Source organism: Rugamonas sp., from assembly GCF_025354735.1.
In the GTDB taxonomy this organism is placed as follows: domain Bacteria; phylum Pseudomonadota; class Gammaproteobacteria; order Burkholderiales; family Burkholderiaceae_D; genus Rugamonas.
The window spans coordinates 57,088-112,107 of the sequence record NZ_JANXMI010000038.1; the positions used below are offsets into that span (position 1 = coordinate 57,088).

A 55,020-nucleotide genomic window follows, 5' to 3' on the forward strand; every position below is an offset into this window, starting at 1 on the left:
GGGACTGGCCGCGATGGCGCTGCTGCTGCTGACGGCCTGCGGCGTGATGCTGGGCCGCGCGCTGCGCGGCGAGCTGGCGCCGGCCGTGACGCTGGCGGCGCTGACGGGCGTGATGATGGTCGGCCTGTTCGACAGCCTGACCGACGTGCCGCGCCTGACCACGCTGATGCTGTTGCTGATCGCCTGCGGCACGCTGACGCCGCTGCGGGCCAGGCCGGCGCCGGCGCAGCGCGGCCGGCGGCGCCGTTCAGGCGGCGGACTTGATGCCGTGCCGCTCCATTAAATCGTAGAGCGTGGGCCGGCTGATGCCGAGCAGTTCGGCGGCGCGGGCGATATTGCCGCCGACCCGCGCCAGGCTGCCGACGATGGCCTGGCGCTCGGCCTGGTCGCGCACCTGGCGCAGATTGAGCGGTTCCTCGGCCAGCGAACCGCCGCGCAAGCCCAGGTCTTCGGCCTGGATCAGGTTGCCGTCCGCCATGATGATGGCGCGCTTGACGCAGTTTTCCAGTTCCCGCACATTGCCCGGCCACGCATACTGGCCGATCTGGGCCAGCGCGTCGGCGCGAAATTGCAGCGCGCCGCGTCCTTCCTGGGCGCAGAACAGGTTCTTGAAGTGTTGCGCCAGCAGCACGGCGTCGCCGTTGCGTTCGCGCAGCGGCGGGATCGTCAGCACGATTTCCGACAGCCGGTAATACAAGTCTTCGCGGAAACGGCCTTCCTTGGTCAGCGCGTGCAAGTCCTGGTGGGTGGCGCAGATGATGCGCACGTCGACGGCGATTTCCTCGTGGCCGCCGACGCGCTCGATGACGCGCTCCTGCAAAAAGCGCAGCAGCTTCGCTTGCAGCGGCAGCGGCAGGTCGCCCACCTCGTCGAGGAAGAAGCTGCCGCCGTGGGCCAGCTCGACCTTGCCCTTGGTCAGCTTGGCGGCGCCGGTGAAGGCGCCCTTTTCGTAGCCGAACAATTCGCTTTCGAGCAGCGTTTCGGGGATGGCCGCGCAGTTGATGGCCATGAAGCGCGCACGGCCACGGGCGCTCAGGCGGTGCAGCGCGCGTGCCATCACTTCCTTGCCGGTGCCGCTTTCGCCCAGCACCATCACCGAGGCCGAACTGGGCGCCACTTTTTCAACCATGCGGCACAGCTTCAGCATGCCGGGGTCGCGCGTGATGATGCCGTCCATGGGCGCGGTGGCCGGCGCCTCTTGCAGGCGGCGGTTGTCCTGCTGCAAGGCGTGCAGCACGTAGGCGCGCTCGATGACCAGGGCCAGCACTTCCGGCTCGGTGGTCTTCTGGTGGAAATCGTAGGCGCCCAGGGCGATGGCGCGCATGGCGTGGGCGCGGTCCTGGTTGCCGGTCAGGATGATGACCTTGGTATCCGGCGCCAGTTCCAAAATCTGTTGCAACGTGGCCAGGCCCTCGGTGGCGCCGTCCGGGTCGGGCGGCAGGCCCAGGTCCAGCGTCGCCACCGCCGGCTCGTGGCGGCGCAGCTGGGCCAGCGCCGACTCGCGGTCGCCGGCGACGATGACGTCGTAGGCGTCGAAATTCCAGCGCAGCTGGGTTTGCAGGCCCAGGTCGTCTTCGATGACCAACAGCTTAGGTTTGCTCATAATCTTCTTCTATCGTGGCGCGCGGCGCCGGTGGTTTGTTGATGTGCTCGGGGACCGTCAGGCCGCGCGTTCCAGCGCGTCCCGGCGGTACAGCGGCAAATGGACGGTGAAGGTGCTGCCCTGCTGCGGCCGGCTGCTCACTTCCAGCTGCCCGCCCAGCTCGTGGATGTATTCGCGGCTCTCGAACGCGCCTATGCCCATGCCGGCCGACTTGGTCGAGTCGAAGGGCTTGAACAAACGCTCGCGCACGAACTCCTCGCTCATGCCGCTGCCGGTGTCGCGGATTTCCAGCTTGACGCGCTCGCCGTCGCGGCTGAGCGTGACGCCGACCTCGCCGTCCTTGGGCGTCGCCTCGATGGCGTTCTGGATCAGGTGGCCCAGCACCCGTTCCAGCCGCTCGGCGTCGGCCAGCACCAGCACGTCGGCCCCGGCGGCGGCGATGGACAGGCGCGGCGTCGGCCGGAACACGGCTTTTTGCTCGACCGCCTGCAACAGCAAGCGCTCCAGCGCCAGCGGCGTGGCCGGCTGCGGCGAGGCGGTGCGGCTGAGTTTTTGCAACATGCCCTTCATCTTTTGCACCGAATACACCATGGTACGCCGCATGTCGGCCTGGAAGTCGAGATTGTCGTGGTGTTTTTCGGCGTTGGCCGCCAGCAGCGACAATTGCGCCACCAGGTTTTTCAGGTCGTGCACGACAAAGGTCGACAGGCGGTTGAAGGAATCGAACTGGCGCGCCAGCATCAGCGCGCTGTCGGCCTGCTGCTGGGCCAGATAACTGGCGGCCTGGCTGCCGGCGATCTTCAGCAAGTCGATCACTTCCCAGTTCAGCACCACCGGGCTGCGCGCGCGCAACAGCAGCACGAAGCCGGTCAGCTGGCCGTGCAACATCAGCGGCACCACCAGCCAGGCGCGCGGGATGGCGCGCAGCCAGTCGGGCGCCGGCTCGGCCCCGTCCGGCGGCACGCCGTGCAGGTCGACCAGCCACCGGCGCTGCTCGATGAAGCGGGCGAACGGCGCGCCGGGCGCCAGGCGGCAGTCGGCGTCGCGCTGGGGCGGCATCTGCCACTGCGCGGCCGGCGCGTAGCCGCCGCCGTCCTCGCGCAGCCACAGCGCGCCGCCCGGGCTTTCGACCAGCGCGGCCAAGGCCTGGATGCTGCGCTCGGCGAGCAGCGGCCCCGGCTGCGACAGCGTGCCCGTGAAGCGCAGCCATTCTTCGCGGTAATCGTAGTTGTAGCGGTAAAAATGCTTGCTGATGAAGACCCGCAACCAGGCCCGCATGGTGCCGGAAAACAGTATGCCGGCCAGCAGCATGGAGGCGCCGAACAGGAAGGCCAGCTGCATCAGCGAACCCCAGCTGCCGCCCACGTAGCGCAGATAATAGGCGGCCGAGCTCATCGTCAGCAGGTAGACGGCGGCGCCGACCAGCGCGGCCGAGTGGAACAGCATGCGGCGCGACACGGCCAGCTGCGGCACGGCCGCCGCCTGGCGCGCCACGGCCAGGGCCAGCAGCGGCGCCGTGAGCGCGTTGACGAGGCCGCGCGCCGCCCACAGCTCGCCGCTCAGTTCGCGGAACAGCAAGGCGTCGCTGTACATATAGAAATCGTAGACGAACAAGCCGCCCATGCCGAGGCAGGCGAACTTGACGGCCCAGCGCTTGTGGGCACTGGTGTTGCGGTACAGTTGTTCGACCAGCGCCAGGCCCAGCACGGCCAGGCCGATGCCGCCCAACACGGACAGGGTGAAATAGTCGGACTGCGCCAGCCACGGCCGCGACAGCGCCACGGCCAGCGCCAGCAGGTAGGCGCCGGCGGTCCAGCGCGACAGCGGCGTCGGCATCACGCCGCGCGGGCGGAACTGGCCCAGCATACCGAGCAGGACGGCGCTCCAGGCCGCGCTGCGCAGCCATTCGGCCAGCACGGTGGCCAGCGGCGGCAGGCTGGCCGGGCCGGGCTCGCCGCCGGTCCCGGCACCGAAGGCGCCGCCGGTCCAGCCATCGCTCCAGCCATCCATGGCGCAGGCCGCCGCCCACAGCACCGTCAGCGCGGCGGCGGCGGCCAGCCAGCGGCTGGGCGCGCGGTCGCGCCACTTGCTCAGCAGTAGCACACAAAGGAAGAGAAACGCCAGCGCGGCGCTGGCGTAACTGTAGCTGGCTGTACCATTCATCAACATCAAACGGGGTGCTCCGAGGCCGGCCCGCCGCGCCTCACCGTCCGGCGCCGAACACGACCACCTCGAAGGTGTCGATCAGCACCAGCAAGTCGAGCAGCAGGCTGTGATTCTTGACGTAATACATATCATATTGCAATTTTTGCAGCGCGTCCTCGACCGAATCGCCGTAGCCGTAGCGCACCTGGGCCCAGCCGGTGATGCCGGGCTTGATGCTGTGGCGCACATTGTAATAAGGCACGCACTGGTTCAGCTGGTCGACGAAGAAAGGCCGCTCGGGACGCGGGCCGACCAGGCTCATCTCGCCCTTGAGCACGTTGAGGATCTGCGGCAGCTCGTCGATGCGCAGCTTGCGGATGATGCCGCCGACGCGGGTGATGCGGCTGTCGTTGCGGCCCGCCCACTGCGGCAACATGCCTTTTTCGGCGTCGCGCCGCATGCTGCGGAATTTGTGCACCTTGAAGACGCGGCTGTCGCGGCCGACGCGCTCCTGCGAGTAAAAGATGGGCGCGCCGTCTTCCAGGAAAATCGCCAGCGCCGTCAGCAACATCAGCGGCAGCGTCAGGATCAGCAGCGCCAGGCTGACGGCGATGTCGAACACGCGCTTCATGAAGGTGCGGGCGAAGCTCTGGTCGAAGCCGCCGCCGAAGACCAGCCAGCTCGGCTGCATCGACTCGACCCGGATCTGGCAGGTTTCGCGCTCGAAAAAGGTGGAGGCGTCGGTCACGGCGATGCCGTTCAGCTTGCATTCGAGCAAGTCGCGGATGGGGATGGCGCCGCCGCGCCGGTTTTGCACCGACACCACGATTTCGCGCACGCGCAGCCGCAGCGCCAGCGCCAGCAGCGAGCCGTCCGGTTCCAGCGCCAGCAGCTGCGACGATGGCACGCAGGCCTCCTCCGACGCCATCGACACATAGCCGACCAGATTGTATTTGCGGAAGCCGCCGCTGCCGATCTGCTGGCCGCAGGTCTGGGCCAGCGCGCCGGTGCCGAGCACCATGATGCGCGATTCGAGCAGGTGGCTGCGCGAGGTGTGCATCAGCGCGGCGCGCGCGGCCAGGATGCCGCCGCCGGCGAACAGATAGTCGTAGACCAGGATGCCGCGGCCGAAATACAGCGAGGGCACGGCGTAGAACAGCAGGGTGAGCAGGCAGAAGCCCATGCCGAAGGATGGCAGCAGGTGGCGCAGCAGATGGCTGCGCAGGGTGCCGTCGATGTCGTGCTGGTACATGCCCATGGCGCCCATGCTGAACATCAGGATGGCGGCGAACAGCAGGGCCGACATGAAGGTGTGCTCGAGCTTGGGCAGGATGAATTCGGCGCCGTCGAACAGGCGCACGCCGGCGCCCGCGTAAAAGGAGCCGAGCAGGATGAAAAATTCCAGCAGCAACAGCCCGCAAACTATCTTGGAGACATAATGATTGGAAATCTTGAGCATGGCGATACCTGCATTTTTTGGTCTAATTTTGGCCGGCTGGGGCGAGCGCGAGGCGCCGCCGCTCCGGAGATGTTATTAAGGCGTCTCAAGTAAATGATGGACGTACCAATCCATCGCCTCATGTAATCCGTCCTTGATGCTGTGGGTGGGCGCGTAGCCGAGCCGCGCGCGTGCCTTGCCGATGTCGGCCTGCGAGTGGCGGATGTCGCCGGCCCGGAAGCCCTGGTATTGCGGGTGGTGCGCCAGCAGGTGCGGGAAACGGTCGCGCAGCAGCTCGTGCATCATCTGGTAGAGCCGGGTCAGCGTGGTGCGTTCGCCCAGCGCCACGTTGTAGACCTGGTCGGTGGCCTCGTCGCTCACGGCCGTGGCCGCCAGCAGATTGGCTTGCACCACATTGTCGATGAAGCAGAAATCGCGGCTGGTCTCGCCGTCGCCGTTGATGAACAGGGGCCGGTTGGCGATCAGCGCCGCCACCCATTGCGGGATCACGGCCGCGTAGGCGCCGTGCGGGTCCTGGCGCGGTCCGAACACATTGAAATAGCGCAGGCCGATGGTGCGCATGCCGTAGCAGCGCCCGAAGACGTTGGCGTACAGCTCGTTGGCGTATTTGGTGACGGCATAGGGCGACAGCGGATTGCCGATCTGGTCCTCGACCTTGGGCAGGCCGGCGTGGTCGCCATAAGTGGAGCTGGAGGCGGCGTAGACGAAGCGGCGCACGCCGGCGTCGCGCGCCGCCGTCAGCATGTTGAGGAAGCCGGTGATGTTGGTGTCGTGGGTCGTCAGCGGGTCTTCGACCGAGCGCAGCACGGAGCCGATGGCGGCCTCGTGCAGCACGTAATCGACGCCGGCGCAGGCCAGCACGCAGTCGGCCGGGCGGCGGATATCGCCCTCGATGAAGTTGAAATTGTCCCAGGCGGCGGCGCCGACCAGTTCGCGCACCTGGTCCAGATTGTGCTGGAAGCCGGTGGCGAAATTGTCCAGCCCGCGCACCCGCTGGCCCAGCTGCAACAGCGTTTGCACCAGGTTCGATCCGATGAAGCCGGCGGCGCCGGTCACCAGCCACAGCCGGGGCGTCGCCCGCAGCTGGTCTTTTACTTCGTCTATCTTGCTCACAGCGTCGACCCCGGTTGCTACAGCCGCCACACGCGGAAACCGGCTTCGCGCAGCGAAGCGGCATTGAATTGCGACTTGATGTCGATGAAACAGCCGCCCGGCTTGAGCTTGTGCATGACGTCGTCCAGTCCCAGGGCCAGCAGTTCGCGGTGCGAGACGGCCAGCACCAGGCCGTCGGCCTGCGGCAGCTGGTCCCAGCTTTCCAGCTTGACGCCGTATTCATGTTGCGCCTCGGCGGCGTCGGCCACCGGGTCGTGGACGTGGACGTCGACGCCATAGCTCTGCAGTTCGGCGATCAGGTCGGCCACCTTGGAGTTGCGCAGGTCGGGGCAGTTTTCCTTGAAGGTCAGGCCCAGCACGTTGACCTTGGCACCCTTGACATGGCAGTCGCGCGCGATCAATTCCTTGACGGTTTTCTCGGCGACGAATTTGGCCATGCTGTCGTTGATGCGGCGCCCGGCCAGGATCACCTGCGGGTGGTAACCGAGCATGTCGGCCTTGTGCGTCAGGTAGTAGGGATCGACGCCGATGCAGTGGCCGCCGACCAGGCCCGGACGGAAGGGCAGGAAATTCCACTTGGTGCCGGCCGCCTGCAACACTTCCAGCGTGTCGATGCCGATCTTGTCGAAGATGATGGCGAGCTCGTTCATCAGCGCGATGTTGAGGTCGCGCTGGGTGTTTTCGATGACCTTGGCCGCCTCGGCCACCTTGATGCTGGAGGCGCGCACCACGCCGGCCTTGACGATCGATTCATACAGGCCGGCGATGGCGTCCACGGTCGGGCCGTCGTCGCCGGACACCACCTTGACGATATTGGTCAGCGTGTGTTCCTTGTCGCCCGGGTTGATGCGCTCGGGCGAGAAGCCGACGTGGAAATCCTCTTTCCATTTCAGGCCGGAATGGCGTTCCAGCACGGGGATGCAGATTTCCTCGGTCGCGCCCGGATACACGGTCGATTCGTAGACCACGATGGCGCCGCGTTTCATATGCTTGCCGACGCTGGTGCTGGCGCCGATCAGCGCGCCGAAATCGGGATTGTGGGCCAGGTCGACCGGTGTCGGCACGGCCACCACGATGAAATCGGCCTCGGCCAGCACGGCCGGATCGGTGCTCACTTCCAGCATCGTCGCCGCTCGCAATTGCTCACTGGATAACTCGCCGGTGGGATCGACGCCGTTGCGATAGTGCGCGATCTTGCTTTCCGATAAATCGAACCCCAAGGTCTTGCCCACTTTGCCGAATTCGACCGCCAAAGGGAAGCCCACGTAGCCCAAGCCGACTACCGCAACGATGAAATCAGTGCTCATAAAACTTGTCCTTGATGTTGTTGCAATGCATTAATGATAACCATAACCCAACTTAACGAACTCTGCAATCCCCCCCTTCCGGCATTTACCCCCTCAAAAAAGCTCACTTTCATAGGAGAATGCGGTGTTTTCGATTAATGTAAAAAAATTACGTTTGTTGGCAAAATAATACATGGAAATTGAAATGCACTAGATAGTTGCCTAACATGTCAAACTACGCACCTCGAACCTGAACCTGAGTCGGACCACGCATGCCATTACCTATTTCCACGCCGCCATACCGCGTCTTGTGCGTCGTCGGCGCCCGCCCCAATTTCATGAAGATCGCGCCCATCCTGGCCGCGCTGGGGCGCCGCGCCGCGTTCACGCCGCAGCTGGTGCACACCGGCCAGCATTACGACGCGGCCATGAACGAACAATATTTCACGTCGCTGGGCTTGCCGCGGCCGGACTTGAACCTGGAAGTCGGTTCGGCCAGCCACGCGGCGCAGACGGCGCAGGTGATGCTGCGCTTCGAGGCGGCCATGGAACAACTCGACCCCCACGCCGTGCTGGTGGTCGGCGACGTCAATTCCACGCTGGCCTGCGCCCTGGTGGCGCGCAAGAAGCTGGTGCCGGTGATCCACGTCGAGGCCGGCCTGCGCAGCGGCGACCGCGACATGCCGGAAGAAATCAACCGGGTGCTGACCGACCAGCTGGCCGACCTGCTGTTCACCACCGAGCCGGACTGCGCGGCCAATCTGCTCAGGGAAGGCATAGACGGGCGCCGCATCGCCTTCGTCGGCAACGTCATGATCGACACGCTGCGCAGCAACCTGCCGCGCGCGGTGGCGGCGCGCCAGATCGCGCACGACGCCGGCCGCGCCGGCCTGGCCGACGGCGCCCACGGCTACGCGCTGCTGACGCTGCACCGGCCGTCGAACGTCGACCACGCCGACACGCTGGCGCCGCTGCTGCGCACGGTGGCCGCCATCAGCGCGCGCACGCCGGTGCTGTTCCCCATCCACCCGCGCACACTGGCCGCCATTGAACGGCTCGGCCTGCGCCACCTGATCGACCTGCCGTCCATCCTGGCGCTGCCGCCCATGGGTTACCTGGAGATGCTGGGCCTGATGCGCGACGCCCGCGTGGTGCTGACCGATTCCGGCGGCGTGCAGGAAGAAACGACGGCGCTGGGCGTGCCCTGCATCACACTGCGCGACAACACCGAGCGCCCCATCACCATCAGCGAAGGCACCAACGCGCTGGCCGGCACCGATCCGGCGCGCATCATGGCGCTGTACGAAGACTTGCTGCGCGACGGCGGCAAGGCCGGCCGCGTGCCCGTGTTCTGGGATGGGCTGGCTTCCGAGCGCATCGCCGACCACTTGCTGGAATGGCTGGGCAACGGTTGCCGGCTGCCGGCCAGCGCCGGCTGAGAGAGCGTCATGGCCTTCATCGAACGGCGTTCGCGCCCGCAACGCACCATGGCCATGATGGTCGAGATCGGCATTGAACTGGTCGCCTCGCAGGGCCGCTACACGGCGGCCCAGTTCCTGGAGGACGCCGGCGTGCCGCTGCCGGTGATCTGCCGCGTGATGGATGAACAGGGCCGGCGCCGCGTGCAAGCGGCGGCCCCGCCGGATGCGCGCCGCCAGGACCTGCAACCTTGAGGATGGCCAGCTTGTCGAATCCACTTTCCCGCGGCCGCATGGCGAGGTCGGCCCTGGCCGGCTACGCCATCGCCGTGCTGGCCGGCGTGCTGGCCCTGTGCCTGTTCCAGGCTTACCGCGCCGGCTTTTCCGGCGCCGACGAACCCGCCCACTTCCTGAACGGCTATTTCGTCAGCAACTACCTGCGACACCACCTGGGCAGCAACCCGATGGCCTTCGCCACCGAATATTATCTGCACTATCCGAAAATTTCGATCGGCCACTGGCCGCCCGCCTACTACGGCATATTGGGCGTGCTGTTCCTCGGCCTGCCGGCGACGCCGGAAATGGCCTTCGCCATCAACCTGCTGGTGGCCGCGCTGCCGGCCGCCGCCGTCGGCCTGACGCTGGCCTATTTGGCCGGCGTCCGCGCCGCCGTCGCCGGCTGCCTGATCTACGCCTTCACGCCGCTGGCGCTGGAAGGCCAGCTGTTCTTCATGCTGGACCAGGCGCTCAGCGCCTGCATCGTGGCCGCCGCCATGGTCTGGGTCGCCTATGCGCAGCGGCCGTCGTGGCCGCGCGCCTTCGGCTTCGCCGCGCTCAGCGCGCTGGCCGTGCTCATCAAGGGCAACGGCTGGCTGATCGTCTTCGTGCCGCCGCTGCACATGCTACTGACCCGCGACTGGCGCCCGCTGGCCTCGCCGCGCCTCTACGTCGCGGCGGCCGCGGCCGGCGCCGTCATCGTGCCGTGGTACTGGCTCACCTCCAAGATCGCCGCCGACGGCTTCAACTACACGGCCGGCTGGCACTACGCGACGCTGGCGCTGGGCGCCAACCTGCACACGCTGGTGCGCAACCTCGGCTATGCCAGCCTGCCGCTGGCGCTGCTGGCCGTGGCGCTGGAATACCGCGCGCGCGCCGCCACGCCGCTGCGCTGGTCGGTGGCCAGCGCCTGCCTCGGCCTGATCGTGGCGACGCTGGCGCTGCAATCGCTGGTGCCGGTCGACATCGACGACCGCTACCTGGCGCCGGCCCTGCCGGCCCTGGCCGTGCTGGCCGTGGCCGGCGCGCGCCGGGTCTACGAATGGCTCGGCGCCGGCGCCCGTCCGGCGCTGGCGCTGCCGGCCGCCGTCCTGCTGGCCGCCGCCATGCTGGCGCCGGGCATGGCCCACCTGGCTGGACGCGGCGCCAAGGTCGACATGCGCATGGCCGCCATTCCCTACAGCGCGCGCGGCGCGCAGGGGGCCGCGCCGCAGGTGTGGATCATCGACGGCAGCAGCGGCGCCGAGGGCGCCTTCATCGCGCAGATGGCGGTTCGCGATCCGGCCCTCAGCGACTACGCCGTGCGCGCCTCGAAGCTGCTGGCCGCCAGCAATTTCATGGGCACGCAGTACACGCTCAAATTCCCGGACCCGCGCGGCGTGCTGGCCGAAGTCGAGCGCGTCGGCGCCCAGTACGTGGTGCTGGTGCGGCTCAACAACGAGGCGCCCTACCCGCACAGCGGCCAGCTGCAAGCGGCCATGGCGTTGCCGGACTCGCCGTTCCGCCGCGTCGCCACGCTGGCCCACGGCAACCGCGCCGGCGTCACCGAGGTGTATGAATTCCACGGCGCGGCCCGCGCCAACGTCGACGCGGTGCGTCAGCTGGGCTTGCCGGCCAAGACCGCCCCCCTGCTTAACCTTCAGCCCAAGTGAGTCGCCATGCAATCGTCCTTCAACCTCGCCGACATGGCGCCCGCCACCACGCCGGCCCAGCCCACCATCGCCGTCATCCTGCCCTGCTATAACGAGGAGGCCGCGATCGCGCAGGTGGTGCGCGACTTCCGCAACACGCTGCCGAACGCCACCGTCTACGTCTACGACAACAATTCGCGCGACCAGACGCGCCGGGTCGCGGCCGAGGCCGGCGCCGTGGTGCGCAGCGAGCCGCTGCAGGGCAAGGGCAATGTGGTGCGCCGCATGTTCGCCGACATCGAGGCCGACGCCTACGTGCTGTGCGACGGCGACGTCACCTACGACGTCGCCAGCGCGCCGGCCATGATCGCGCGTCTGTTCAACGAGCGCCTCGACATGGTGGTCGGCTGCCGCATCGACACCCAGACGGCGGCCTACCGCGCCGGCCACCGCTTCGGCAACGCCCTGTTCACCGGCTTCGTGGCGCGCCTGTTCGGCGACCGCTTCAGCGACATCCTGTCCGGCTACCGGGTGTTTTCGCGGCGCTACGTCAAGTCCTTCCCGTCGCTGTCGCAGGGTTTTGAAATCGAAACCGAGCTGACCGTCCACGCGCTGGAACTGCGCATGCCGATCGCCGAGGTGGACACGCCCTACGGCGCGCGGCCGGAAGGCTCGCAGAGCAAGCTGTCGACCTTCCGCGACGGCTACAAGATCATGATGATGATACTCAAGCTGTTCAAGAACGAACGGCCGCTGCAGTTTTTCGCGCTGATCGGCGCGGCGCTGGCGCTGCTGTCGCTGCTGATCGCGCTGCCCGTCATCGAAACCTATCTGGCGACGGGCCTGGTGCCGCGCCTGCCGACGGCGGTGCTGGCATCCAGCGTGATGCTGCTGGCCTTCCTCAGCCTGACCTGCGGGCTGGTGCTCGACACCGTCACCCACGGCCGGCGCGAAATCAAGCGCCTGGCCTACCTGACCATACCGGCGCCGGGCGCCTGAGGCGCACTAGCCAACGTTCCAGATGCGGGAACGGATCGACGTCTACGCCATCCAGCATCAATCTTCTGGCTTCGCATTTCCACGTCGCGGCAGAATGACCAAGTCCGCCGCTTCCGCAGCGTCATTGAGGAGCGTTTTGCGCGGCGCGCCCATCTGCGCACGCATGGTCAGACCACGGGAAAGGTCGAGAACCTGGCTCGCGCGCGCGGCTACGGGAAAGTCAGGCGGGATTTCTCCTGTGCTAATCCCGTCGCAGAAACGGCGCTCCACGAGTGCCACGCCGGCGGCCACGGCATCGTGCAGGAACTGCCGGACCTCGGCATCGTCGACGAGCGGCGCAACGCACAACAGAAGACACCCGGGGGCTGATCCTTCCGGGGTCGCACTTTCTACGGCGTGCTTCAGAAAGCCGGCGAGCGAGTCGCGAAGACTCGGCGGCGAGAAAAGCGCCTGCGCAGCGCGAGCGCCCTTCGCTTCAGCATACGCCCTGAGGGCGCGCAGGAATATCGTCCGCTTATCCCCGAAGACGGAATACAGGGTTGGCCGTTTCACACCCATACCCGCGACGAGATCGTCGATCGTCACACCGTCGTAGCCCTTCGACCGGAACACCTGGGTTGCCTTTTCCAGCGCGTCCTTCTCGTCGAAGCTTCGCGGACGTCCCCGCGGCCTAGTGGTATTTTGAAACATTTTAGTTCTAAAATCCTTGACTCTACTTTTACGTCAATATAATATAACTGAACAGTTAAAAAATAACAAGGCCACCCTTACCTCGCAGGGACTCCTTCACCTTATTCTTCACTGCGGATCCGCCCATGAAACATTCGATCGCTCTCGTCACCGGCGCCACCTCCGGGCTCGGTTATGCGGCAGCCAGCATTCTCGCCGCAGAGGGCTGCCGCCAGGTAATCGTCACCGGCCGCAGCTTGGCTCGGGCCCAGGAAACGGCCGCTCAGCTCGCGACTGAAACCGAGACCCAGGTCTTCACGCCGCTGGAGCTGGAGCTGGAAACGCCGGCCAGCGTTCAGGCCGCCCTCGCCGAGCTCGTCAAGCAAGGCCGGCCGATCGACTTCCTACTCCTCAACGCCGGGATGGTCCCTGGCAAGGCGCGCGTGATCACTGCGGCGGGCGTCGAGGCTTCTCAGGCCCCGCTGATCGGCCATCATCAACTGACTGTCGGCTTACTTCGCGCCAACCTGCTGAGCCCCAACGCGCGGATTGTTATAGCCGGTGCGGAGCCAGCCCGAGGGGGCGTACCCATGTTCAGCTACACCGACATGCCAGCCTTCGCGGCCAAGTACCACGGTGGTGATCAAACCGCTGCTGTGGAAGCCCTGGTCCGCAACGGGCCGAACGTGAAGTACGTGCCCAACAATGCGTATGCCGACGCGAAGCTTAATGTCGCTTGGTGGGTCGCGGCGCTGGCCCGCCGGCTGCCCTCCGACATGGCCGTATACGCCGTGTCGCCCGGTGCCGCGACCGCTACCAAGGTTTCGCGACAAGCTGGCCTGGCCGTGAAGTATCTGTTTATCCCAATCGCGAACCTCATTCCCGGCATGAATCAGACGCCGGAGACTGCGGCCCGTCGCTACCTCCAAGCGTCGGAGTTCGGAACCGACGTATCAGGGCAATTCTTCGCCTCGGCTCAAGGGAAGTTCTCAGGCCCAATTGAGGCGCAGCGACACCCACACCTCCACGATCGCGCCAGCCAAGAAGCCGCGTGGCGGGCCGTCGTCAAGGTCTCCGGCGTCGACTTGTCCAAGCCGGCCTCCTTAAGCGCGGCGTCCTGAAGGAACGGCGGTCGCGGCGAAATGGTTGCGGTGACCAGAATCAGCAGCGATTGCGGAGTTACATGATAAGCCACGGGTCTTACGGTGTTTTGAAATAAATAGTTTTAAAAAAGATCCCTGATTGCGATCATCGCGTTTATTTTAGTATTAAACAGTTAAAAATAAACAAGGTAACCCTAACTTAGCGACCATCAATCGCCGTTGGTGTGAAATTAAATTATTGATTGAGTCAAGTAGTATTAATTACAACCTCAATTCCTGCTTCTTTCATTGCATATAGAAAATCTTCTATTTTGGTGTGCTAAAGCGCGCTAAGCCGGCTTGCGCGGCCGCTTGGCCGGCGCTGCCTTCGACGCGTTCAAGGCCACGGCGGCGCGGATCAGCGCCACCAGGGCCGGCTCGTCGATGGCCTCGTTTTCATGGATGTCGATGGCGCGCCGGGTGTTGCCTTCCAGGCTGGAGTTGAACAGGCCGGCCGGATCGGCCAGCGCCGCGCCCTTGGCGAACGTCAGCTTGACGACGCTTTTGTAGGTCTCGCCGGTGCACAGTATGCCGCCGTGCTCCCACACCGGCACGTCGCGCCATTTCCAGGTCTCGACGACATCGGGCTCGGCCTGGTGCACCAGCGCGCGAACCCTGGCCAGCGTCGCGCCGCGCCAGTCGGCCAGCGCCGCGATCTTGGCATCGATCAGGAGGGACGGCGTGTCCGCGCCCGCTTCCTGGGTGGACTCGCCGGTGCTCGCTTTTTGCATGATGGTGCTCGCTCGTCTGTCGTGTCGGAGAGTCGATTTTACATGCCGGCTGGCCGCGAAAACAATCTTTTCACAAACACATCACGGCCACCGCGAGCGGGCCGGCGGGGAGCGCGTCCAGTCCATCCGATCTATAATTGCGCCACCGTCGCAACGGCGGCTGTAGATAGGATGGTTGTTATGAAATGGAAATCGAACCCGGATGCCGGTAGATGGCTGGGCCAGCTGGCCTTCGCCGCCTTGACGATGACGACGACGCTGACGGCGTTGCCGGCGGCGGCACAGTTCGATCTCGCGGCACCGCCGCCGCGCGCATCGGCATCGGCCTGCGACGCGGCGCTGTGCGGCGCCAGCGGCTTGTCGACGCAGGCGCTGAGCGATGTGGCGCGCTCGGAATCGCCCAAGTCGCTGCCGGCCGCGTCCCGGCAAGCCGTCGTGCGCGACGAGCTGCGTCGCTCCGAACCGCCGCGCGACCCGTGGAACCGCCACATCCCCGTGCGGCCGGACGTGGAAAGCTACGATTGCATCCTGAGCCTTGGCGTGGGCGGTGAATTGTCCAAGGGCGGCTTCCTCGGCACGCGCGTGCTGGGCCAGACCCAGGTGTGGCGCCAGCCGGACGAGAACCTCAAACCCTGAAGCCGCCGCGCCCGAGCGCCCGGCCGCGCTGTGGAAACGCGGCGCGGACGCACCGTGCCGCGACTAGTAAGGTCCGCGTACCGCCGCGTGGATGTGCTCGCGATACAGCTTGGCCAGACCCTGATGCACTTCCGCCGGCAGCGGCGGCAACGCGGCGGCGGCGGCATTGGCGCTGACCTGCGCCGGCGAGCTGGCGCCGGGAATGACGACGGACACCGCGTCCTGGTCGAGCAGCCAGCGCAGCGCCATCTGCGCCATCGTCATCGACGGCGGCACGAAGCCGGCCACCTGTTCGGCCAGCGCCACGCCGGTCGCGAATTCGATGCCGGCGAAGGTTTCGCCGACGTTGAATTGCTGGCCGTCGCGGTTGAAGTTGCGGTGGTCGTCGGCGCCGAACACGGTGTCGCGCGTCATCTTGCCGCTCAACAGGCCGCTCGCCAGCGGCAGCCGCACGATGATGCCCACGCCCTGGGCCCGCGCGCGCGGCAGCAATTCTTCAAGCGGCTTCTGGCGGAAGATATTGAAGATCACTTGCAGCGAAGTGAGACCTTCTTGTTCCAGGCACAGCAAGCCCTCCTCCACCGTCTCGACGCTGGCGCCGAAGCGGGCGATCATGCCGTCGTCGCGCATTTCGCGCAGCCAGTCGAAGATCTTCCCTTCGCGCAGCACGGCCGGCGGCACGCAGTGCAGCTGGGTCAGGTCGAGCTGGCGCACGCCGAGCCGCTCCATCGAGCGTTCGGTGGCGGCGCGCACGCTCTCGCGCGTGTAGCCGTCGGGATAGATGGCGCCGCGACCCACTTTGGTGGCCACGGTCAGGTCGTCGTGGTTAGCGAGGAACTGGCCGATCGAGCGCTCACTGGCGCCGTCACCGTAGACGTCGGCCGTGTCGATGAAGCGCAGGCCGGATTGATAGGCTTGCTCGAGGATGGCCTGCGCCACGTCGTTGTTCCAGTCCTTGCCCCAACCGCCGCCCAGCTGCCAGCAGCCGAGGCCAATTTCCGGCACTGTCAAGCCATCGTGTCCTAGTGATCGAGCGTGCATAAATGTCTCCTTTTATTGTTTTCAGGGTCGTCGGGTGAGGACGGAATCGCAATCAGCCGACGATGCGCAGCGAATAATCGGTCGCCCGCACATCCTTGGTCAGGCTGCCGACCGAGATGCGGTCGACGCCCGTTTCGGCGATGGCGCGCACGGTGGCGAAGTTGATGCCGCCGGACGCTTCGAGTAGCGCGCGGCCGGCGTTCAGCGCGACGGCCGCGCGCAGCATGGCGAGATCGAAGTTATCGAGCAGCACCGACACCGCGCCCGCCGCCAGCGCCTCTTCCAGCTCGGCCAGGCTTTCGACTTCGACCTGGATCGACACGCCGGCGTCCAGTTTCGCCGCCGCGGCCAGGGCCGCCGTGATGCCGCCGGCCGCCGCGATATGGTTTTCCTTAATCAGGATACCGTCGTACAGCGCCAGGCGCTGGTTCTGGCCACCGCCGACGCGCACCGCATACTTCTGCGCCAGGCGCAAACCGGGCAGGGTCTTGCGCGTGTCGAGTATCGCGGCCGAAGTGCCGGCCACCAGGTCGACGTAGCGCCGCGTTGCGCTGGCCACGCCCGACAGCAGTTGCAGGAAGTTGAGCGCGCCGCGTTCGGCCGTCAGCAGCGCGCGCGCCGGGCCCTGTATGGTGCAGACGACGCTGTCGGCCGTCATCGCGTCGCCCTCGGCGTAATGCCAGTCGATGGCGATGCCGGCGTGGACGCACAGCATGACGCCCTCGAACCACGGCGCGCCGCACAGCACCGCGTCTTCGCGCACGATCACGCGGGCGATGGCGCGGCCTTCCGGCACCAGCTTGCCCGTGACGTCGCCGCTGCCCACGTCTTCCAGCAGCGCCACCAGCAGGTTGGCCTCGAAGGCGGCCTTCAAGGGCGCGTCGAACGGCGCGAAGGTATTGAGCAGAGTACTCATCATGCCGGACCGATACCGGTGAACAGTTTTGCTTCCTGCGCCAGGTCGGGACCCGGCTGCACATGGACTTTTTTCGCGGCCGCGAAATCGAGCATGCGGTTGATCGAGCGCACCGCCGCCTTGCCGGTGTCGGCGTCGACGTGGATTTCGTTGCCCATGTTTTCCAGCACGTCGGCCAGGTTCTGCAAGCCGTTCATCGCCATCCACGGGCAGTGCGCGCAGCTCTTGCAGGTGGCGCTGTTGCCGGCCGTCGGCGCTTCGATGAAGCGCTTGGTCGGCGCGGCCGCGCGCATCTTGTGCAGGATGCCGTTGTCGGTGGCGACGATGAAGGTGTCGGCGTCCGATTCGACGGCCGCGTTGATGATCTGCGTGGTCGAGCCGACGACGTCGGCCAGCGCCACCACATTGGCCGGCGACTCTGGATGGACCAGCACTTTCGCGTTGGGATATTCGGCCTTCAGCAGCTCGAGTTCCGTGGCCTTGAATTCGTCGTGGACCAGGCAGGAGCCCTGCCACAGCAGCATGTCGGCGCCGGTTTTCTTTTGGATGTAGGAGCCCAGGTGCTTGTCCGGCGCCCACAGGATTTTTTTGCCCTGCGCGTGCAGGTGGGCCACGATATCGAGGCCGATCGACGACGTCACCATCCAGTCGGCGCGCGCCTTGACGGCGGCGCTGGTGTTGGCGTAGACGACCACCGTGCGGTCCGGGTGGGCGTCGCAGAAGGCCGCGAATTCGTCGGCCGGACAGCCCAGGTCGAGCGAACAGGTAGCGTCCAGGTCGGGCATCAGGATGCGTTTTTCGGGACTAAGGATCTTGGCCGTTTCGCCCATGAAGCGCACGCCGGCGACCACCAGGGTCTGGGCCGGATGGTCGCGGCCGAAGCGCGCCATTTCCAGCGAATCGGAGACGCAGCCGCCGGTTTCCTCGGCCAGGTCCTGCAGGTCGGCGTCGACGTAGTAGTGCGCGACGAGCACCGCTTCGCGCTCCTTGAGCAGGCGTTTGATTTTTTCTTTGAGGGCGGTTTTTTCAGCCGGCGACGGCGTCGCGGGGGTGCGCGCCCAGGCCAGTGCGGTGCAACTGGCGCCGTCTTGTGGATGTTCGTACTCGACGGGTTTGATCTGTAAGATTTGCATGATGTTCGGTGGCGAAACTACGGAAGCGACACTATCTCATATTGCGGCCATCCTTGCCCGGCGCCGCCGGGGCGCAGGGCAAGGACGCTAGAACCATCGGGATTTAATCGATGCCCTGGCTGGTCAGGTAGTCTTCATAATTGCCGCGGAAATCGATGATCTCGTTTTCCTTGATTTCGATGATGCGGTTGGCCAGCGACGACACGAACTCGCGGTCGTGCGACACGAACACCAGGGTGCCCGCGTATTTTTCCAGCGCCACGTTGAGCGACTCGATGGACTCCATGTCCATGTGGTTGGTCGGCTCGTCCATCAGCAGCACGTTGTGCCGGCCCAGCATCAGCTTACCGTACATCATGCGGCCTTTCTCGCCGCCGGACAGCACCTTGACCGACTTCTTCACCTCGTCGCCGCCGAACAGCAGACGGCCCAGGATGGAGCGCACGGCCTGGTCGTCGTCGCCCTCCTTGGTCCATTTGCCCATCCACTCGGCCAGCGGAGTATCGGCCGCGAATTCCTCGGTCGGATCCTGCGGCATGTAGCCGACGTTGGCGTTTTCCGCCCACTTGATGCGGCCCTGGTCCGGGTGCAGCTTGGCGATGTCGTCGCCGGCGATACAGCGCAGCATGGTGGTCTTGCCGACGCCGTTGGCGCCGATGATGGCGATGCGCTCGCCCGCTTCGACCATGATGCTGAAGTTCTTGAACAACGGGCGGTCGTAGGTTTTCGAGATGTTCTCGACTTCCACGGCCAGGCGGTGCAGCTTCTTCTCGCCGTCGAAACGGACGAAGGGATAGGCGCGCGACGACGGCTTGATGTCGTCGACCTTGATCTTCTCGATCTGCTTGGCGCGCGACGTGGCCTGGCGCGCCTTCGATTTGTTGGCGGCGAAGCGGCGCACGAAGTCCTGCAGTTCGGCGACCTTCTCCTTGGCCTTGGCGTTGTTCGACAGCTGCTGGTTGCGGGCCTGGGTCGACGCGAACATATACTCGTCGTAGTTGCCCGGGTAGATCTTCAGCGTGCCGTAATCCATGTCGGCGACGTGGGTGCAGACCTGGTTGAGGAAGTGGCGATCGTGCGAAATGATAATCATGGTGGAGTTGCGCTCGTTGAGCACATCTTCCAGCCAGCGGATGGTGTTGATGTCGAGGTTGTTGGTCGGCTCGTCGAGCAGCAGGATGTCGGGATTCGAGAACAGCGCCTGCGCCAGCAGCACGCGCAGCTTCCAGCCCGGCGACACGTTGCTCATCGGTCCCTGGTGCAGCTCGATGGCCACGCCGGCGCCCAGCAGCAGTTCGCCGGCGCGCGATTCGGCCGTGTAGCCGTCGTATTCGGAGACCTTGCCTTCGAGTTCGGCGGCGGCCATGTAGTCGTCGTCGGTCGCCTCGGGGTTGGCGTAGATGGCGTCGCGCTGCTGCATGGCGGCCCACATTTCGGTGTGGCCCATCATGACCACGTCGAGCACGCGCATGTCTTCAAACGCGAACTGGTCCTGGCGCAGCTTGCCGAGCCGTTCATTGGTGTCGAGCATCACGGTGCCGCCGGACGAATCGAGGTCGCCGCCGAGGATTTTCATGAAGGTCGACTTGCCGCAGCCGTTGGCGCCGATCAGGCCATAGCGGTTGCCATCGCCGAATTTGACGGAGATGTTTTCAAACAGCGGCTTGGCGCCGAATTGCATGGTGATGTTTGCTGTACTTAGCATTTACGATTTCGATGTATTTAGAGTGAAAACAGGCGCTTGTAGGCGAATTTTCGATTATATCATTCACACACAAAACTACTGTATATGACATACTAAAACAATGACTTAGCGCTGTATATTAAACGGATCGCACTCTTGCGGGCGCCACTGCCATGCAATTCAAGGCAAAGTTTCTAAGTGCTATGAGGGGTCTAGGCAAACCTCGATATACCATGATTGAGCGTATGACTTCCGCTCCGTTACATTGGTCTCTAACCCGGTCATGGTCATCGCGCCCTCCCCGATCCATAGGACCACGGCATCGCGTATCGGTGGTGCTCAGCGCCGCCGATGCGCATCTATGGCTCGACCACAACTTATCGCCAGCGCAGGCCGAGGAACTGGCCCGCAGTGCGGCGCTGGGCGTCGATGAGTTCGACTGGTTCAAGGTGTCGACGGAGGTGAATCGCGCCGGCACCGACGGGCCGCAACTGGTTATGCCGCTACCGGCATAGGCACTGCCACCGGATCCGGACCCCAGTGCGAACCGCCGCCGAAGCGCACGGCGACGAAAAATGCTTCGGCCTCGCAGATATCCACGCCGTTCTGCCGCAGCATCTCGCGCAGCACCTTGTCAGCCGTCTCGCGGTCAACCTCGTGCGAGGTGTACAGCCAGTCGTGGATCGTGCCTGACTTGCGGGCCCGGTTGCCCAGCAGCTCGAAGGCAATCGGCACGCGCGGCACGCTGCAAAAATCCGTGGTGAAGCCGGCCGGTACCGTCACCACGCGGCCCAGTACCTCGGACATGAAGCCCAGCGGCGCCGTCAGTTGCCACTTCCCGGACTCATCGTCTTCGATCAGGTCCACCGATAAGTTTCCGATCCAGCTCATTTTGACGACTCCCCAAGTAAGGCGCCGCACAGGTCGCGCAGCGCTGGGATGATTTGCGGATTGCGCAGCGCGGCAGCCCTGAGCGACATCGGCGCGCTGACCAGGCTGGCCAACGGCGCTGCCGAGATCGGCCTCGACCTGATCAAAGCAACGAAGGACGTCAAGCCGGACGATCAGGCGCCGACGCCGGTGCAGATCCTGATCGGCGTGAAGGACGCAGCGCGGCCGCGTACGGCGTGCCGCAGGCGTCGGCCGTCCAGACGCGAATATTCTCGTCTTCGGCCGCGCGCATGGAGACTGCGGCGGCCGCGGCGTAGCCGTTGACGGCCTGCTGCATGCTGGCGCAGCCGGTCAAGACGGCCAGCGCCAGGAGTACCAACCGCCTCATGGCGCCGGCCCGGCGGCCATCAACGCGCCGTTGAGCACGATCTGGCCGACGGTCAAGCCCAGCACGATGCGGTCGTGGTCGGCCGGCGCCAGGCCGGAGCCTTCCACGATCCGCAGCAGCGCCGGCAACGCCGTGCTAGCCAGTGCCTGCAGACTGCCCAGGTCGACCGCTGCGCCCGGTACGCACACGGCGCCGACAATCGGCACGGCCCGGCTCAGATCGGCGCCCACGGCTAGCGGCAGGTCTTCGAGCGCTGCCAGCGATGCTATGGTGATCTGCGCTGCCGGGCAAACTTGGGCGGCCAGTTGCTGCGGCGTCGGGCGCGGCGCGGCGCCGGTGGCGCAGCCGACCAGCATCACAGCGGCGGCTACCGACGCGAGAATCAGCAGCATGCCGGCATGGGCGAATCCAGCCTGCTTGCCGGCCGTAACCGGCGCGACGGCGCCCGGCGGGCCGGATGGCGGGAACAGGTCGCGCACGCCGTAACCGAGGAAGCCGCTCACCAGCGCCCAGATGGCGGCCGCGTTCGACGGCGGTGGGAAGTATGAAACGGCGGCGCCGGCGATGATGGCGAGCATGGAGAAGATTTGCACTGCACTTGGACGGCTCATGGTAATCACCTATGGTTGGTCAAACTGATGGAGGTCATGGGAATGCATGGTGGCGATGACTTTCACCGCGTAGTCGGGATCGGTGGCGTAGCCGGCGGCGGCCACCGCATGCGTCCAGCCCTCGCCGGTCGATTCTTTCCAGCAGGCGGCGTAGCGGGGATTAACCGAGAAGAACTTGGCGTGGTCATCGATGCACGCCTGGAAGTCGGGATACATGCGCCAGTTGGCCACCTGGAGCACATCCTTGCCGCCGATGTGCTCGGTGCTGGCCATCTGGTAGGTCGGCCCGTGCCATGCTGGATCGGCCTTAATGTTGAACAGGTTGTGCGCCATCAGCGCCGTGCGCGCCGTGCCCCAACCTGATTCCAGAGCCGCCTGGGCAATCGTGAAGCTGGCCGGGATCTTGGTCAGCGCCGCCGATGCGCGCGCCGCCGACCCGATCATGGCGATGAAGGCGGCCGGGCTCATTCCTGACCTCGACGGCGATGTTTTTTGAAGCGGTCGATGACCATGAAGATGATCTGCAATGCCACCAGCAGCAGCGTCAGGATCGTGACCCACTTCTCGATCGGAATGTCCAGTATTCCCGCTACCACGGTGTACACGAGGCCCGGAGATGCATTTGCCGCCACGCTGGCGGCAGTATCTGGCTGCGGAGTCATGCGCCAGCCTCCATTTTATTTTTCATGCGCCTCTTTCATAAAAAAACCCGCCGAAGCGGGTTTGTGGTGGGATGCTGGTGAATTAGGCGGGGCCTGTCAGCGCCGGCGCGCTGTGAATCAGTTCGCCATCGGCCCAGCTGTAGTCAGGCGCATAGAACCCGTCCGGCAGAGGTGGATCGACGATCTCGTACGCGCCGATCACGGTGAACGGCAGGTCGGCGCCGTCGCATACGAGACGGTCATCGAGCATATTGACCGCGGCAAACGGTCCGAACAGGCCGACAGAGGTTGAGACGATCATACGATCCCCACTCGTTGGATGGCGACGGACATCTCCGGCGCCTGGTTGAACGCGAGCCATGCGTTGGTGTCATCGGTGCCTTTGCAGCAGTGGCGCATGTCGCCGACCAGCGCGATTGGCTTGTTGAGCAACTCGACATAACTGGCAGGCTCGGCCCCGTAGTGGACGCTGAGCTTGCTGCCATCGGTCATCCCGGCAAAAGAAGTCCGAGGCGTCGTGGCGTACGAGCCAAGATTGTTGCGCGCCGTCTGCACCTTGGGATAGAGCGGGTCGGCCGACGACAGCGGCTGCGCATAATTAGCGACGGCGTTCGTTCGGCATTGTCCAAGGATTACCCAGGTGAGCGCACTGATGTACAGCAGCAACGTCCCTGTCGCAGATGTCACCTGCCAATACATACGCCGGAAAGCATTGCTGCACGCAATAGGAACCGCTGTAGGCGCTGCTGTAAAACCCTTGATAATGTTGCCAGTGCTGTAGATGGACGGACCAGAACCTGTGTCCGAAAAGGCACTGAATTCGGTGATAAACCTACCGTTGCTGTCGGTTCCGGAAGTGGCGGTATAGATCGGGCTGGCTGAGAACGCCACGTTGTAATTGCCGGCAGAGACAACCCCTCCAGCGCTGATGGTTGTCACGGCAGTTGACAGCGCGACCTGCGCGCTGAATGCCGGCAATGTCCCTGTCATGGTCAGCGATACGCCGACGGCCGTTGTGTTGATGCATACGATGCCCCAAACTGTCGCCCAAAGTTGCGCCATCGAGAAGCTGTCGGTCGTCGTGCACGCAGTCGAGGCGCTGGATCCCGGGCTTTGCGCGGATCCGGACACTGAGAAGCCTTTCGCGGTGAGGGCTGTGGCACTAATCGTCACGACCGCGAATGTCGTTGCCGACCAGACGATCAGCGCCGGCGGCCCGACAGTCGTATTCGCCTGCTCTGCGCCGAGGGTCGGTGTCGTCCCAGACACCGTAGCCGCGATCGTGCGGATCGACGTGGTGCCGTTCATATAGCCCAGGACGTAGGTGCTTCCCACCACGATCTGCTCCACGATTCGGGCGCAGGTCGCGCCCAGCGTCGTCGACACCACGCCCCCCGGCGTGATCGTCGTGCCGCTGGTGATCGTCAGCACGACGCTTTGCAGTGCCGTAGTGCCGTCCTGAATCGACTGAACCAGAACCTTGCCGGAACTGACAAGCACCCCGGCGACGGTGGCGTCCACACCGGTCGTCGACAGGGTGGCGCGCAGCAGAACTGGCGCACCGAACGTATTGGCGCCGGCGTCATAGACGACAGCGTGCAGCGATGTGCCGTAGATCAGCAGCAGGGTGTGAGTCGAATCCAGCGTGATCGCACGGATCCAGGTACCGCCACTGCCGCCGCATGCTGAGGCCAGGGTGACCGAGCCAAGTGCGAGCGTGCCCACCGGTTGGAGGCCGCTGACGGCCCATGAGCCGGCCAAGGTTGAGTTGTCCAGCAGCCCCACCAGAGCGGTCGTGAAAGGCTGCAAGAAACCGAGGTTTGCCCCGGTCTTGTTTTGAATCTGGATGTCGTAACCGGAGGACCCGTTATTTTTGATCTGCTGCTGATAGGGGCCGACCAGCAGCGTCGTGGCGTCAGGCTCGACAACGGCGAGGCCCGACAGGCCGGGATCCAGCGACAGCAGGTGGGGGCTGGCGTTCGTCAGCACCAAGTTGGCGGACATACCAGAGGTATACGAACCACCGAGGCTGCCCGGCACGTAGGCGGGGCCGGACACGCTCACCGTCCAGGCCGCGCTGGTGCCCGAACCTTGGGTCATCGTGACGCTGATCGTCAGGTCGCCAGTGGTGGAATTGTAGGCCGTGATGTCGCCAAACATCCAGTTCGATGCCGACGCCGTGATAGCCGCTTTGACGCTGGCGCCAACGGCGAAAGACTTACCAGTCTGCACATTGAGCGTGACAGATCCAGTTGCGATCGGCGCGCTCGTTGTACTGGAGGCGCTCGTGCCCGGCGCCGACAGCGCCGTGGCGGCGGCGGCGGCGGCGGCCGTCGACGAAGCGGCGGCCCCTTGCGATGCAATTAGGCCGATATTGACGTCATGCATCACGTCGCTCAGCATAGGTAATAATCGCGTCTGGAAGCCGCCGTTGCCCATGCCCGTGCTCGGGTCATCGTCGTCCGTGTACGTGTCGCCATTTGCGATGACGGTAGTGGTCATTGAAGTTCCTTGATCTCGTAGGCTTTGGTGGTGGTATTGAATACGGGGAGTTGCAGCGGATTGAGCACTTGGAAGCGGCCAAGGTATTGGCGGCGCTGCGCGTGGACGGTATCATCGGGGTCGTGGACCCAAAACACTTCCTGATCGATGCCTGCCTGGCGATCCATATCAAAGGCAGATGCGAAGCCCTCGTCTTCGCTCATGTAGTCGATCGTGAATTTCGTCACGCGGTACGGCACGCGGCGACCAAAGTATTCGGCGCCGCCGAGCGCGGCCTGCACGTCGGTCTTGGTTTCCCATCCAATCGACAGGCCGAACGATGGATTCGTGGCCGGCTGCCACGCTGGACCGATGAAGACGCGGCCGGCTTGGATGAAACCTGCCGGATTCCCGCCGTCGTCGATTTCAAGGCGCCAATATTGAGCGACTACCGTCTGCGGCAGGATGACCGTGAGCGTCGCGTATTGGCCCGCCAACTGGTCGAGGCTGTTGCGACCAGACCACCAGCGGGAGTCCTCCCATGGCAAGGTGCCGTACGGGTAGATGGCAGGCCACACGCGCACCCAGCCGGTATCGAACAGCGTCGTTGCATAGCCAGGGTCGTTGCTGCAGCGAAGGCGATATTTCCCGTAGATCGTGATGTTGTGATTTGGTAGCGCGAAGACCCGTGCGGATACCTGTTTCGGGAATGCGATATCGAAACGCGTGCTGCTCAAGTTCAGATTGGTGCTGCGCGCAACCTCCCCTAGCGAGCGAGTTTGAAGGTTAGCCAGCGGAAGCGTTGCGACGAACGAGCCGCCAGTGATGGCGGCCGTGTCAATTCGGTTAGGAAAACCGATCATGCAATTTGCCATCTTATCCCCAGACAGTCAGAATGATTTGGCGGGTGGCCAGCTGATATGTGATGCCGATCAGACGGAACAATTTCCCGCCATTGAGTCCAAAACGGTTGACCGTCAACTGGATGACGTCGAGGAAAACCAGCGGCGTTGCCGGCATCTGGTCGACTGAGATCGGCACGTCAAAGATGTCGCGGCGGACCTTTTGCAGAGCCAGCTGTCGCGATGCCTCAGTGGTGGCCGCAGCCTGGTCGACGAGCAGGCCGTCGACAACGATCTCGGTGGCCAGTTTGAATTGCTGCTTGATCGTCGCGTCCAACTGAATGGCGGTCGCGTTCGGGAGCGCCAGACGGCTTACCGTTGCCGCCGGCACTGAACCGGCGAGATCGGTCTGTACCGTCCAGATTTTTGCGTAGTTGGTCGTGACCTTCCAGGCTGGAATATTGCTGTCGCGCGCGGCGCGGCGCTCGATGTTCTCGCTGAAGTCGTAATCAAACAAGCTCAGCTTTGGCACGCCTGAAGGATTCGTCAGCACGCCCATGCGGAGCACGCCGGCCGGGTCGAAGCCGTACCATGCGCCGATGCTGGCCGAGACCTGATCCATGACCGACTGGAACGTCGTAGTGCCGTCGATGAACACGCCGACGGTGGCGCTGTTGATTGCGTCCATCGCGGCGACGTCGGTAGAAGATATCTCGACCGAAGTAAGGCCGGCAGCGACTCCGAGAAGCGCGAGGATCTGCGCGACAGTGCGCTTGGCGATGGTGGCGCCCTGCACTACGTCGGCCGTGACCGTCCCAGCAGGTTGCGATCCGGTTTGAAAATAGCCTAGCGCCAGGCAGGTATTATAAGTACCTGCCGTGGGGCCGCTGAACTGCAAGGAATCGACGGTCGCATAGTCTGCGCCGAACGTAAGCAGTGAGCCGCGGTCATAGACAGCATTGATCGCCGAGACCGGCCCATCGCTCACCTGATAAGTGAAGAACGACGTGTTGACCAACTTCGGCGAGATCGAGAACACGCTGCCGAAAATCTTCGGCTTGACCTGTCCCATCAAGTCGGCCGGTACACCCTCGACTCCGCGCGGCAGCGCGTTGTTACCGAGATAGGTATTGGTCAGCACCGGCTGCGTAAACATGAACTGCTTGTCGCGCAGCTTCAGGATCAACGTCTTCCAGTTCGCGTCGATGTTCTCGATTGTTCCCGAGAACAGCAACTTGAAGCCGGCCGGGTATGCGGCGCCGGGCTGGCCATTGCGAATCACCACTGGGCGACCATCGAAACCGTAATTCAACCAGCTATCGAATTGACCATCGGTGTTCGCCAGCGATATCTCGCCGACCTGCAGCTGGCCCTCGCCGCCGGTCGTGCCACCGCCGGAACTACCGCCGCCGGCCAATGGCGTCGTCGTCGACAGGTTCGCGTAAGCACTCACACCCAAGCTACCAGGATCGAGCAAGGCTGGCACGAATGAAATGTGCGCCGGCGTGTCGGCCGGACCAGTGGTGAAAGCGCCCTCGCTCACATAAAAGGTGCGCAGAGTGCCCGCCGCGTCGATAGCGGCCGTCAATTCAAGGACGATCATTGGCGCACCCGCATTGCGCGATCGATCTTTGCCTGCGCAGTCAACATGGCATCGCCCTGCTCCGCCATTTGGGCCGCCAAGGCCGCGATTTGGATCTTGTCGGCCTTCGAGCTTTCGAGCAGTTGGCTCAGAAGCTTGACGACAGCGGGATCGGTCGCTGACGACTTCGGCGTGAACATGCCGGCCGTCTGCGCGGCAGGATAAACCTGAGCTGGCTGCGCGAAGTCGATGAGCTCGGGACCATTCTCACCGACCAGCGATGGTCCGCTGGCCGTACCGCCGTTTGCGTGCGAATGCATCGCCAAATATTCAGGAGAGTTCATGAAGTACTGCGCCAAGCTAGCCGTACTGGCGCCGCCGTTGATGGCATTCTCATAAAAGGCCAGGCCGTCAGCATCTGGTGCGCGGTTGAGATATTGCTGATACAGCGACGTAATGACGCTGTCCTCGGCGCCCTTCGACGGTAACCCGGTCGGCGCCGTGCCGGCCTTCGTTGCAGCGGCCGTTTGCACCGCCGTGCTTAAGTCGAGAATGGCCTGCTGCAGTTTGGCGAAACCATCGTCCAGGGTGGTATTAATGGTGATCAGACCCGTTACCTGTGCCGTCATCTTGTCGAGCTGCTGCTGCTCGACATCGATCTGCTGGCCGGTGGCGTTATAGAGGCGCGTCAGGTCGCCCTGCACTTTCGCTGCATCAGCGGCGTATTGCGCATTCGTCGCGTTATAGGCCTTGTCGGCCGTCAGGTAAGCCGTCGCCACCTGGCTGAGCTGGCCCTGCGCCGTCGTGTCGCCACCATTCGCTGCAGCGAGCGTCGAATCGTAGGTCGCCTTTGCCGCCGCCAGCTTGGCCGCCGGCGACAGCGTCGACAGATCGCCCTGCGTAAGCGAGGTTTTCAGGTCAGTGATATTTTGCTGGAACGACTTCAGGCCATTGATTACGCCTTGCATCGCACTCTCTTGGCTTTGATAGGCGGACGTCAGCGCATTCTGCTTGGAGGTGACATCAGCGGCTGCTTGCGCGGCCCACAGCTGCTTGGTCAGATCCTGCATGGCTGGGCTCAGCAGTTGCAGGGCAGCAAGGTGTTGCTGTTCCAGAACAGCTGCCGCGCCGGCTGCGTTACCCGTTGCGGCGTACAGTTGAGCCTGGAGGGATAGCATATTATTCGAGGCGGTCGCGGCCGCCTGCGCATTCCAGGTGGCCTGAGTTGCAGCGGCGAGTGCCGGCGAGAGGCCGGCAAGTGCTGCAGCGTGCTGCTGTTGAAGGACGGCGGCCGCGCCGGCTGCGTCGCCCGTGGCGGCGTAGAGTTGGCCTTGCTGGTCAAGAATTGCGCTGGCTTCGGCGGTGGCTTTCGACTGGGCGTCAGCGGCAGCTTGCGCGGCCCACAGTTGCTGCGTCAGCGCCGCCGTCGCCGGCGAAAGACTTTGCAGGGCAATCAGGTGCTGCTTTTGGAGGACCGTCGCTGCGCCGGCCGCATCGCCAGTCGCAGCATAAATCTGCGATTGCAGATCCAGCTGGTTGTTCATGTCGGTCATGTCGCCGTAGGCCTGAACAAATGCCGGCGCCAGTTGCATGAGCGAAGCGTAGGTTTGCTGACCCGACAGCGTCGTCAAGTTCAGGCTATCGACGATCTTCTCAAAGCCCGCCTTGGTATCAACCCCGGTATAGCCCAGTGACGCCATCGCTTTATCGACGGCTGTGACCACTGGCGCCAATTGCTGAGCTTGCGACTGGAAGTTCTGGACGTAGAACGTGGTGTTGGTATTAAGCTGGCTCAAGCCGCCCGACAGCGTAATCAGCTGCGCGCGCGTTGCCTCCGATGCTAGGCCGACGGCTCCGAACGCTGTCGTGGCATCCTTCCCCATCGATTCGGCCACGGCATTCGTGCTGGTAAATTCAGAAGTCACGCGCGCCAGCGCCGCGCTAGTTGCCTCGGTGGGCTGCTTCAATGCTGCCAGATCTTCAAGCGTGACCTGCGCGCCGAAGACGGCCACGCTGGACGTTTGCAGCGCGGTACGGAATTTAAGCAGTTGCTCGACCTCCGTGGCCAACTGGTCTTGCGTGCCGACGAAACCGGCTTCGAGCTTGGACAGACCGGGTTGCACGGCGTCGAGAATCGTGTTGATGTGGTCCTTGAAGACCGCATCCAACTGTCCGCTGGCGTTCTGGTCCGTGCCTTCAGCGCCAAGGCTTGCGGTCGTGTAGACGTGCCCTTGCAGCGCGCCTTTCACATTCGCTTTCTCGCCGGTGGTCAACAGGCTTGCAATGGCATCATCCGAGGTCGCCACGTTCGTCATCAGCGAGGTGACCGCCGCCGAATCCGCCGGCGACCAGAAGCTGGCGGACACGCCGAACGTGCCAAGCGCCGATGTCGCACCAGCGCCGTTCGCGCCAGGGCTGCCGGCTGCCGAGTTCAAATACGCCGTGCCGCTCTGTCCCTGATTACCACGCCCATTGATGTTGATGTTTCCGGGCGTGTTGTCGTCGGCGAAGGTCAGGCCGGTGTTTTGCTCGGGTCCGGCGCCGCCCATAAGGAAGCTGCCGATCAGGATAGCGGCAGCAGCAACCCAGCCGTAAGGACCCATTGTCGAGGCATCGGCTGCGGCGGCATCAGCGCCGCCTTCCGCTGCACCGCCGGCAAGAGCGGCGCCACCTTCCGCAGCGCCTCCAGCAAGTACAGCGCCGCCGGCGGCCTCCCCACCAGCCACGCCGGCGGCGGCTGCCTCACCACCCAACGTCGCAGCCGAGCCGGCGGCCGCCGAGCTACCAACTGTCGCAGCTCCCGTCGACCAACCTTGTGACGCGATCAGCGCACCGAGAGAATCGCCGCCGGACAAGCCCACAATATTCGCCGCCGCCACCGAAGTCGGAGCGACCGCCGTGGTACCAGCCAACCAGGCGCCAATGCTCCCCGAGCCTGTCGCGGTTAGCGCAGCATACGCCGACTTCGCAGTGTTCGCGGCGCTGATTAGGCTACTGATTCCGCCGAGGGTCGAGCCAGCTGATGCGCTCGCCTGCGGTGCGGAAGGATTCAGAATCGATGCGACGGTACTGGCAATTGGCTGCAGGATCGGCTGCAGGACCATTTTCGCGAAAGCCGTCTCCATGTCGGTGACGAGCTTCTTCCAGCCCTTGCCGCCGCCGTCGATGATCGCCGACGTGAGGTCGCTGGAAATTTCGGTCGAGACGTGTTTCCAGGCGTCGGATGCTTTTTTTGCGGCATCCGCGTTGGCCTGAGTTACGGCGTTCGATGCCATGACCGTGCCGAGCTGCTGCTGGGCCGCGATCTGGGCAAGAAGGTCTACATAAATTTTTTCGTAAATGGCATGTACATCGCTCAAAGGGTCGATCTGATCGAGAATCGCATTCAGTTCCTTTGCCTGCTCTTGAAGAGCGACCTCCCCTTGATCGGCTTGTGACGCTTTCAGCTGGTCAACTTGCTCCTTGGTTTTGCCGATTTCCAGGCCGCGCTGCTGTTCTTTGGCGATCTGGTCAGTGATGCTCTGGAGGTTGGTATCGTCAGCCTTCTGGATGGCGTCCATCATCGCTTGGTTGTCGGCGTGGTTGTCGACCGTTACCGCGTTGGCGCCCTGCTGCAAGGCCACTTTGATTTCATCCTTCAACTGCCCCATGCGGTCAATGTGATCCTGTTTCTGCTGTGCCGTGAGCCCTGCCATACCGGCGAGACGCGCTTGGTCGGCCGCTTTCGACTCCAGATCATTGACCTTGATGTTGGTGGCCTGCTCGTCGTACTGCTGCTTTGAAATCTGGCCCAGCTTCTGCATCGTCGCAATCTGGTCGAGTGCCGCGCTCGATCCAATGTTGTTGAGCGCCTCCTGATTGCTGATCTGCTCCGAGGTAGCTGCGCGCTGGTCGGCGCTGAGGCCGGCGTAGGCGGCTTGCAATTGCTTGGCCAACTCAATGCCGCGCTGCGTTTTCTCGTCGGAGTCAGGCGCTGATTTCAGCACTGTCTGCTCATCTTTGATGTTTTGGATCTGTGTCAACTGGGATTTGTTGACCTCCTTGATCGCAGCGTTTTTCTTGTCAGCAACCACTTGCGCTGCGGCGCCTTCCGCCACAGTGGCTGCCGTCGATTCTTTTTGCGTCTTGATGTAGTTTGCAAGGTCGGCCTCATCTGCCTTCGTATCGAAGCCGTCCGCCTTGCGCTCGTCGATATGATCCTGCAGCGCATTGACGGTTTTCTCATACGGGCTCATCGTTCCCGACAGATTTTTTTTCAGCTGGTCCCATACACGCGACAAGGACGCTGCCAACGTGTTGTTGGCAGCGGCCAGATCTGTAGTATTTTTTGTTTGATCCGGCAAAAATGCGCTCAACTTTTGGGCCAGCTCCAGCTGGGCCTGCTGCTTCTGGCCGAGATTCACCAGCGTAGCAATATGGTCGATATCGGCCTGAGTCAGGAAGTGCATCGACTTGTTCAGCTCCTCCGCCCCTTGCAATGGATCCGCGAACAAGCTCACGAGCACCGGCGCAATATCACCGATATCCTGCTTGGTCGATTTGGCGAAATTGTTGGCGAGTCCAGCCACCACGCCCAATGCCTGGCCTCCGATTTGCCCGGACGACACAAGCGCAGTGACGATCTGTTCGGACATGCCGATGGTGACCTGGCCTGTTTTCGTCAACTCCTGTTCGAGTAAGACAATGCTTTCGCGTGTTTGACCCGAGTAGTTGTTCGTCGCCAGCATGGCGTTGTTCAGGTTTGCGAAATCTTGCTGGCCTGCGGACAGTGTTGCGGCGGCGGCGCCAATGGCCACGACCCCCAACGTAATTGGATTGAGCAGCAACTCCAAAGCGTTCGCGCGCTGCGCAAGAAGCAGGAAGCTGCCCGGCATACGCGAGAAATTTCCGCTCAGCGCCTCCCGGCCCAACACGATCAGCTCGCGCGTCGCGCCGGCCGAAGCAAGCGAGAATCCGGATGCGGATTTGCCGGATTTTTCAAAGCCATCGACGCCGGCCGTCTCCATCAGCTTGCCGGTCTTGCTGATCTCGTCTTCGAGTCCCTGAAATGCTTTGATAGCAGCCGGCGACACCGAATTGCCCATCGATTTTTGTAAATTGGCCAGGTCGGACTGCAACGAGCGCATCTTCGTGCCGAGAGGGTCGTACTTGTCGAGGATTTTTTGCGTGTCAGCCGACAGCGCGACGGCAGCGCCGCCAGCGCCCTTCATCGATGCATCGACGCCGGCCATGTTCTGCTGCCAGTTGCGTGACGCAGCGGTGTTTTGCGCGATGGAGTTACCCAAGCGGGTTTGCGCCGCCGTGCCTACGTTGGCGGCCACAGCCACCTCCTCGATGGCAGCCGCTTCAGCCTGCGATGCTGCGACCATGTCTCGGATGCGGGCGGTAGCCGATGCTTCCGCGTCCGCAAGTTGCGTGATAGCGGCAGCCTGCGCGCGAGTGGCGCTGGATCCGACGTCAAACGAGCTAGTTATAGCCTCTTGAGCGCTGCGCATGGCGTTGAGGCGCGCTACCAAGGCGTCCGCCTCAGAGCCAACGCCGTTCAAGGTCGCCTTATGCAGCAACAGCTCCTGACTCGTCATGCCGAACGTGGCGATTTCATCCTGCAACGATTTAATAAGGCGAGCGCCTGCATCGGTTGCTTGGGCCGTACCAGCAGTGACACCGGCCCAGGAATTGATTATTGTCTGCGCCGAGCTTTGCACCGCGCCGGCGGCTTCGCTCATATTCGCTTTCAAGCCATCCGTGTTCGCAGATAGATTGATGACGAGCTGGCCGGCTGTTACGGTACTTGGCATGAGATTTTCCTAACGTCTCTATTCAGAGACCTTGTTGGGGTTATTCCAGACTGCGAGCGACGCACGCTCCATGGACTGGACGTCGACGATGATGTCGCGCCTGTTTTTTTTCTTGATACCGACAGCCTCAAAGGCGATCGGGAAAGCGCCGTATTCGAGGCCTTCCCTCCGCGACGTCATGCCGCCAGTCCAGCGCCATTGCGTGGCCATTGATAGAAATACCAATAAGGCTTTCCAGTTCTCTTGGTAGACCTCGAATTTCTGGGGCTCGCTGTCGGCGATATCGACCCAGCCCTCTGCATCACCGATATCGATGCCGAAGGCTGCAAGGTCGCTGACAGCCGCTGCGCCATCATCTTTACCGCCGCGCGCCCAAAACGCGGCGGCATCTTTCAGTTTTTTGCGCGTGCGCCCGTCGCGATCTCGTTCAGGGCAGTATTGAGTGCGCGCAGCAAGGCGAAGCCGTTTGGTCCGCGCGCGCCGGCCAGCAGGTTTTCGCGAGTGAACTCGATGGGCTGCTTGTCCTCGTCGACGACGGATTTCCAGCCGGTCATCATCTTCATGATGTTGTCGACGGAGGCGGCTTTCCAGGCGTTCGGGCCTGGCGTCGAGTCCTCCGTAGGGATCGCAGCGTCGGCGATCAGCGCCTCGCGCTCGTCATCACTGAGGCGCTTGAAAATGCCAGAGAATTCGAATTGGGTAATCTTGCCGTTGTTGGTCGGAACATCGACCTTGACCGGCCAGGTGATGGTTTTATCTGCTTCGGATTTGAGGATGAACATGGTGTTACCTTTCGCGGGATTAAAAACATGCCCGTGTCTGGTCCGCCGGCCCCGCGAAGGGCGGGGCGGACCAGATCGGTGCGAGGGATGGCTTGCGCCAGATATCAGAGGAAGGAAATCGTCATTTCATCATTGCCGTTGGCGGGGATCATGTCGGCCTTGGTGGTCAGCATCGTGATGCCGTCCTTGTCCGCGTAGGCCGGCGTGGTCAGCTGTACGCTCGGCGCGTCGATCTTCACTTTGTTGCCGGTCACCGTGCCTTGCGTGACCGAGAACGGGCCCAGCACCACGTTTTTGATCTGGGTCCACCAGTCCTTGGCGCTCACGGTTGTAGCTTCCATGGTGATCGAGCCACTGACCTTGCGGTCCGTGATAATCACGCTTTCAGTGCCGCCGACCAGCGACCGGAACACGACGTTGTTGCCGAAGTCGAACGACATGTCGCTGCCGACGGCGCCGGCGAAGCCCGCCACCACCAAACCGGTCGTATTGCGGTTGTTGACGGCCAGTGGCGCTTTGAAGCCCGTCAGCGTGACGCCCGGCGAGCTGCCGTCGGCCACATCGACATACAGGCCCGAGAACGTGAAGCTAAACATCGGGATCGCCTGGGCGGTCATCTTGATTTGCACGGTCCCGCGGGCGCCCAGCAGCTTGTGGACGACGGTATCAACGACGCAGGTGATCGTGGTGGATTCGTAGCCGATGGAGATCGGCTGGTACACCACCTGCGCCGGGATCGAGTAGGTCGTCGTGACGTCGGCGGCGACAGCCAGGGGCGCGGTGAAGGTGGCAACCTTGGTCGCGCCGACGTACGTCGCGATCACGGGGCTGGCGCCGCTGTCGGCGCCGCCGGTCAGATTGATCGTCATCCCGTTGTAAGCACCGTCGATGGCCGAGGCGGACACGCCCAGCGTGATGCTGGAGATGCTGCCGGCCGTGGCCGTGCCGGTGGATGCGGTCGCCAGAATGGTCTCGGACAAGCCGCAGGCGCGCAACAGTGGGCCGTAAGCCGGCGCGGTACCGGCAGTACCGGAGCCGGCCATTTCAACGTCGAAGGCCAGCTTCGCGTAGATTGCCGCGAGCACCGATGGGTTGTTGCCCAGATAGGATTTGATGTTATTACGCTCGACGAGCGTCATTTCCATCGGCGAGACGGTCAGGTTGCTCATCAGGATGGCGTTGGCGCCGCCGGTCGGCGTTGCGTCCGTGCCGTAGGTCGTTTCGATTTTCGCCAAAATGGCGCGCTTGCGGGTCAAAAGAGGCATGATTACTCCGTGGTGGTGGTGGGTTTGTCAGCCGGCGCAACCGACTCAACAGGCGTAAAAAAACCCGCCGTAGCGGGTTGGTTCGGTGCGTCTGACGCGGGCGGCGCGTAGTCAGTTCTGGAAATGAGCTTGCGTTCGCCGGTCGCCGGATCGATGGCGTAGCTGCCGCCGACACCACTATTTAAGTCGTTCATGCCGTGCTCTCCTGGACGCGATATTTGATTTGGTAGGCCACGCGGGTGATGCCGGCGGCAGGGTTTTCAACGTCGATGGCGCGCTGAATTTGCTTCACGTTCAAGTCGACAACGAAATCGGACAGGCCGAGCTGGCGGTCCGCGTACAGCGCTTCGTGCGCGGCCTTGCGCGTCGGCTCAGGCGCCAACTTAGGGTTCTCGCCGTCGGCACCAATCAGTAGGTCGAAATTGAGGTTCCAGTAAATGAAGCCCTGGCCGAACACGTTGTCTGCCAATTCGTCACCGATATCGATCACGATGCATGGCTTGTTCTCGAATCCGTACAGCGAGTCGGTGTCGTCGCGGACCGTAAGGCCGGCGGCGGCGAGGATGGCCTCAATGCGCGCCGCGATGATTTCGGTCTGAGTCATCAAGTTTCCCGGTAGTGAATTTTGAATTTCGAATGCGTGAAGTAGATGCGCGTCTCGCTGTCGTAGCTGTCCGCGTTGTTCAGGCCGAAGCAGTCGTCTACCTGGATGCCGTTCACCGTCACGTTGCGAGTGCGGTCAAGCGCACGCGAAACGGCAAGGACAATGGCCGCCGCCTCCAGGCGCGTCCGCGACCAGGTCGAAACCTGCAATATCGCCCAGCAAATACCTGGATTCGATGTCGATCCGACGCTGTTGCCGTCATCGACCTTTTGGTACGTCACCGACGGATAGGTCGGGTTGTCCGGCATCACATCCTGATAAAGCCGCCCGGCAATCAGCGTGGTCAGCGCGGTCGACCGCGACAGCAGGCCGCGCACCGCGATGTATTCGTTCATGCGAGGTCCGATTCGAGATTGGCACTGATGGTGGCGACGACCATGTCGATGGCGTCCTGCGCGCGCTCGCGCAACGCTGGCGCCATGTATGGGTATGCCGGCGTGTTGCTGGTCGATGCCGCGCGCTGTGCAGCGCGACTGCGGCGGCCGCCTTTGAGCGCTTCGCCAAGTTTGCGGTTGATGTGTCCCTGTTCCACCCACAATGCGTAAAAGGCCGATTGAGCGCCGAACTTGTCCGACTGCTTGGCTGTAAGTGAGCCGGCCACCACATTAAAGACGACGCGTGTTGGCGAGCCGCGACGCGACGTCGTGCGGATCGATGCCTTCAGTGCGCCCGTCAACTCATTCGGGCCGCCGGCCCCTTCGAAGTTCGCCCGGGCCTGGTCACGGATCAGGTTGGCGCCTTGTCGTAGCCCCGACCGGAGGCTGCCGATCACCAGCCGCTCCGGTAACGCGTTGAGGCGCCCGATCACTTCGTTGAGGCCGTCAAGCTTCAAGTCAGCCATTATTCATCCCCTCCGAGCACGACAATTGCAGCGATTCATGCCGCTCGTCGGCATCGATCGAGGCATGAATATTGAACACCCGCGCGCCGTAAAGGATGCGGTTCTTAGTCATCGCCAACGGATCGGCGAACTGAGCTTGGTAGCGGATCAGCACCAGGTGCGTCACCTCGTGCAGGGTGGCCTGCGCCTTGATGCGCTCGCGGCCCGATAGCGAGCCGACGTCGGCCCACACCGTGGCGATGGTCGACCAGTCGGCGGGATCGGGCTGGCCCAGCGCGTCCTGCGTTCCCGCTGGCGCCTGTATCTGCACGCGATGACGCATTCCACCGGCGCGCATTAGTAGATGTCCGAGATGTACGGGTCGAGCAAGCCATCGACGTACGGCAGCGCCTCGATCTTGCCGCGCGCCAGAATCGCCACCTCTTCCCGATTTTCGAAGATCGACCCGAGCCGCAGCAGCATCCACGAGCGGATGCCCTCGGGCACGATGCCGATGTAGCCGCGACCTGTGCCGGCATCAGCGAAGGCCACTGCGGCGCCCGTCGCGTCCAGCAACGTGTACTGGCCTGCGCTGGGCGTGCTGTCAATCGTATAGATCGCTTCGGGGTTGAGTGCGACCGGCAGCGCGCCGCCCGAGTTATAGAACTGAACTTGCGCGCCCGGCAGCCAAGTGACCGGGCCGGTCACGCTGAATTGAGCGCCGCTGACAGGGAAAGTGACAGGTGACGCGAAGCCGACATCGTAGGTCACGAATACAGAGGCGATCTGCGGCATTGCGATGGGCCACACCTTGCCGAATGCAGGGGTAATGATCGCCGGCGTCAGCGCCGCGTTCACCACATAATCCGCTGGCGAGACCGTCTGCATGGTGCCGGCCATGTCGATGTACTGGATCGCGATGATATCGACCAGCGGTGAGCGCGGGAGGACGATGGCACTTGACGGCACGGCGCCGCGCGTGGACAGACTGGAGTTCCAGCAGTCCGAGCCGGGGAACGCGTTCAGCACCAGCTTGTAGCGCGCGTGCAGGAGTTGCAACTTGGTGCGCATCTCGGCAGCCTGGCGCGCCGCCGATATCAGCAGCCTCAGCTTGGCGTCGTCGTCGGTGTAGTCGATGCGCCGATCAAGGCGCGCCTCGGCGACATTGATGCACTCGCCCACCGGGGGAATAAGGCAGATTTCTGGCACGCTGGCTCCCGAGTAGCCCGGCACGTGGCCGGGCCGGATTACTTAAACCGCCTGGGTGACGGCGACCGGATTGAACGTGCCGGCCGGTGCATAGCGGGCGTTGTTGCCGAACAGCTCGGCCGACAACAGGGACGCCGCGTTACCGACCGTGACCGACAGCGCCACGAAGCCGAAGCCATTGTTCACATCCAGATCCTCACCGCGCGCCTCAATGGACACCAGCGTGTTGCTGCCGGCGGCGGCCAGCACCTGGGCGATAGCCTTGCCGGCGATATCCTTGGCGCCGGTGCCGGTGGCATCCTGTGCCTGGCGCAGCTTGGCGTCGATGGTGCCGGTAGCGGTCATCGCGCCAATGTTGATGAAGGCTGCGATGGAATGGAAGCTCGCCAACGGGAACCAGTTGACGGCGCCGGCGGCGGCCAGCACGGTGCTAGCGGCGGTGCTGGCCGGCGGGATCGCGGCGAGACGGGCGATGCGTTCGTTCAGTTTGATATTGGTATTCATGGGTGACTTTCTGAATGAGGTAGAAAAACCGGCGCGACGTGCGCCGGATTTGCAGGCGTCAGTCGCGCTCGATTAGCGCGCGCCCAGCAGCACGAACGGCGACAGCTTGTTGGCGCTCTTGGCGGGCGTGATCGGCGTCAGGATCTTGCTTTCGCCGTCCATGCGGAACGTGGTGCGGAACGCGGTGGCGTCGGCGTCGAAGTACAAGTGCATCGACGTCGCCAGTTCCATGCCGGCCGCCTTGGTGATGGTCTGGTAGTAGCTCAGATCGACCAGCATCACGTCGCCGGCGGAGCTGAACGCGTTGGCGTGCTGCGACACCATGATTGGACGGCCCAGCAGCGTGCCGTACGGGTTTCCCTGGATGCCACCGGTGAGGCCGCCCGATGGGATGTAGATCGGGTAATTACCCAGCGTCAGGGTGAACAATGCCGGCAACACGTCGTTGTTGATGATCCACACCGAGTTCGGGAAGGAGCCGGGCGGCAGGCGAGCGATCATATTCGCGAGGTTGAGCGCGGTGAGTGTGTTGGTCGATTGGCCCGTGTCTTTCGGCACGGTGACGGCGGCATTGCCGGCCAGGGCACCCAGCGGGACGCCGGCGCCGGAGCCGAACAGGATTGCTTCATTTGCTTTCCACATGACGGACATGCCGATTTTCTTCGGCAGGTACGAGGCCATCGCATTGCTGTCATCGAGCATTTCGTCGCTGACAGGGACGAGCGCCATCAGCTTTTTGAGGCGGAGGTTAGTCACGCCGAATACGGGCTTCGTTTGCTGACCCGCCGCTGCTTCATTTTGCCAGTAAGCGCGCACGCCATTGGTGCCCCATGGCGTGGTCTCATCTTTCGGGAAGGCCATGCCGTTGCCGCTCACGTTGACGTTGTCGGTCAGCGGCAGCAGTGCAGTGTCGGTCAGCGACAGTTGGAAAATCTCCTTGCCGAATTCCGGCGGGATCAGAAAGCCGCCGTCGGCGCCGTTGCTTTCATTTGCATAAGTTCCTGGGGCTGCGGCGTCGACGGTGAGCCGCTTATCGATGGCGTGGCCGTTCTGCTTTGCCGACTGGGCGCCGCGCACCGCCTTCATGAACTCGCCGGACGACTTGAAGCCGCCCCGCGGATCTTCGGAGCTGTTTTCCGAAACGCTCATGCGACCGTCGCCTGGGACGACAACGCCGGCAGCGACATCGGCCGCTTCCAGTTCCTCAGCGCGGCGGATACGGGCATCGAAGCCGCGCGCCTCAGCCATGTGGGCGTCGTATTGGACGCTTTCTTCAGCAGTCAGGTCGCGGCCGGCGGCCTCGGCGGCAGCATTCAATGCCGATGCTTTGCCGATGACGGCGGCTTTCTGTTGTTGCAGGAGACGTTTGTTCATTTTTTCTCTCTCGGAAATGAAAAAACCGCCACGAGGGCGGTTCGGAATTGCTGCTGGGTGCACATTCGACCGTTGGGCCGGGACGGCGACGACTCGAAGGAGCGGCTCCGGCGGGCCTGTGCAGGCCCAATTCGATGGATGATTTAGATGGATGCCATTTCGAGCTGACGGCGGCGGGCGGCGGCGCGGCGCGCGAAGTCATTGACTGGCTGCTGCGCCAGCAAGGCGGCAGCTTCCAGTTCCAATGACTCAGCCGGCTCGGCTGCGGAAAATTCGGTGAGTGATTCAGCCTTGGCGCCGGCGCCGGACTTGATCGCCTTTTTCATTTTCCCGACAACGTCGTCGAAGGAGCAGACGCCGTCGACCATGCCGGCCGCCAGCGCATCTGAGGCCAGCAGGCAGCGGCCCTGCCCCATGCCGTCGCGCACCGACGCAATCGCCGCGCCGCGACCCTTGGCGACAGCTTGCGTGAACGATGCGTAGTAGGCATCGACCTGGCTCTGGAGGAACGCCTGGCCTTCGGCGTCGAGCGGGCCCAGGCTATTGCCTTCGACCTTGTACTTGCCGGCCGAGACGAACGAGCACTTGTAGCCCTCCATCTCCAGCGCCGCCGACTCGTCGACATGCTGCATGTACACGCCGATGGAGCCGGCCTGGCCACCCGGCGTCATGAACAGCTGTGCGCACTGCGAGCCGGTCCAATAGGCTGCCGACGCACACAGTGAGTTGACGTAGCCGTAGATCGGCTTCGTCGAACGTGCCGAGAAGATGGCCGACGCCAGCTCGGCGGTGCCGAAGACGGAACCGCCAGGACTATCGATGTCGATGATGATGCCGGCGACACTGTCATCGGCCAGCGCTGCGTTGAGGGCGGAGGTAAATGCCTGCGTCGACGTGCCACCGCTACCGGAAATATCGTCTGCCATCGATGCCCGCTGCGACATCACGCCGTACAGGGGCAGCACGGCAATGTTGCCGCCGGCGGCGCTGGAAGACTTGGCGCGCGCGGCGCGGGCAGCCTGCGCGGCCTGAACGTCGGCCATGACCTCCGGAGTCGCGGCGGCGCCGGCCGACCAGCGGCGCAGCACGCCGGCGAATGTGGCCAGGTGCTGTTGGTCCATCGCCCAAGGCGTGTTGGCGAACGCCGCCAACAAAAGTGATCGTTTCATGTCACATCTCTCTTGGTCAAAAATCAAATGGGTAGCGCTCGTTATGCGCCGATGGAGGCCAGATAGAGTTGGAAGTCGGCGCTGGCGGCCTGATGTCCGAGGTAGGCTGGGTGGATACCTTCGGGCGTAAATACCTCGTACACGTCGACCATATCTCCTGCCGACGGCAACACCGTCAAGCCGCGCAGCGCTACACCCGTGAGGGTTGTGCTGCCGCTTGCATACAACGTGACCGAACTGGTGGTGTTTGGAGTTCCGCAGGAGATGATTGCGGTCTGGCCAATCGCCGCGCCGCTCGTGACTTTGATCGCGTGTACTGCCACACCTCGATCACTGTTGGACGGCACTGTGAACGGCGCCGTAGAGAACGAAAGAGCGGTTGCAGAGGGACTGCCGGTCAGCACCAGGCCGGCATATCGGGGGGCGACTGGGGCGCGGAAATAGCCGCCGTCCCGGGTCGGCACGTTATTCACATCGACCTCCAGCGAATTGGCGAGGTCGTAATAGCCGCTGATATACGGGCTGGGCGCCCCACCAGCGAGCACCGGCGCGCCTGTCGCGTCGACTTGCGCGCCATTGCGCAGCCAAGCGTTGTAGCTTTTTCTGACGAGATCGAGAGCCCAAGGCGTCTGGTTGCCTGCTGTAGTGAAGCAATCCGTCGAGCTCGGGCGCGGGATGAGGGTTGTTGGCGTGGCCAAGGTGCCGCATGCGGCGACCGCCGCAGCCCACAGGAGAGTATCGGCAGCGATTTGCGGCCAAGTGCGGCCGGCGCCAGCGTCGTTCGTTCCTTGGTTGGACACTACCCGGTCCGCAAATTTCCGCTTTTCGGCGCGGCCACGCACGACATGCGTGCCATCATTGAACCAGTTCCGCTGGGAACCGCTGATCGAGTAGTTGTAAAATCCCAAGCCGCGAGCAATGAGGGCCGAAACAAACCAGTTGCCATACGAAGCAGACAGCGAGCCCACGAAGTTGCCGCTCGTCTGGATGCCGACGCCGGCGCCAATTGAGTCATGTTCACCGCCGAACGTTGGCGCCACGGTGCCGCCAGCGACGATCAAGTCAGCGCCAGGAACGAAGCCGCCAAGCGGGCCGACCACATTATTGATCTGCCCTGGAACTCCCGTAACGTCGGTGCCGGGGCCGCTCAAATACTGAGTGGTGGTGCTGTTACCGGAAAGCAGGCCGTCAATCTTCGCCTTCAGCGTCAACTGTGCAGCCGGGGGATTGATGGTCGTATTGACGGCATCAAAACCATAGTCGATGTAGCTTTGAAGCTTGGCGGACACTTCGGCGAGCAACTGCTTGGTGCCGCCTGACGTCGCACTGCGATAGATTCTTACCGTGTCGCCGTACACCGGTGCAGTCCAAGAGTGAGCAAGCGCAAGCGTACCGGATGCACCGGTAGTACCGCTGTATTCACTGGACGGACCCGACTCAACCCCCAAGTCCACGGTGGTCTGGACGTAGTAAAAGGTCGTCGCGGCGGCTAAGGCACCGGCGGCCACGGCAGTGATCGATTGAGCGCCTGGTGCCTTCGGGACGCGGACAAAAACTCGAATGGCGGCGGAAATGCCCGCCTTCAGGGTAATACCAAGGTCATCGGTAAGCACCTGACTGGCGCCAGGTCGGCTCACCCAGCTGGTAGCGCCGGCGACAGAAAAACGTACCACTGGCTGGCCGAGAGGATATTCAAGGGTTGCCGAATAAATGACGGGAGAAACCTGTTGTTTCTCACCGCCGGCCACGGTGGCGGAGGCGCTGCCCGATTCAAATACCAATTGGGGATTTGCAACGTTATCCCTGGGGGTGAATTGAGCTCGCGTGGTTGCCGAAAAATCGGTGCCGGGCGTCAGATTGGTGAAATTGCAAATATTCGCACCAACGACCCGCTTCCGCATGCCTGACAAAATCGGGACTGACGACCCGTCCCCTGCCACCATATTGACCGCCGTGAACGCGGCAGTGCGCGGCTTCAGCAAGCCGATATCGACGTTGTCGAACGCAGCCGGCACCGGGGTATTTATCGTGAATTTGTCCATTTTTATCCTTGAATTGCAAGGCGCTCAAGCTTGGAGCGCACGATGTCGGAAAATTCCTCAGGGGAGTCGACGGCGAATACTTGGGCTAGCTCAATTTGCTCCGCGCAATAAGCCTGGGCAGATGCCATCGAAACACTCAGCGCAGCCGAGACGAACGCTGCGTGCCGCTCGTACACAGCAATCAACTGCGCGCCCTGCTGGTCATTCGGAAATTTGAGGGCCTTCGCCACCGCTTCGACTTCTTTACGCGCGACGCGCTCAGAGGCTGCTACCGACAGTGCCAACAGCCGGGCATCACCCTTATCGGGCTGAGCTGGCGCCGGCGCCGGCGGAACGTTGGGCGTAACATTCGGAGGAAGCGCGGTGGTGGCTTCGATTTCCTGATCTTCTTCTTCGGCCGCCGTGTCGGCGATCATGTTGAGCGGCCGCAGCGGCTCATCCAGACCTTCGATGCGGTTCAACCCCTCAGCCGCCCGGGCCTCGTTGCGAGTCAGCCAGCCGCCGAGGGTGCCGTTGTTGTAATAGGTCGAGCGGGCTGCTGCATCGCCGCGCAACAAAGCAGTCGTCGAGAATTCGCAACTGATCGTCAGGTCGTCCGGATCGAGGAAGTTATAGGCCAGCGCGGACGCCCAGCGGTTCAAGCGCGGCTCCAGCGCGTTGTTCACGAAGTCGATGCTCTGCTGCTCGATGTTCGAGAACGTCGCTTTCGACAGGTCGCCGATCATGTGTGGCGGCACGCCCCACATCGTCGCGATTTCCGAGCGGGTGTACTGCCGCGACTCTAGAAACTGGGCGTCGGTGTTCTTGACCGTGATGCCAGGCGAATATTTCATTCCATATTCGAGTACCGCGATCTTTCCCTTATTGCGGCCGCCCTGCTGCTCTTGCCAAGCTTCACGCCAGCGGTCGCGTGTTTCCTTATCCTTGAAATTGGTCGGGTGCTCCAGCACGCCGCCCGTCGGAGATGCGTCGTTCTCGAAGAAGCGTAGGCCATAGTCCTGTGCGGCCAGGCCGGAACCGATCGCCTTGGCCGCCAACTGGATCGGCGAGTAGCCCATAATCCCATTACCGGACATACCCTTGATGTGCAGCATATCGGTGCGCGCCAGCACCAGGTCGTCGGCGTTCGCCAGCTTGATCCGGTAGCGCCAATTCATGTCGGTGTCCGACCGCAGCACCTCGACGGTCACCATGTCCGGATGGATCGGCAGCAACGCTGTGACTTCACCCTTACCGTTGGCGATGATCTGCGCGAACGCATTTCCGCGCAGCTCCAGGTGACCAGTCATCATTTCCCGAAATTCCATCGGGTTCTGGAAGTCGTTCGGGCGGCTGGCGATCAAGCGATAGAGCCAGTGTGTTTTGATTTCTTTGCGCGAACCGTCGGGCGCTGTCTTGTACACCTTGAAGGGCGCCGAGCTCACCGCATCGGCAATGACACGTACGCATGCATAGACAGCCGTCAGCTGCAACGCCTTGTCGCCGCGCGCATCGGCCGCGCCAAAGCGCGATGGCGTCGGGCCGAACCAGAAATTTCCATAGGGCGAGCGGTCGCCGTTATCGGCCTTCGGTGAACACAGGAACATTTATTCCTTCCCGCCGAAGCCAACCGTCATGTGCAGCGTCAGGACAATCAGGAGCGCACCGGTGCAGATAAGCGAAGCGGCCGCGCCGAGTAGCATCCCTACGCCGGCGGCGATCATCGTGATGCCACCCAGGATGCACAGGTTATAGACCAGCACAGGGGTAACAACGTCACCGATAAATTGAAGGGCCAGCACCAGTTTTTTCATCACACCACCAAAAGTTCGTAGTCGTCCGGCATGCCGCCGGCCTCTGTTTGCATCGCGCGACCAATGCCCATAATCCCCGCCACGATGCCATCGATCTTTTGTTCTGGCTTCTCTTTGCGCGGGTAGACGTTGTCTTTTGCATCCAATTTCGCCACCACGTTCGATGCCATCCAGGTCAGCACGGGGTTGCCGTCGTGGTGAAGCCGGCCTGCCTTGACCGCACTTTCAAATTCTTTCATCGGCAGACTCATGTTCTGGACTGTTTGGCGGAATTCAACAAGTTCAGCGCCATCTTTCATCAGCTGCTGCGCCATGTGCGCCGCGCGCCACGGGTCGAAGGCCACCTCGTTCGGCTGGTATGTTGTCAACTGGACCTCGGTGTGCTCACGGATTAGGTCGTAATCGATTTCGGCGCCGTCGTGCTGCTCAAGGAATCCTTCAATCACCCATTTTCGGTACGCGTCGCGATTTTTCGGGTCGTTCTCAATCGCATTTTCCGGGAGGAAGTATTTGCCAAAAAGGTAGTAATGGTCCTTGCCGTCGATGCGCTTTTTGAATACCTGCATGACCACGCACACGTCAGACGTACTGGCCAAGTCGAGGGTGAGCCAGTTCTCGCAGCCAGCGAATTGCTCGGGGCGCAGCGTGTAGTCCGCGCAGCGATTCCAGTCCAGGATGTTTAGCCAAGCCGATTTCGCCGAGCACCAAACGTTCAGGTGCTTGGTCTTGAAGCGAGTCTGCTTGGCGGCGCTATTCACAGCCTGGCGCTGCTGGCTCAGCAGGTACTCGGCGTCGACTGACACGCCCATGTTCGGGTTTGCCTTGCGCAGCGCTTTTGGATCATCCCAAGCATCGCCGTCGTCGATCGAGTACATGATGGCGAACAGCTCATCCTCAATCATCACGCCCTGCAGTACTTTCTTGCAGTCCATCTCTTGGTCGTAGCACGGCCCGGCGATGTTAAATCCGGCCGTGGTGATCTCGACCATTAGCGGTTGGTCGCGGGAGCCCATGCCGGTCTCCATGGTGTCAACCAGGTCGGACGTGTCGTGCTCGTGGTATTCGTCCACTATCGCGCATGACGGAGAAGATCCGTCGCCAGGCTTGCCGATGACCGGCTCGAAGCGACTACCATCCTCCGGGGTGAGTAGCATCTTCGCCCAAACCTCAGCGCCGATCAGATCGCGCAGTTCCTGAGTACGCTCGATCATCTGCTTGGCCGGCCGGAACACTTCCCATGCCTGCTTCTCGGTGGTCGCGCCAGAATAGACCTCGGCGCCGAACTCGCCGTCAGCGGCGAACATATACAGGCCAATGCCGGCGGCGATGATCGACTTGCCGTTCTTGCGCGGTACGGCGATGTAAGCTTTGCGGAACCGGCGGCAGCCGAATTTCGTCTTTTTTACGCGGTGCTTCCAGCCAAATAACGTGCAAAAAATGAATGACTGCCAGGGCTGCAGCACGATCAGTTCTTTTTTCTGCCCCCACTTGCCCTTTGTGTGCGGCAGCATCTCCAGGAACTGGCAGACCATCTCAGCCGCATCGGCGTCGTAGATGAACTTGGATTTTTGCGCCTTGTTCGCAATCAGGTCGTTCAGGTGTCGCTCGCAAGCCAGCTTTACCCATGTGCAAGCCAGAATCTTGCCTGCGACGATATCTCGCGCGTATTTGTTGGCCGCATTGACATGAGGATGTTCCATCTATTTCATGCAGCGCCCTTCTTCTTGATCAGCTTCGCGAAGGGGTTTGCAGGCTCCTCTTTCTTGGCGCCGGCGACCTTTGAGCGATCAGACGGAGTCATGCCGAAGCGCGCCAGCAGGGAGTCCAGTCGAGCCAATTTGGCCGCCGGCATTTCAATTGGGTTTGCCCGGAAGTTCGCCAGCAAAACTGCGGCGATCTCCACCGCGATGCCATCGGCGTGACACAGCACGCCAGCATGGCACTGCGACGTAATTACGTTCCAGGCGCCAGCTTGCTCCGGCGTGAAATAGTCCGGCGCTGGCCCGATACCGGCCGCGACATCCGGCTCGTCGTCGCGTTTGCGCTGAGGATTTTTCTTGTAGGCGCCGCGCAACTCAAGGACGTTGGTCGGGGTGCGCGGTCTTGCCATATAGACACCTTTTGGAAACACGAATTTTGTGGAAATAAAAAAAAGGCTGCATGGCCGGTCTTTAGGGTCGTCGGCCGTAGGGATTGGACGCCCCCTACCCCTGCGCCGATCCATTCCAGTCGCACCAGAACGCTTACCAACATGCGATACTGAGCTATCCCTGCACTTCGCACACCAACAAACGAAAGACGCTCAAAACTCATTCTGGCGCATCTGAAGGCAACAAATATCAGACGCGCCGCGTGACGCTTTCTAAGTCCATTTGCCCGTCACAACTCCAATTACGCCGCGTTTGCATGGCTCTAGTGACCACAATCGGTCGTTACCAACGCGTCATCACGTGCCTGCACGAACTGAGACCACCAGCTCTTTGCCGCCAGTAGGGAGCGCTCCATGCGGTCACCCCTGCGCGTTTTGATGATGCGGTTTGTGCAGACGCCCACGCTGGCGAGCACGACGAAGTGAGCGGACGGTTGCAGGACATTTCGCCACCACTCACGCTCGCTTGACGCGGCTGCAGAGACAATAAACCATGCGCCTGGGGCATCTGAGGTCGCGAGCTCCCGTAGCCGAGTGTTTCTTACACCAAGGGAGCGGATCATAGCGGCGGCGCTCCAGTCGCTCTCGCTTATCTCAAGTTGTGCGCGAATAGCGTCAAGGTCGATGATGGTGTCGCCGGGTTTGGCATGCTGAGCGACATAGGTCGACTTGCCACCGCCGGCCGGGCCAAACACGATTGTCAGATTAGGACGTGAAGGCTGTAAGTCAGGCGGGCGCAGCAGCTGATCGATGTGGGGGTCCATGTCATGGACCTTCTGCGCGCGACTCGGAGGTAATGGTTGGTGTTGTTTGGTAGCCATGATGCGACCCTTAATTAAGTGCCGGTCGCATCGAATACCTGATCCTGGTGCTCAGGGTCATAGCTCAGCCACCACTTCTTCACGGCTCGGATTGACCGGTCGGCATGGTCCCCCTTACGTGTTGCGTTGATCCGGTCGATGCACGTGCGTGCGCTGGCCAGCACTACTACAAGGGCGATAGGTCGCAGCGCCTCGCGCCACCAATCCCGTTCCGTCGCAGTTGGCGCTGATACGATGAACCAGGCAGCTGGACCGGGTGACGACGCCAGCGCGGCTAGCTTTTCATTGCGGCGCATCAGGCATTGCTCAAGGGCCGCGCTGGACCATGTGTCTTCGGGAATGCCCAGTTCGGTGCGGATAATGTCCATGTCGATCACGGTATCGTCGGGGCCGGCGTGGCGAGCGATGTAGGTATTCTTTCCAGCTCCTGCCGCGCCACACACAATGGTGAGCGGCACCTGCGAAGCTTCCAGCCCCGCCGGCTTGAGCAGCGCCCCGACTTTGTCATTCAGCAACGCAGTTAATGGCTGACGGCGGGATCTGTTTTGATTGGCATAATGCTGCTCGCACAATGATTCAAGATTGGATTCATCGCGTCCATTCGAAACATAGTCGTCTTCATCCTGATCGATGCTGATAGGCATGATGGATAACGGGACTATGTGATCAACTTTTATCGCGGCGCGCGTTAAGCCATCTCGCTTGCAGCGCTTGCACAGGGGATTCTTGCGAAGATAAATTGTATCGTTTTGCATGTTTCAAACCTTCGATATCGATGATAATGCCGCCCACGCTGCCGTCGGCCAATGCCGAAACACGCTCAAATCTCGTTTAATCGATTCCTATCGATGCCTGCTTGCCGCTCTCTCTTCGGCCTGCTTAACGCTGTCATGGCATGGCTTGCACAGCGACTGCCAGTTGTTCTCGCTATCCCAGAACAGCTCACGCGCTCGGGTGATGCGTGCTTCATCGCCGCTATCGATTGCTTCCTTCAGACGGTGAGCGATGATGTGGTCGGCCACGTTGGCGGCTTGAAGCCTACCGCTGCGCTTGCAGTACACGCACAGTGGGTGCTTACGCAGATAGTGCGAGCGTGCCTTTGTCCAGGCGCTGGTGTAGCCGCGCTCCTGTGCTGTGCCACGCTGTGCATCCTCATCCTTGCGTTTGGCCTTGAGGTGCTTGACGCAATAGCCTGGTGCATCAACCAGTGCGCCGCAACCAGCCTGTCGACATATCGACTTCGGACGTTTCGGCATGATGTATGTGTGTGAGGTTGCGGCCGCCTGCGGCGAGTAAGGCATGCGATGTTCTGCACGAAGGATCGTCGCCCTTTGCTCATCGACCGCTGCGACCGCTATTGATCACGCCGCTGGATCGCGCTGGCGCTGATTGCGTTACGAGGTGCTGACGATTGGGTCGGTGCTGGCCACGATTGCGTCAGGCACGTCGGAGGTGATCTCGCCGGAGACGATCGGCAGTGGTGCGATGACCAGGTCCGCGGTGATGGTGACGCCGTCGGCGGTCGCGGTGATGGTCGCGGTGCCGGACTGGCCGGACAGCGTGGCGACAGCGGTCAGACCGTCGACGGAGACTTCCAGCGCGGCCAGTGGCGATGCGTCGACGGTGCCGGGCACGGTGACGGACCAGGCGGCCGGCGACAGCGGCGCTTCGACTTCGCCGTCGGCGGCCTTGAACGTGGCGCGCAGGTTGATCGGGCCGTGGTTGCGGGTGACGTTGATGCTCATGGTGGATACCTTTGCAGGAGTGCCGTCACAGTCGACAGCGAAGTGGAAGTCGCACAGTGGTTCGACGTGCGAGCAGAAGAAGCGGTTGAGGATTGCGGTGATGGGGTTGCGCATATCAGTGACCGTAGGCGATGCCGCCGGCTGCGTGGCCAGCCATGTACTCGGCATGGGCGCGGTCGATACGCTGACGCATCCATGCATCGAAGCCGATTTTATTTATGTGCTCGGCGCGGCGCTCAGCTTTCTCTTTAACCTCGCGCGCATATGCCGCAGCATCGCGCCGCAAAATTTCAAGGTCGACGAAAAAATGCGGCATCTATGCCTCAAATAAAAAGCCGCCAGCGCAGTGATGCGGAGGCGGCGAAGGCGCAACGGGAGATGCGGTTTTAATTCCGTCGAATTCGAGGGAATTAGAATTGTTGCCGCTCTACGCTCTCATCCGTTGCCGTGGCGTCGGGACTACCGCAGATGTGGCGAATTGGGTGCCGCGTGACAGCGTTTCGCGGCAATCGGTTTAGCTTGCGCCAGCACGCCCGCAGGCGCCCGATTTAGTGTTTTTGCAAGGTGATCGGTCGAGGCTACTTCATGGCGCACCTCCGTTGCTGGGCGGCGCGGTGTACTCACGCGGCCGGCCAGTTCAACACCAGTCTGTTACTTGGCGACCTCGGCATAGATTTCGCCGAAGGCCGGGTGTAGCAAAGTAAACTTGTTACTATCATCATTCCGGATGAATTCAACCGGGATCAGGTCACCCATCGAGTTCTTCACGAAAACGCGAACGACCGCTCCTTTGGCTAGGTAGTCGAGCGCGTCAAGCGTGATTAAGGCGGCGGGTGAAATCCAATTCATTTTTGACTCCAGAAAGAACTACATGAGCATTCCTGCATTCGAACCCGCAAGAAAAGCAATGGCGGCACTTGATCTTTACAGCGACTTCTATGCCAGTAGCGCTCCATTTCAGGAGGAGAAGCAACGGATCATCACGATCCTGCGCGCCACAGCAGCGAATACTCCAGCAGACAGATTTCTGCCTGCCTTTGCTGATGCTTTAGAGAAGATGTAGTCGCTCGGCCGGGTCAATCTTCATCTGGTTGGTCTGGCCCTCGGTTCTCCGGCAGAAGATACCAACCCAACTGGCGCCGGATTTCTTCCATGCTCGGCGGCGGTTCCTCGGCGTGAGTGCGGCTATCCATCCATTCCCGGACCGACTGCTTTGCAGGCTTGGTCGTGCGAGGGAATTTCATGGCCGCCTCGGAATGTGGCGCGGAAAAGAAAAAACCACCGCAAGGGTGGTTTTATGTGCTCCCACGACAATCCGCGTGGTGAGCGATTCACAGACTTTTTGCGCGAGCGCTTCCACCAAGGGCGAAAACAACTCGCAAATTTCCGCTATCGGTGCCGCCGGATTGTGGCGATCATTACGAGTGAAGAAAGTCTGTGATGTGCTGGTTATTTCATGTCAAGTTCCGATTGGCTGCTTGTCGATAAATATGTGCCATGCACAATGTAGCGATCACAATACACGAAGTGAGCGGGGTTTACAACTGAATTTTCAGCGGTGTCAGCACTCAGCACGCAAGCGACCAGATGCGCGCGAATTGTGCGAAATCATCACGTTCTGCAATTCGCCGATCATGTCCAAAATTCTCTCGCGCTCAAATCCGCCTGCGAACACGTCGGCTTGGCCCGATCCCTTACAAGTAGGGCACAGTCGGCGCTCGCGGGTGACGCCGGCGCCGCGGCAGTCATCGCAGTGCCCAGCCAGCCAGTGTGCAAGCGAGCGCTCAGCGACGCGCCGGTAGAGCGCTTGAGCTGCGGCAGCATCCCATGCCGTCCCCTCTTTCACCCATTTGCGCTCGCGGCCCTTCTTGATCACTTCCAGCGTCCAGATGCGCACCAGCTGCGCCAGGTTGTTCGAATTGCCTTCGAATAGTTTGCTGACGGTGCCGTCGGCATACTTGACACGGGAAAGCAGCGAGCCTAAGTCGCCGGCCAGCGCCGCCGCCGCGATAGCGTCCAAATCGTGGTGGAATGCGTCGTCCCGCAGGTCGTGCGAGGTCAGCGAGCGAACGAAGCGATCAGCAAATCCCATGATAGACCCCTGTTTGTAAACACAGGGATTTTAGCATGAGGAAAGTAATTTCCTATCGGAATATGGGCGATGCAGTGTCGCGTTGGCGCGACTATGGTTCGACGTGGTATTTATCGCGGAACTTAGTGCGCATCATGTCGCACGTACCGCGGACGAAACGTCTCGTGCTTAACTCCTGCAATTGATCAGCAGCTAATTTGTCGCATTGATCTATAACTTGTCGTGCACGCTGCTTCTCTTTGAACTCCGGGTCATCACCCATCTGCGACCCAATAAACAAAATAAATGCGACGAAACCGACGAAAGCGAGAGCGCAGTATCCTATAATTTTCATAACACTAGCGCCTACTTTGTGTGTGTTATGAGCCTCGCTAGCAACGGCCGACTCAACTGAGGCCAACGGTGCGCCACATGCCGGGCACGCAGCAGCCAATGAGCTAACAGGGTTGCCACATTCAACACAAGGCGAAAGCGCCATATCATCTCCAGAAAAAGTTTCTGGAAATGATACACGCAGCATTGCAATAAAGGCTAGTATTTCAGCGTAGCTTGCTTGCCTTGAACTCCGCCAGCCGGCGATGAAGAGATCATGATCGAAAGTTTCGTCAGGCCGCGCTTCGTGATGCGAACCTGCTCGTTGACTTTGCGCTCACCAGTTTCAGGGTCTTCGTAGTTGCCAAGCTTGTGCCAGAGGTACCCCGCATCCTGCTTGTCTTGATAGGCAACGTAGCCCGGTTTCCCGATGCGATGATAGATCCACTTCGACAGCAGCAAAAACTCTGTGAGTTTATGCGGTTTCATTTGCAACAACTTGGCGGCATCGCGAATGCAAGATGTGCCATCCGAGTTGGCGATCAGATCAAAGCCAGCCACGGCCGGCGCCTGTTCGGCAACTTGGTGCTCCAGCTGTACTGCTTTGGCCGTAGCCTGCCGCTGCAAATCGAGAGCATCAGCCCACGCGCGCGCAGCTGCAACCGGGTCGGCGAAGTTTGGGAGCGCCGGCCCAGACAATGCACGCCGTTCGCACTCGATGAAATATTGACGCGCTTGCTTACCCTGCGCGTTGCGCTCGACCATCGAAAGCTCCTTGGCCATGTCGAGAGTCAGCGCGTATTCGACGCGAGCCCCGCGATTTCCCGCTCCCCCGTTTTGGGGAGCGGAATCGACAGCGACAAAGTCTGAATTTTCCACAAAATCGAACTGTTCGATCCTGCCTTTAATCCACGTGGAGAAATCCTTGCCGACCTTGAGAAATGAATGCAGATCGCGCGCGCTGGTGGTCTGCATCAATGTACCGCCGATTGCTGATTGGCACGTTGGGATTAATGCAGCCGCTTGTTGCAATATTTCATATGGTTGACGCGCACTCATTGTGAGCCTCCTTTTGGTTTCATATCCCTGATGATGTCGATCATTGCGGCATTGCCACCGACACAACGAACTATCTCGGCACTCATTTGGATCGCGCGGTCCGAGCGCTCACCGTTACTCATGATAGTTATAAAAATGTCAGACTGAGTGAATCCGCCCGCGCTAGCCCTGAGCAATATCGAATCTACGATTTTACGCAAGCTCGGCGCTGGTAACTCGGTATGATCATAAGCATAGACGGATAGCATCATGAACGATCCTGCGGCACTCATGTCGTAGCCACCCCCATTCCGGACGAAGTGATCCCGCATGCTCACGCAAACCGCCCGGTTTTAACGGCTGGGCGATTGCTGCTCTTCCAGGCGACGGTGCTGAGATAATCCTGCGGCAGGGTGATGCCGGCGGCGCGAACGATGGTGCGGGAGGACATGGCGCCCTCGGTAACAAGGTCGTACATCTGCGACATGGCCTTTTTATCAAAGGCGCTGAATTCTTTGTCGTGCGCCGCGAACCAGTCGCGCTGGAGTTCCATAATAAGGCACAGGTGCTTCAACGTGTCTTCAAGATACGCCAAGCGGTCGAATGGCGGCTGCTCCATGTCAGCGGTCGAGTCCGGTGCGGCGGCGAAAGCGGCCAGAGGGATAGCAGTAGCAAGTGCAGCTGCGGACCGCATAAAGTTGCGGCGGCTGGGCTCGACAACTGCTAGTTGATTCTGCTCGGATTTTGATGTAGCATTCATTGCAATTTCCTTCATCTGGTTGGGAATTTAAGCCCCGAACCCATCCGCCAAGATTGTTCGGGGCTTTTCATTTACTGATTCAAATTTTTCTTCGCCTCTTCCATCAATCCCCTGAGGAAGGCGACCATCTGCCCGTTCATCGAACGGTCACGGCTTTTCGATTCTGCCTTTAACCAATCGCGCACATCAACGGGAAGGCGAAGTTGCAGCTTGACTTCTTGCGACATTTTCCACCTCCGAAGCGCCTTTAAATTGAAGGCATAAATGAAATATACTCCGCCTTCAATTTGAAGGTAAGCTTTATTTTAGTGGCAGTTTTTGCACCCGATGTGTACCATCTCGGCATGGCTACCCAAGACGACTACATCAAAACCGCTTTACGGCTCCCCCGTGATCTACATAGTCGCCTCCTTCACTCTGCCGAGGCAAAGGGGCGCTCGCTGAATGCGGAGCTGATAGATCGACTGCAAGGAGAAGACGCCCCCTCAGCTTTAGTCGAAGTTATAGCGCGACAAAACGCCCAAATCGCCGAACGCGACCTCGAACTGCATGCGCAGCGCCTGGAAATTACAGGTCTCGCGTCCACGCTGCGACTTGCGTCTAAGCTCATTCTGAATAATGCTCAATGGACCAAGGAAGATTTGACAAAATTTTCGCGGAGCGCAAGCGATTTGATCAAGCACATCCCCGAGAGTGTTGATGACCTACTGGAAGATGGCGAGAAAAAAATGAAGCAATTTGTCGATGCTAATGAAAAATTTTCAAGCATTATCAAACAGTCCCATTGGCCGCTGAGTGAAGCGGAGAGCACCCGCGCTGTCAAGCGAATTCTCCGCACGCCTTTAAAAAAAACAGCAAAGTAATTTATTTATTGTACTTTTGCTGCAAAAGGGTCTCCCGAAATGAAGGACCCTTCCCTCACCTCCATTTTTTATTCGGCCTCGGCGCCTTCGCCTTCCGCACCTTCGGCTTTTATCACCAGCCAGCTCAACACTCTGCGCCGGGTCACGATAGCTGGCCGCCGACAGCGCCCTACTCCGCTCCGGCGACAGGCGCGCGCCGGCGGTCATGATCGCCAGCAGCTCCTCTCTCGTCAGCGCGCTCATACCCGCAGCGCTCCGGTTCGATTGAACTCCGCCACGGCGGCGCGCGCGGCACGGTCGATGGCAACGTTCGGCACGCCGCGCAAGTAATCCATCGTGCGGCCGACGCCCACGCGCAGCGCACGAAACTCGTCGCCAGTGACCATGAGCTTGCCGTGCGCGGCGGCGCGTTCCTGAATTGCCGCTATCGCTTCGACCATCAGCTGGGCCACCGGCAAAATCTCGTGACAATCCGGCGCGA

60 protein-coding genes (2 of these 60 cut by a window edge) are annotated in these 55,020 nt (G+C 62.1%); 11 read left to right on the plus strand and 49 right to left on the minus strand.

Annotation, left to right across the window (positions count from 1 at the left end):
- Positions 1-283, plus strand: partial view of a hypothetical protein gene (locus Q0S71_RS03685; protein ID WP_295991485.1) — the 3' end only. The gene continues 2,144 nt to the left of window position 1, outside the view; 283 of the gene's 2,427 nt are visible here — the last part of the coding sequence; its start codon lies beyond the left edge, outside the window; the stop codon is at positions 281-283.
- Here Q0S71_RS03685 and prsR read toward each other — a convergent pair.
- The 5 genes from prsR to Q0S71_RS03710 form a co-directional block, all read right to left on the minus strand.
- Positions 248-1,603: a PEP-CTERM-box response regulator transcription factor gene (gene prsR / locus Q0S71_RS03690; protein ID WP_295991487.1), complete on the minus strand. Its 1,356-nt coding sequence runs from the start codon at positions 1,601-1,603 to the stop codon at positions 248-250. The genes Q0S71_RS03685 and prsR overlap by 36 nt on opposite strands.
- 57 nt (positions 1,604-1,660) lie before the next feature.
- Positions 1,661-3,766, minus strand: coding sequence for an XrtA/PEP-CTERM system histidine kinase PrsK (gene prsK / locus Q0S71_RS03695; RefSeq protein ID WP_295991489.1), 2,106 nt, complete (start codon positions 3,764-3,766; stop codon positions 1,661-1,663).
- Positions 3,767-3,806: 40 nt separating this feature from the next.
- Positions 3,807-5,207: a TIGR03013 family XrtA/PEP-CTERM system glycosyltransferase gene (locus Q0S71_RS03700; protein WP_295991493.1), complete on the minus strand. Its 1,401-nt coding sequence runs from the start codon at positions 5,205-5,207 to the stop codon at positions 3,807-3,809.
- Between the two features lie 75 nt (positions 5,208-5,282).
- On the minus strand, positions 5,283-6,320 hold the full coding sequence (locus tag Q0S71_RS03705; RefSeq protein WP_295991496.1) for an SDR family oxidoreductase: 1,038 nt from the start codon (positions 6,318-6,320) through the stop codon (positions 5,283-5,285).
- A 17-nt stretch (positions 6,321-6,337) separates the two neighbouring features.
- Positions 6,338-7,627 carry a nucleotide sugar dehydrogenase gene (locus Q0S71_RS03710; protein WP_295991499.1) on the minus strand — a complete coding sequence of 430 codons (1,290 nt, stop codon included), beginning with the start codon at positions 7,625-7,627 and terminating at the stop codon, positions 6,338-6,340.
- Between the two features lie 251 nt (positions 7,628-7,878).
- Here Q0S71_RS03710 and wecB point away from each other — a divergent pair, with 251 nt between their 5' ends.
- From wecB to Q0S71_RS03730, 4 genes are read left to right on the plus strand one after another with little or no spacing between them, the layout of a single operon-like run.
- Positions 7,879-9,045, plus strand: a complete 1,167-nt coding sequence (gene wecB, locus Q0S71_RS03715; protein WP_295991502.1) for a non-hydrolyzing UDP-N-acetylglucosamine 2-epimerase — start codon at positions 7,879-7,881, stop codon at positions 9,043-9,045.
- Positions 9,046-9,054: 9 nt separating this feature from the next.
- Positions 9,055-9,279, plus strand: a complete 225-nt coding sequence (locus tag Q0S71_RS03720; RefSeq protein WP_295991504.1) for a hypothetical protein — start codon at positions 9,055-9,057, stop codon at positions 9,277-9,279.
- Positions 9,280-9,317: 38 nt separating this feature from the next.
- Entirely contained in the window at positions 9,318-10,952 is a 1,635-nt protein-coding gene (locus Q0S71_RS03725) for a glycosyltransferase family 39 protein (protein WP_295991506.1), read from the plus strand.
- Between the two features lie 6 nt (positions 10,953-10,958).
- Complete coding sequence (locus tag Q0S71_RS03730) at positions 10,959-11,930, plus strand: glycosyltransferase family 2 protein (protein ID WP_295991508.1); 972 nt, start codon at positions 10,959-10,961, stop codon at positions 11,928-11,930.
- 57 nt (positions 11,931-11,987) lie between these two features.
- Here Q0S71_RS03730 and Q0S71_RS03735 read toward each other — a convergent pair whose 3' ends face one another.
- The gene (locus Q0S71_RS03735; protein ID WP_295991512.1) at positions 11,988-12,620 is read right to left on the minus strand and encodes a TetR/AcrR family transcriptional regulator; all 633 of its coding nucleotides are present in this window, start codon (positions 12,618-12,620) and stop codon (positions 11,988-11,990) included.
- Positions 12,621-12,745: 125 nt separating this feature from the next.
- Here Q0S71_RS03735 and Q0S71_RS03740 point away from each other — a divergent pair, with 125 nt between their 5' ends.
- Positions 12,746-13,720 (plus strand): SDR family NAD(P)-dependent oxidoreductase, encoded by a 975-nt coding sequence (locus Q0S71_RS03740; protein WP_295991514.1) that lies wholly within the window; start codon positions 12,746-12,748, stop codon positions 13,718-13,720.
- Between the two features lie 311 nt (positions 13,721-14,031).
- Here the strand turns inward: Q0S71_RS03740 and Q0S71_RS03745 are convergent, their stop codons facing one another.
- Positions 14,032-14,472 (minus strand): DUF1801 domain-containing protein, encoded by a 441-nt coding sequence (locus tag Q0S71_RS03745; RefSeq protein WP_295991516.1) that lies wholly within the window; start codon positions 14,470-14,472, stop codon positions 14,032-14,034.
- A 180-nt stretch (positions 14,473-14,652) separates the two neighbouring features.
- On the opposite strand from Q0S71_RS03745, the gene Q0S71_RS03750 reads away from it, so the two are divergent.
- A complete protein-coding gene (locus tag Q0S71_RS03750; protein WP_295991519.1) occupies positions 14,653-15,108 on the plus strand; it encodes a hypothetical protein in 456 nt (151 codons plus the stop codon).
- A 63-nt stretch (positions 15,109-15,171) separates the two neighbouring features.
- Here Q0S71_RS03750 and Q0S71_RS03755 read toward each other — a convergent pair whose 3' ends face one another.
- The 4 genes from Q0S71_RS03755 to Q0S71_RS03770 all read right to left on the minus strand — a co-directional run bounded on the left by Q0S71_RS03755 (position 15,172) and on the right by Q0S71_RS03770 (position 19,903).
- Positions 15,172-16,149, minus strand: coding sequence for an aldo/keto reductase (locus tag Q0S71_RS03755; RefSeq protein WP_295991522.1), 978 nt, complete (start codon positions 16,147-16,149; stop codon positions 15,172-15,174).
- A gap of 52 nt (positions 16,150-16,201) precedes the next feature.
- Positions 16,202-17,065 carry a carboxylating nicotinate-nucleotide diphosphorylase gene (gene nadC, locus Q0S71_RS03760; protein ID WP_295991760.1) on the minus strand — a complete coding sequence of 288 codons (864 nt, stop codon included), beginning with the start codon at positions 17,063-17,065 and terminating at the stop codon, positions 16,202-16,204.
- Positions 17,065-18,198, minus strand: a complete 1,134-nt coding sequence (gene nadA / locus Q0S71_RS03765) for a quinolinate synthase NadA (protein ID WP_295991525.1) — start codon at positions 18,196-18,198, stop codon at positions 17,065-17,067. Before nadA ends, nadC begins: the two co-directional genes overlap by 1 nt.
- Before the next feature lie 103 nt (positions 18,199-18,301).
- Positions 18,302-19,903 carry an ABC-F family ATPase gene (locus tag Q0S71_RS03770; RefSeq protein ID WP_295991528.1) on the minus strand — a complete coding sequence of 534 codons (1,602 nt, stop codon included), beginning with the start codon at positions 19,901-19,903 and terminating at the stop codon, positions 18,302-18,304.
- Between the two features lie 311 nt (positions 19,904-20,214).
- Between Q0S71_RS03770 and Q0S71_RS03775 the strand changes: the two genes are divergently transcribed.
- Positions 20,215-20,397: a hypothetical protein gene (locus tag Q0S71_RS03775; RefSeq protein WP_295991531.1), complete on the plus strand. Its 183-nt coding sequence runs from the start codon at positions 20,215-20,217 to the stop codon at positions 20,395-20,397.
- Here Q0S71_RS03775 and Q0S71_RS03780 read toward each other — a convergent pair.
- From Q0S71_RS03780 to Q0S71_RS03930, 31 genes are all read right to left on the minus strand, one after another.
- Positions 20,378-20,773, minus strand: a complete 396-nt coding sequence (locus tag Q0S71_RS03780; RefSeq protein WP_295991532.1) for a DUF1353 domain-containing protein — start codon at positions 20,771-20,773, stop codon at positions 20,378-20,380. The genes Q0S71_RS03775 and Q0S71_RS03780 overlap by 20 nt on opposite strands.
- Before the next feature lie 160 nt (positions 20,774-20,933).
- On the minus strand, positions 20,934-21,161 hold the full coding sequence (locus Q0S71_RS03785) for a hypothetical protein (protein ID WP_295991536.1): 228 nt from the start codon (positions 21,159-21,161) through the stop codon (positions 20,934-20,936).
- Positions 21,158-21,772: a hypothetical protein gene (locus tag Q0S71_RS03790; protein ID WP_295991537.1), complete on the minus strand. Its 615-nt coding sequence runs from the start codon at positions 21,770-21,772 to the stop codon at positions 21,158-21,160. Before Q0S71_RS03790 ends, Q0S71_RS03785 begins: the two co-directional genes overlap by 4 nt.
- A gap of 9 nt (positions 21,773-21,781) precedes the next feature.
- Positions 21,782-22,240: a glycoside hydrolase family 73 protein gene (locus tag Q0S71_RS03795; RefSeq protein ID WP_295991540.1), complete on the minus strand. Its 459-nt coding sequence runs from the start codon at positions 22,238-22,240 to the stop codon at positions 21,782-21,784.
- Complete coding sequence (locus Q0S71_RS03800) at positions 22,237-22,434, minus strand: hypothetical protein (RefSeq protein WP_295991543.1); 198 nt, start codon at positions 22,432-22,434, stop codon at positions 22,237-22,239. Before Q0S71_RS03800 ends, Q0S71_RS03795 begins: the two co-directional genes overlap by 4 nt.
- Before the next feature lie 82 nt (positions 22,435-22,516).
- Positions 22,517-22,735 (minus strand): hypothetical protein, encoded by a 219-nt coding sequence (locus Q0S71_RS03805; protein WP_295991546.1) that lies wholly within the window; start codon positions 22,733-22,735, stop codon positions 22,517-22,519.
- Positions 22,732-24,936 (minus strand): hypothetical protein, encoded by a 2,205-nt coding sequence (locus Q0S71_RS03810; protein WP_295991549.1) that lies wholly within the window; start codon positions 24,934-24,936, stop codon positions 22,732-22,734. The genes Q0S71_RS03805 and Q0S71_RS03810 overlap by 4 nt, the downstream gene beginning before the upstream one ends.
- Positions 24,933-25,778, minus strand: coding sequence for a hypothetical protein (locus tag Q0S71_RS03815; RefSeq protein WP_295991552.1), 846 nt, complete (start codon positions 25,776-25,778; stop codon positions 24,933-24,935). The genes Q0S71_RS03810 and Q0S71_RS03815 overlap by 4 nt, the downstream gene beginning before the upstream one ends.
- Positions 25,779-25,791: 13 nt before the next feature.
- The gene (locus Q0S71_RS03820) at positions 25,792-27,360 is read right to left on the minus strand and encodes a hypothetical protein (protein WP_295991555.1); all 1,569 of its coding nucleotides are present in this window, start codon (positions 27,358-27,360) and stop codon (positions 25,792-25,794) included.
- Positions 27,357-33,137, minus strand: coding sequence for a DUF4214 domain-containing protein (locus Q0S71_RS03825; protein WP_295991557.1), 5,781 nt, complete (start codon positions 33,135-33,137; stop codon positions 27,357-27,359). The genes Q0S71_RS03820 and Q0S71_RS03825 overlap by 4 nt, the downstream gene beginning before the upstream one ends.
- Before the next feature lie 18 nt (positions 33,138-33,155).
- Positions 33,156-33,533, minus strand: a complete 378-nt coding sequence (locus Q0S71_RS03830; RefSeq protein ID WP_367185271.1) for a DUF1799 domain-containing protein — start codon at positions 33,531-33,533, stop codon at positions 33,156-33,158.
- A complete protein-coding gene (locus Q0S71_RS03835; RefSeq protein ID WP_295991559.1) occupies positions 33,530-33,919 on the minus strand; it encodes a hypothetical protein in 390 nt (129 codons plus the stop codon). The genes Q0S71_RS03830 and Q0S71_RS03835 overlap by 4 nt, the downstream gene beginning before the upstream one ends.
- Before the next feature lie 104 nt (positions 33,920-34,023).
- Entirely contained in the window at positions 34,024-35,184 is a 1,161-nt protein-coding gene (locus tag Q0S71_RS03840; RefSeq protein ID WP_295991562.1) for a hypothetical protein, read from the minus strand.
- A gap of 2 nt (positions 35,185-35,186) precedes the next feature.
- Positions 35,187-35,378, minus strand: a complete 192-nt coding sequence (locus tag Q0S71_RS03845) for a hypothetical protein (protein WP_295991565.1) — start codon at positions 35,376-35,378, stop codon at positions 35,187-35,189.
- Positions 35,375-35,788, minus strand: a complete 414-nt coding sequence (locus tag Q0S71_RS03850) for a hypothetical protein (protein WP_295991567.1) — start codon at positions 35,786-35,788, stop codon at positions 35,375-35,377. The genes Q0S71_RS03845 and Q0S71_RS03850 overlap by 4 nt, the downstream gene beginning before the upstream one ends.
- Positions 35,788-36,183: a DUF3168 domain-containing protein gene (locus Q0S71_RS03855; RefSeq protein ID WP_295991569.1), complete on the minus strand. Its 396-nt coding sequence runs from the start codon at positions 36,181-36,183 to the stop codon at positions 35,788-35,790. The genes Q0S71_RS03850 and Q0S71_RS03855 overlap by 1 nt, the downstream gene beginning before the upstream one ends.
- Positions 36,180-36,689, minus strand: coding sequence for a hypothetical protein (locus tag Q0S71_RS03860; RefSeq protein ID WP_295991571.1), 510 nt, complete (start codon positions 36,687-36,689; stop codon positions 36,180-36,182). The genes Q0S71_RS03855 and Q0S71_RS03860 overlap by 4 nt, the downstream gene beginning before the upstream one ends.
- Positions 36,682-37,011 (minus strand): phage head closure protein, encoded by a 330-nt coding sequence (locus Q0S71_RS03865; protein ID WP_295991574.1) that lies wholly within the window; start codon positions 37,009-37,011, stop codon positions 36,682-36,684. Before Q0S71_RS03865 ends, Q0S71_RS03860 begins: the two co-directional genes overlap by 8 nt.
- Positions 37,012-37,025: 14 nt before the next feature.
- Complete coding sequence (locus Q0S71_RS03870; protein ID WP_295991577.1) at positions 37,026-37,877, minus strand: phage head-tail connector protein; 852 nt, start codon at positions 37,875-37,877, stop codon at positions 37,026-37,028.
- 42 nt (positions 37,878-37,919) lie between these two features.
- Positions 37,920-38,381 carry a hypothetical protein gene (locus tag Q0S71_RS03875; protein WP_295991581.1) on the minus strand — a complete coding sequence of 154 codons (462 nt, stop codon included), beginning with the start codon at positions 38,379-38,381 and terminating at the stop codon, positions 37,920-37,922.
- Positions 38,382-38,453: 72 nt separating this feature from the next.
- Positions 38,454-39,755 carry a phage major capsid protein gene (locus Q0S71_RS03880; RefSeq protein WP_295991583.1) on the minus strand — a complete coding sequence of 434 codons (1,302 nt, stop codon included), beginning with the start codon at positions 39,753-39,755 and terminating at the stop codon, positions 38,454-38,456.
- A gap of 143 nt (positions 39,756-39,898) precedes the next feature.
- Entirely contained in the window at positions 39,899-40,951 is a 1,053-nt protein-coding gene (locus tag Q0S71_RS03885; RefSeq protein WP_295991584.1) for a S49 family peptidase, read from the minus strand.
- 14 nt (positions 40,952-40,965) lie between these two features.
- A complete protein-coding gene (locus Q0S71_RS03890; RefSeq protein WP_295991585.1) occupies positions 40,966-42,966 on the minus strand; it encodes an SGNH/GDSL hydrolase family protein in 2,001 nt (666 codons plus the stop codon).
- Positions 42,967-42,968: 2 nt separating this feature from the next.
- The gene (locus Q0S71_RS03895; protein WP_295991587.1) at positions 42,969-44,552 is read right to left on the minus strand and encodes a phage portal protein; all 1,584 of its coding nucleotides are present in this window, start codon (positions 44,550-44,552) and stop codon (positions 42,969-42,971) included.
- Entirely contained in the window at positions 44,553-44,759 is a 207-nt protein-coding gene (locus tag Q0S71_RS03900) for a hypothetical protein (RefSeq protein ID WP_295991589.1), read from the minus strand. It lies immediately after the preceding gene.
- Entirely contained in the window at positions 44,759-46,459 is a 1,701-nt protein-coding gene (locus tag Q0S71_RS03905) for a terminase TerL endonuclease subunit (protein ID WP_295991592.1), read from the minus strand. The genes Q0S71_RS03900 and Q0S71_RS03905 overlap by 1 nt, the downstream gene beginning before the upstream one ends.
- A 5-nt stretch (positions 46,460-46,464) precedes the next feature.
- Positions 46,465-46,869 (minus strand): hypothetical protein, encoded by a 405-nt coding sequence (locus Q0S71_RS03910; RefSeq protein ID WP_295991595.1) that lies wholly within the window; start codon positions 46,867-46,869, stop codon positions 46,465-46,467.
- Positions 46,870-47,171: 302 nt separating this feature from the next.
- On the minus strand, positions 47,172-47,729 hold the full coding sequence (locus Q0S71_RS03915; RefSeq protein WP_295991597.1) for an AAA family ATPase: 558 nt from the start codon (positions 47,727-47,729) through the stop codon (positions 47,172-47,174).
- Between the two features lie 14 nt (positions 47,730-47,743).
- Complete coding sequence (locus Q0S71_RS03920; RefSeq protein WP_295991600.1) at positions 47,744-48,484, minus strand: AAA family ATPase; 741 nt, start codon at positions 48,482-48,484, stop codon at positions 47,744-47,746.
- A gap of 87 nt (positions 48,485-48,571) precedes the next feature.
- Positions 48,572-49,030 (minus strand): HNH endonuclease, encoded by a 459-nt coding sequence (locus Q0S71_RS03925; RefSeq protein ID WP_295991606.1) that lies wholly within the window; start codon positions 49,028-49,030, stop codon positions 48,572-48,574.
- Between the two features lie 93 nt (positions 49,031-49,123).
- Positions 49,124-49,474: a hypothetical protein gene (locus Q0S71_RS03930; RefSeq protein WP_295991608.1), complete on the minus strand. Its 351-nt coding sequence runs from the start codon at positions 49,472-49,474 to the stop codon at positions 49,124-49,126.
- On the opposite strand from Q0S71_RS03930, the gene Q0S71_RS03935 reads away from it, so the two are divergent.
- The gene (locus Q0S71_RS03935; RefSeq protein ID WP_295991610.1) at positions 49,467-49,805 is read left to right on the plus strand and encodes a hypothetical protein; all 339 of its coding nucleotides are present in this window, start codon (positions 49,467-49,469) and stop codon (positions 49,803-49,805) included. The two genes, Q0S71_RS03930 and Q0S71_RS03935, sit on opposite strands and share 8 nt — an antisense overlap.
- Before the next feature lie 320 nt (positions 49,806-50,125).
- On the opposite strand, the gene Q0S71_RS03940 is transcribed toward Q0S71_RS03935, so the two are convergent.
- Positions 50,126-50,323, minus strand: a complete 198-nt coding sequence (locus tag Q0S71_RS03940) for a hypothetical protein (RefSeq protein ID WP_295991612.1) — start codon at positions 50,321-50,323, stop codon at positions 50,126-50,128.
- Between the two features lie 22 nt (positions 50,324-50,345).
- On the opposite strand from Q0S71_RS03940, the gene Q0S71_RS03945 reads away from it, so the two are divergent.
- The gene (locus tag Q0S71_RS03945; RefSeq protein ID WP_295991615.1) at positions 50,346-50,537 is read left to right on the plus strand and encodes a hypothetical protein; all 192 of its coding nucleotides are present in this window, start codon (positions 50,346-50,348) and stop codon (positions 50,535-50,537) included.
- 498 nt (positions 50,538-51,035) lie between these two features.
- Here Q0S71_RS03945 and Q0S71_RS03950 read toward each other — a convergent pair whose 3' ends face one another.
- From Q0S71_RS03950 to Q0S71_RS03970, 5 genes are all read right to left on the minus strand, one after another.
- Positions 51,036-51,566 (minus strand): hypothetical protein, encoded by a 531-nt coding sequence (locus Q0S71_RS03950; protein ID WP_295991616.1) that lies wholly within the window; start codon positions 51,564-51,566, stop codon positions 51,036-51,038.
- 531 nt (positions 51,567-52,097) lie between these two features.
- The gene (locus Q0S71_RS03955; protein WP_295991620.1) at positions 52,098-52,937 is read right to left on the minus strand and encodes an antA/AntB antirepressor family protein; all 840 of its coding nucleotides are present in this window, start codon (positions 52,935-52,937) and stop codon (positions 52,098-52,100) included.
- Entirely contained in the window at positions 52,934-53,188 is a 255-nt protein-coding gene (locus Q0S71_RS03960; RefSeq protein ID WP_295991622.1) for a hypothetical protein, read from the minus strand. Before Q0S71_RS03960 ends, Q0S71_RS03955 begins: the two co-directional genes overlap by 4 nt.
- 62 nt (positions 53,189-53,250) lie before the next feature.
- Entirely contained in the window at positions 53,251-53,676 is a 426-nt protein-coding gene (locus tag Q0S71_RS03965) for a hypothetical protein (protein ID WP_295991624.1), read from the minus strand.
- A gap of 71 nt (positions 53,677-53,747) precedes the next feature.
- The gene (locus Q0S71_RS03970) at positions 53,748-53,903 is read right to left on the minus strand and encodes an Arc family DNA-binding protein (protein WP_295991626.1); all 156 of its coding nucleotides are present in this window, start codon (positions 53,901-53,903) and stop codon (positions 53,748-53,750) included.
- A gap of 117 nt (positions 53,904-54,020) precedes the next feature.
- Between Q0S71_RS03970 and Q0S71_RS03975 the strand changes: the two genes are divergently transcribed.
- The gene (locus Q0S71_RS03975) at positions 54,021-54,539 is read left to right on the plus strand and encodes an Arc family DNA-binding protein (protein ID WP_295991628.1); all 519 of its coding nucleotides are present in this window, start codon (positions 54,021-54,023) and stop codon (positions 54,537-54,539) included.
- A gap of 239 nt (positions 54,540-54,778) precedes the next feature.
- Here Q0S71_RS03975 and Q0S71_RS03980 read toward each other — a convergent pair whose 3' ends face one another.
- On the minus strand, positions 54,779-55,020 hold the 3' portion of the coding sequence (locus Q0S71_RS03980; RefSeq protein WP_295991631.1) for a hypothetical protein. It continues 178 nt past the right edge of the window; only the last 242 of its 420 coding nucleotides appear in the window; its start codon lies off the right edge, out of view; the stop codon is at positions 54,779-54,781.

Bases quoted from the DNA above. Each gene is read 5' to 3' on its own strand.
- Q0S71_RS03930 (WP_295991608.1), bottom strand. From the start codon at position 49,474: ATGAGCATCAACGTCACCCGCAACCACGGCCCGATCAACCTGCGCGCC.
- Q0S71_RS03895 (WP_295991587.1), bottom strand. From the start codon at position 44,552: ATGTTCCTGTGTTCACCGAAGGCCGATAACGGCGACCGCTCGCCCTAT.
- Q0S71_RS03880 (WP_295991583.1), bottom strand. From the start codon at position 39,755: ATGAACAAACGTCTCCTGCAACAACAGAAAGCCGCCGTCATCGGCAAA.
- Q0S71_RS03755 (WP_295991522.1), bottom strand. From the start codon at position 16,149: ATGCACGCTCGATCACTAGGACACGATGGCTTGACAGTGCCGGAAATT.
- Q0S71_RS03965 (WP_295991624.1), bottom strand. From the start codon at position 53,676: ATGAATGCTACATCAAAATCCGAGCAGAATCAACTAGCAGTTGTCGAG.
- Q0S71_RS03955 (WP_295991620.1), bottom strand. From the start codon at position 52,937: ATGAGTGCGCGTCAACCATATGAAATATTGCAACAAGCGGCTGCATTA.
- Q0S71_RS03855 (WP_295991569.1), bottom strand. From the start codon at position 36,183: ATGAACGAATACATCGCGGTGCGCGGCCTGCTGTCGCGGTCGACCGCG.
- Q0S71_RS03960 (WP_295991622.1), bottom strand. From the start codon at position 53,188: ATGATGCTATCCGTCTATGCTTATGATCATACCGAGTTACCAGCGCCG.
- Q0S71_RS03915 (WP_295991597.1), bottom strand. From the start codon at position 47,729: ATGGCTACCAAACAACACCAACCATTACCTCCGAGTCGCGCGCAGAAG.
- Q0S71_RS03725 (WP_295991506.1), top strand. From the start codon at position 9,318: ATGGCGAGGTCGGCCCTGGCCGGCTACGCCATCGCCGTGCTGGCCGGC.
- Q0S71_RS03865 (WP_295991574.1), bottom strand. From the start codon at position 37,011: ATGCGTCATCGCGTGCAGATACAGGCGCCAGCGGGAACGCAGGACGCG.
- Q0S71_RS03945 (WP_295991615.1), top strand. From the start codon at position 50,346: ATGAGCATTCCTGCATTCGAACCCGCAAGAAAAGCAATGGCGGCACTT.
- Q0S71_RS03860 (WP_295991571.1), bottom strand. From the start codon at position 36,689: ATGGCTGACTTGAAGCTTGACGGCCTCAACGAAGTGATCGGGCGCCTC.
- wecB (WP_295991502.1), top strand. From the start codon at position 7,879: ATGCCATTACCTATTTCCACGCCGCCATACCGCGTCTTGTGCGTCGTC.
- Q0S71_RS03940 (WP_295991612.1), bottom strand. From the start codon at position 50,323: ATGAATTGGATTTCACCCGCCGCCTTAATCACGCTTGACGCGCTCGAC.
- Q0S71_RS03890 (WP_295991585.1), bottom strand. From the start codon at position 42,966: ATGGACAAATTCACGATAAATACCCCGGTGCCGGCTGCGTTCGACAAC.
- Q0S71_RS03815 (WP_295991552.1), bottom strand. From the start codon at position 25,778: ATGATCGGTTTTCCTAACCGAATTGACACGGCCGCCATCACTGGCGGC.
- prsR (WP_295991487.1), bottom strand. From the start codon at position 1,603: ATGAGCAAACCTAAGCTGTTGGTCATCGAAGACGACCTGGGCCTGCAA.
- Q0S71_RS03925 (WP_295991606.1), bottom strand. From the start codon at position 49,030: ATGCCTTACTCGCCGCAGGCGGCCGCAACCTCACACACATACATCATG.
- Q0S71_RS03935 (WP_295991610.1), top strand. From the start codon at position 49,467: ATGCTCATGGTGGATACCTTTGCAGGAGTGCCGTCACAGTCGACAGCG.
- Q0S71_RS03910 (WP_295991595.1), bottom strand. From the start codon at position 46,869: ATGGCAAGACCGCGCACCCCGACCAACGTCCTTGAGTTGCGCGGCGCC.
- Q0S71_RS03710 (WP_295991499.1), bottom strand. From the start codon at position 7,627: ATGAGCACTGATTTCATCGTTGCGGTAGTCGGCTTGGGCTACGTGGGC.
- Q0S71_RS03785 (WP_295991536.1), bottom strand. From the start codon at position 21,161: ATGAGGCGGTTGGTACTCCTGGCGCTGGCCGTCTTGACCGGCTGCGCC.
- Q0S71_RS03735 (WP_295991512.1), bottom strand. From the start codon at position 12,620: ATGTTTCAAAATACCACTAGGCCGCGGGGACGTCCGCGAAGCTTCGAC.
- Q0S71_RS03720 (WP_295991504.1), top strand. From the start codon at position 9,055: ATGGCCTTCATCGAACGGCGTTCGCGCCCGCAACGCACCATGGCCATG.
- Q0S71_RS03810 (WP_295991549.1), bottom strand. From the start codon at position 24,936: ATGACCACTACCGTCATCGCAAATGGCGACACGTACACGGACGACGAT.
- Q0S71_RS03950 (WP_295991616.1), bottom strand. From the start codon at position 51,566: ATGGGATTTGCTGATCGCTTCGTTCGCTCGCTGACCTCGCACGACCTG.
- Q0S71_RS03825 (WP_295991557.1), bottom strand. From the start codon at position 33,137: ATGCCAAGTACCGTAACAGCCGGCCAGCTCGTCATCAATCTATCTGCG.
- Q0S71_RS03700 (WP_295991493.1), bottom strand. From the start codon at position 5,207: ATGCTCAAGATTTCCAATCATTATGTCTCCAAGATAGTTTGCGGGCTG.
- Q0S71_RS03845 (WP_295991565.1), bottom strand. From the start codon at position 35,378: ATGAACGACTTAAATAGTGGTGTCGGCGGCAGCTACGCCATCGATCCG.
- Q0S71_RS03770 (WP_295991528.1), bottom strand. From the start codon at position 19,903: ATGCTAAGTACAGCAAACATCACCATGCAATTCGGCGCCAAGCCGCTG.
- Q0S71_RS03835 (WP_295991559.1), bottom strand. From the start codon at position 33,919: ATGTTCATCCTCAAATCCGAAGCAGATAAAACCATCACCTGGCCGGTC.
- Q0S71_RS03805 (WP_295991546.1), bottom strand. From the start codon at position 22,735: ATGATCGTCTCAACCTCTGTCGGCCTGTTCGGACCGTTTGCCGCGGTC.
- Q0S71_RS03900 (WP_295991589.1), bottom strand. From the start codon at position 44,759: ATGAAAAAACTGGTGCTGGCCCTTCAATTTATCGGTGACGTTGTTACC.
- Q0S71_RS03875 (WP_295991581.1), bottom strand. From the start codon at position 38,381: ATGAATACCAATATCAAACTGAACGAACGCATCGCCCGTCTCGCCGCG.
- Q0S71_RS03745 (WP_295991516.1), bottom strand. From the start codon at position 14,472: ATGCAAAAAGCGAGCACCGGCGAGTCCACCCAGGAAGCGGGCGCGGAC.
- Q0S71_RS03740 (WP_295991514.1), top strand. From the start codon at position 12,746: ATGAAACATTCGATCGCTCTCGTCACCGGCGCCACCTCCGGGCTCGGT.
- Q0S71_RS03920 (WP_295991600.1), bottom strand. From the start codon at position 48,484: ATGCAAAACGATACAATTTATCTTCGCAAGAATCCCCTGTGCAAGCGC.
- Q0S71_RS03800 (WP_295991543.1), bottom strand. From the start codon at position 22,434: ATGACTCCGCAGCCAGATACTGCCGCCAGCGTGGCGGCAAATGCATCT.
- prsK (WP_295991489.1), bottom strand. From the start codon at position 3,766: ATGAATGGTACAGCCAGCTACAGTTACGCCAGCGCCGCGCTGGCGTTT.
- Q0S71_RS03795 (WP_295991540.1), bottom strand. From the start codon at position 22,240: ATGAGCCCGGCCGCCTTCATCGCCATGATCGGGTCGGCGGCGCGCGCA.
- Q0S71_RS03790 (WP_295991537.1), bottom strand. From the start codon at position 21,772: ATGAGCCGTCCAAGTGCAGTGCAAATCTTCTCCATGCTCGCCATCATC.
- Q0S71_RS03820 (WP_295991555.1), bottom strand. From the start codon at position 27,360: ATGATCGTCCTTGAATTGACGGCCGCTATCGACGCGGCGGGCACTCTG.
- nadC (WP_295991760.1), bottom strand. From the start codon at position 17,065: ATGAGTACTCTGCTCAATACCTTCGCGCCGTTCGACGCGCCCTTGAAG.
- Q0S71_RS03840 (WP_295991562.1), bottom strand. From the start codon at position 35,184: ATGCCTCTTTTGACCCGCAAGCGCGCCATTTTGGCGAAAATCGAAACG.
- Q0S71_RS03780 (WP_295991532.1), bottom strand. From the start codon at position 20,773: ATGAGCTGGATCGGAAACTTATCGGTGGACCTGATCGAAGACGATGAG.
- Q0S71_RS03730 (WP_295991508.1), top strand. From the start codon at position 10,959: ATGCAATCGTCCTTCAACCTCGCCGACATGGCGCCCGCCACCACGCCG.
- Q0S71_RS03905 (WP_295991592.1), bottom strand. From the start codon at position 46,459: ATGGAACATCCTCATGTCAATGCGGCCAACAAATACGCGCGAGATATC.
- Q0S71_RS03975 (WP_295991628.1), top strand. From the start codon at position 54,021: ATGGCTACCCAAGACGACTACATCAAAACCGCTTTACGGCTCCCCCGT.
- Q0S71_RS03750 (WP_295991519.1), top strand. From the start codon at position 14,653: ATGAAATGGAAATCGAACCCGGATGCCGGTAGATGGCTGGGCCAGCTG.
- Q0S71_RS03970 (WP_295991626.1), bottom strand. From the start codon at position 53,903: ATGTCGCAAGAAGTCAAGCTGCAACTTCGCCTTCCCGTTGATGTGCGC.
- nadA (WP_295991525.1), bottom strand. From the start codon at position 18,198: ATGCAAATCTTACAGATCAAACCCGTCGAGTACGAACATCCACAAGAC.
- Q0S71_RS03850 (WP_295991567.1), bottom strand. From the start codon at position 35,788: ATGACTCAGACCGAAATCATCGCGGCGCGCATTGAGGCCATCCTCGCC.